At 65.9% G+C, this 55,648-nt stretch carries 52 protein-coding genes and 2 pseudogenes (1 of these 54 cut by a window edge); 31 read left to right on the top strand and 23 right to left on the bottom strand.

The window, feature by feature from the left end; all coding sequences use genetic code 11:
- The 4 genes in view from atpA to C6W92_RS09235 are tightly spaced (at most 51 nt apart) and all read left to right on the top strand, a layout consistent with a single transcriptional unit that may run on beyond the window.
- Positions 1-590, top strand: partial view of a F0F1 ATP synthase subunit alpha gene (gene atpA, locus C6W92_RS09250; RefSeq protein WP_129432700.1) — the end only. The gene continues 949 nt to the left of window position 1, outside the view; the window shows 590 of its 1,539 coding nt (coding positions 950-1,539); its start codon lies off the left edge, out of view; the stop codon is at positions 588-590.
- Between the two features lie 15 nt (positions 591-605).
- Entirely contained in the window at positions 606-1,481 is an 876-nt protein-coding gene (locus tag C6W92_RS09245) for a F0F1 ATP synthase subunit gamma (RefSeq protein WP_129432699.1), read from the top strand.
- A 20-nt stretch (positions 1,482-1,501) separates the two neighbouring features.
- The gene (gene atpD / locus C6W92_RS09240; RefSeq protein WP_129432698.1) at positions 1,502-2,926 is read left to right on the top strand and encodes a F0F1 ATP synthase subunit beta; all 1,425 of its coding nucleotides are present in this window, start codon (positions 1,502-1,504) and stop codon (positions 2,924-2,926) included.
- Positions 2,927-2,977: 51 nt separating this feature from the next.
- Positions 2,978-3,403, top strand: coding sequence for a F0F1 ATP synthase subunit epsilon (locus tag C6W92_RS09235; protein ID WP_129432697.1), 426 nt, complete (start codon positions 2,978-2,980; stop codon positions 3,401-3,403).
- Positions 3,404-3,472: 69 nt separating this feature from the next.
- On the opposite strand, the gene C6W92_RS09230 is transcribed toward C6W92_RS09235, so the two are convergent.
- From C6W92_RS09230 to ubiA, 3 genes are read right to left on the bottom strand one after another with little or no spacing between them, the layout of a single operon-like run.
- On the bottom strand, positions 3,473-3,808 hold the full coding sequence (locus C6W92_RS09230) for a hypothetical protein (protein ID WP_129432696.1): 336 nt from the start codon (positions 3,806-3,808) through the stop codon (positions 3,473-3,475).
- Positions 3,795-5,720, bottom strand: a complete 1,926-nt coding sequence (locus C6W92_RS09225) for an OmpA family protein (RefSeq protein WP_129432695.1) — start codon at positions 5,718-5,720, stop codon at positions 3,795-3,797. Before C6W92_RS09225 ends, C6W92_RS09230 begins: the two co-directional genes overlap by 14 nt.
- Before the next feature lie 57 nt (positions 5,721-5,777).
- Positions 5,778-6,743 carry a 4-hydroxybenzoate octaprenyltransferase gene (gene ubiA, locus C6W92_RS09220; protein ID WP_129432694.1) on the bottom strand — a complete coding sequence of 322 codons (966 nt, stop codon included), beginning with the start codon at positions 6,741-6,743 and terminating at the stop codon, positions 5,778-5,780.
- Between the two features lie 11 nt (positions 6,744-6,754).
- Between ubiA and C6W92_RS09215 the strand changes: the two genes are divergently transcribed.
- From C6W92_RS09215 to C6W92_RS09190, 6 genes are all read left to right on the top strand, one after another.
- Entirely contained in the window at positions 6,755-7,483 is a 729-nt protein-coding gene (locus C6W92_RS09215; RefSeq protein WP_129432693.1) for a 16S rRNA (uracil(1498)-N(3))-methyltransferase, read from the top strand.
- Complete coding sequence (locus C6W92_RS09210; RefSeq protein WP_129432692.1) at positions 7,480-8,004, top strand: hypothetical protein; 525 nt, start codon at positions 7,480-7,482, stop codon at positions 8,002-8,004. Before C6W92_RS09215 ends, C6W92_RS09210 begins: the two co-directional genes overlap by 4 nt.
- A gap of 65 nt (positions 8,005-8,069) precedes the next feature.
- Positions 8,070-9,440, top strand: a complete 1,371-nt coding sequence (locus tag C6W92_RS09205) for a glutamate--cysteine ligase (protein ID WP_129432691.1) — start codon at positions 8,070-8,072, stop codon at positions 9,438-9,440.
- 200 nt (positions 9,441-9,640) lie between these two features.
- The gene (locus C6W92_RS09200; protein ID WP_104019788.1) at positions 9,641-10,075 is read left to right on the top strand and encodes a universal stress protein; all 435 of its coding nucleotides are present in this window, start codon (positions 9,641-9,643) and stop codon (positions 10,073-10,075) included.
- Positions 10,076-10,101: 26 nt separating this feature from the next.
- Positions 10,102-11,658, top strand: coding sequence for an alanine/glycine:cation symporter family protein (locus C6W92_RS09195; protein WP_129432690.1), 1,557 nt, complete (start codon positions 10,102-10,104; stop codon positions 11,656-11,658).
- Positions 11,659-11,777: 119 nt separating this feature from the next.
- Positions 11,778-12,062, top strand: coding sequence for a hypothetical protein (locus C6W92_RS09190; RefSeq protein ID WP_206735520.1), 285 nt, complete (start codon positions 11,778-11,780; stop codon positions 12,060-12,062).
- 177 nt (positions 12,063-12,239) lie between these two features.
- Here C6W92_RS09190 and C6W92_RS09185 read toward each other — a convergent pair whose 3' ends face one another.
- On the bottom strand, positions 12,240-14,261 hold the full coding sequence (locus C6W92_RS09185) for a hypothetical protein (protein ID WP_241691114.1): 2,022 nt from the start codon (positions 14,259-14,261) through the stop codon (positions 12,240-12,242).
- Positions 14,262-14,409: 148 nt separating this feature from the next.
- On the opposite strand from C6W92_RS09185, the gene C6W92_RS09180 reads away from it, so the two are divergent.
- The 3 genes from C6W92_RS09180 to C6W92_RS09170 all read left to right on the top strand — a co-directional run bounded on the left by C6W92_RS09180 (position 14,410) and on the right by C6W92_RS09170 (position 17,818).
- Positions 14,410-15,084 carry a thiamine diphosphokinase gene (locus C6W92_RS09180; protein ID WP_129432688.1) on the top strand — a complete coding sequence of 225 codons (675 nt, stop codon included), beginning with the start codon at positions 14,410-14,412 and terminating at the stop codon, positions 15,082-15,084.
- The gene (locus C6W92_RS09175; protein WP_129432687.1) at positions 15,081-16,712 is read left to right on the top strand and encodes a hypothetical protein; all 1,632 of its coding nucleotides are present in this window, start codon (positions 15,081-15,083) and stop codon (positions 16,710-16,712) included. The genes C6W92_RS09180 and C6W92_RS09175 overlap by 4 nt, the downstream gene beginning before the upstream one ends.
- Positions 16,713-16,903: 191 nt before the next feature.
- Positions 16,904-17,818, top strand: a complete 915-nt coding sequence (locus C6W92_RS09170; protein ID WP_129432686.1) for a DMT family transporter — start codon at positions 16,904-16,906, stop codon at positions 17,816-17,818.
- On the opposite strand, the gene C6W92_RS09165 is transcribed toward C6W92_RS09170, so the two are convergent.
- The 3 genes from C6W92_RS09165 to C6W92_RS09155 form a co-directional block, all read right to left on the bottom strand.
- Entirely contained in the window at positions 17,802-18,551 is a 750-nt protein-coding gene (locus C6W92_RS09165) for an NlpC/P60 family protein (RefSeq protein WP_129432685.1), read from the bottom strand. The genes C6W92_RS09170 and C6W92_RS09165 overlap by 17 nt on opposite strands.
- Positions 18,548-19,927 carry a leucyl aminopeptidase family protein gene (locus C6W92_RS09160; protein WP_129432684.1) on the bottom strand — a complete coding sequence of 460 codons (1,380 nt, stop codon included), beginning with the start codon at positions 19,925-19,927 and terminating at the stop codon, positions 18,548-18,550. The genes C6W92_RS09165 and C6W92_RS09160 overlap by 4 nt, the downstream gene beginning before the upstream one ends.
- Before the next feature lie 87 nt (positions 19,928-20,014).
- Positions 20,015-20,359 carry a hypothetical protein gene (locus tag C6W92_RS09155; RefSeq protein ID WP_241691113.1) on the bottom strand — a complete coding sequence of 115 codons (345 nt, stop codon included), beginning with the start codon at positions 20,357-20,359 and terminating at the stop codon, positions 20,015-20,017.
- A 190-nt stretch (positions 20,360-20,549) separates the two neighbouring features.
- Here C6W92_RS09155 and C6W92_RS09150 point away from each other — a divergent pair, with 190 nt between their 5' ends.
- Positions 20,550-21,200: a carbonic anhydrase gene (locus C6W92_RS09150; protein ID WP_129432682.1), complete on the top strand. Its 651-nt coding sequence runs from the start codon at positions 20,550-20,552 to the stop codon at positions 21,198-21,200.
- A gap of 161 nt (positions 21,201-21,361) precedes the next feature.
- Positions 21,362-22,018, top strand: a complete 657-nt coding sequence (locus C6W92_RS09145) for a hypothetical protein (RefSeq protein ID WP_129432681.1) — start codon at positions 21,362-21,364, stop codon at positions 22,016-22,018.
- Positions 22,019-22,060: 42 nt separating this feature from the next.
- On the opposite strand, the gene C6W92_RS09140 is transcribed toward C6W92_RS09145, so the two are convergent.
- From C6W92_RS09140 to C6W92_RS09100, 9 genes are all read right to left on the bottom strand, one after another.
- Complete coding sequence (locus C6W92_RS09140) at positions 22,061-24,256, bottom strand: 3-hydroxyacyl-CoA dehydrogenase NAD-binding domain-containing protein (protein WP_129432680.1); 2,196 nt, start codon at positions 24,254-24,256, stop codon at positions 22,061-22,063.
- A 15-nt stretch (positions 24,257-24,271) separates the two neighbouring features.
- Entirely contained in the window at positions 24,272-25,483 is a 1,212-nt protein-coding gene (locus C6W92_RS09135) for an acetyl-CoA C-acetyltransferase (protein ID WP_129432679.1), read from the bottom strand.
- Between the two features lie 14 nt (positions 25,484-25,497).
- Positions 25,498-26,133 (bottom strand): glutathione S-transferase, encoded by a 636-nt coding sequence (locus tag C6W92_RS09130; RefSeq protein WP_129432678.1) that lies wholly within the window; start codon positions 26,131-26,133, stop codon positions 25,498-25,500.
- Between the two features lie 268 nt (positions 26,134-26,401).
- On the bottom strand, positions 26,402-27,535 hold the full coding sequence (locus tag C6W92_RS09125) for an acyl-CoA dehydrogenase family protein (protein ID WP_129432677.1): 1,134 nt from the start codon (positions 27,533-27,535) through the stop codon (positions 26,402-26,404).
- Positions 27,536-27,558: 23 nt separating this feature from the next.
- Complete coding sequence (locus tag C6W92_RS09120) at positions 27,559-27,771, bottom strand: hypothetical protein (RefSeq protein WP_104019774.1); 213 nt, start codon at positions 27,769-27,771, stop codon at positions 27,559-27,561.
- Positions 27,772-27,814: 43 nt separating this feature from the next.
- On the bottom strand, positions 27,815-29,593 hold the full coding sequence (locus tag C6W92_RS09115; protein ID WP_129432676.1) for an acyl-CoA dehydrogenase C-terminal domain-containing protein: 1,779 nt from the start codon (positions 29,591-29,593) through the stop codon (positions 27,815-27,817).
- 38 nt (positions 29,594-29,631) lie between these two features.
- Positions 29,632-30,033 carry a MerR family DNA-binding transcriptional regulator gene (locus C6W92_RS09110; RefSeq protein ID WP_129432675.1) on the bottom strand — a complete coding sequence of 134 codons (402 nt, stop codon included), beginning with the start codon at positions 30,031-30,033 and terminating at the stop codon, positions 29,632-29,634.
- A gap of 160 nt (positions 30,034-30,193) precedes the next feature.
- Positions 30,194-30,562 (bottom strand): MerR family DNA-binding transcriptional regulator, encoded by a 369-nt coding sequence (locus C6W92_RS09105; protein WP_129432674.1) that lies wholly within the window; start codon positions 30,560-30,562, stop codon positions 30,194-30,196.
- A 63-nt stretch (positions 30,563-30,625) separates the two neighbouring features.
- A complete protein-coding gene (locus C6W92_RS09100; protein ID WP_129432673.1) occupies positions 30,626-31,771 on the bottom strand; it encodes a putative manganese transporter in 1,146 nt (381 codons plus the stop codon).
- Positions 31,772-31,894: 123 nt separating this feature from the next.
- Here C6W92_RS09100 and C6W92_RS09095 point away from each other — a divergent pair, with 123 nt between their 5' ends.
- From C6W92_RS09095 to C6W92_RS09085, 3 genes are read left to right on the top strand one after another with little or no spacing between them, the layout of a single operon-like run.
- A complete protein-coding gene (locus tag C6W92_RS09095; protein WP_129432672.1) occupies positions 31,895-32,311 on the top strand; it encodes a PaaI family thioesterase in 417 nt (138 codons plus the stop codon).
- Positions 32,311-32,820: a PaaI family thioesterase gene (locus C6W92_RS09090; RefSeq protein ID WP_129432671.1), complete on the top strand. Its 510-nt coding sequence runs from the start codon at positions 32,311-32,313 to the stop codon at positions 32,818-32,820. The genes C6W92_RS09095 and C6W92_RS09090 overlap by 1 nt, the downstream gene beginning before the upstream one ends.
- Positions 32,813-34,174, top strand: a complete 1,362-nt coding sequence (locus C6W92_RS09085; RefSeq protein ID WP_129432670.1) for an MATE family efflux transporter — start codon at positions 32,813-32,815, stop codon at positions 34,172-34,174. Before C6W92_RS09090 ends, C6W92_RS09085 begins: the two co-directional genes overlap by 8 nt.
- A 71-nt stretch (positions 34,175-34,245) precedes the next feature.
- Here the strand turns inward: C6W92_RS09085 and xseA are convergent, their stop codons facing one another.
- Positions 34,246-35,733, bottom strand: a complete 1,488-nt coding sequence (xseA, locus tag C6W92_RS09080; protein ID WP_129432735.1) for an exodeoxyribonuclease VII large subunit — start codon at positions 35,731-35,733, stop codon at positions 34,246-34,248.
- An 86-nt stretch (positions 35,734-35,819) separates the two neighbouring features.
- Here xseA and purD point away from each other — a divergent pair, with 86 nt between their 5' ends.
- On the top strand, positions 35,820-37,082 hold the full coding sequence (gene purD, locus C6W92_RS09075; protein WP_129432669.1) for a phosphoribosylamine--glycine ligase: 1,263 nt from the start codon (positions 35,820-35,822) through the stop codon (positions 37,080-37,082).
- 156 nt (positions 37,083-37,238) lie between these two features.
- The gene (locus C6W92_RS09070) at positions 37,239-37,418 is read left to right on the top strand and encodes a hypothetical protein (RefSeq protein WP_129432668.1); all 180 of its coding nucleotides are present in this window, start codon (positions 37,239-37,241) and stop codon (positions 37,416-37,418) included.
- Positions 37,419-37,490: 72 nt separating this feature from the next.
- Here C6W92_RS09070 and gabT read toward each other — a convergent pair whose 3' ends face one another.
- The gene (gene gabT, locus C6W92_RS09065) at positions 37,491-38,945 is read right to left on the bottom strand and encodes a 4-aminobutyrate--2-oxoglutarate transaminase (protein WP_129432667.1); all 1,455 of its coding nucleotides are present in this window, start codon (positions 38,943-38,945) and stop codon (positions 37,491-37,493) included.
- A 222-nt stretch (positions 38,946-39,167) separates the two neighbouring features.
- On the opposite strand from gabT, the gene C6W92_RS09060 reads away from it, so the two are divergent.
- From C6W92_RS09060 to C6W92_RS09040, 5 genes are read left to right on the top strand one after another with little or no spacing between them, the layout of a single operon-like run.
- Complete coding sequence (locus C6W92_RS09060) at positions 39,168-39,743, top strand: cupin domain-containing protein (protein WP_206735519.1); 576 nt, start codon at positions 39,168-39,170, stop codon at positions 39,741-39,743.
- Positions 39,744-39,788: 45 nt separating this feature from the next.
- On the top strand, positions 39,789-40,757 hold the full coding sequence (locus C6W92_RS09055) for a carbon-nitrogen hydrolase family protein (protein ID WP_129432666.1): 969 nt from the start codon (positions 39,789-39,791) through the stop codon (positions 40,755-40,757).
- A gap of 48 nt (positions 40,758-40,805) precedes the next feature.
- Positions 40,806-43,547, top strand: coding sequence for an aminotransferase class I/II-fold pyridoxal phosphate-dependent enzyme (locus C6W92_RS09050; RefSeq protein WP_129432665.1), 2,742 nt, complete (start codon positions 40,806-40,808; stop codon positions 43,545-43,547).
- A 23-nt stretch (positions 43,548-43,570) separates the two neighbouring features.
- A complete protein-coding gene (locus tag C6W92_RS09045; protein WP_129432664.1) occupies positions 43,571-45,019 on the top strand; it encodes a biotin carboxylase in 1,449 nt (482 codons plus the stop codon).
- A gap of 8 nt (positions 45,020-45,027) precedes the next feature.
- Positions 45,028-46,002: a C45 family peptidase gene (locus tag C6W92_RS09040; protein ID WP_129432663.1), complete on the top strand. Its 975-nt coding sequence runs from the start codon at positions 45,028-45,030 to the stop codon at positions 46,000-46,002.
- Between the two features lie 13 nt (positions 46,003-46,015).
- Here the strand turns inward: C6W92_RS09040 and C6W92_RS09035 are convergent, their stop codons facing one another.
- Positions 46,016-46,792, bottom strand: a complete 777-nt coding sequence (locus C6W92_RS09035) for an enoyl-CoA hydratase (protein ID WP_129432662.1) — start codon at positions 46,790-46,792, stop codon at positions 46,016-46,018.
- 81 nt (positions 46,793-46,873) lie between these two features.
- Positions 46,874-47,725, bottom strand: coding sequence for a bifunctional DNA-formamidopyrimidine glycosylase/DNA-(apurinic or apyrimidinic site) lyase (gene mutM, locus C6W92_RS09030; RefSeq protein WP_129432661.1), 852 nt, complete (start codon positions 47,723-47,725; stop codon positions 46,874-46,876).
- Positions 47,726-47,821: 96 nt separating this feature from the next.
- Here mutM and ubiE point away from each other — a divergent pair, with 96 nt between their 5' ends.
- Positions 47,822-48,565: a bifunctional demethylmenaquinone methyltransferase/2-methoxy-6-polyprenyl-1,4-benzoquinol methylase UbiE gene (ubiE, locus tag C6W92_RS09025; protein ID WP_129432660.1), complete on the top strand. Its 744-nt coding sequence runs from the start codon at positions 47,822-47,824 to the stop codon at positions 48,563-48,565.
- A complete protein-coding gene (gene ubiB, locus C6W92_RS09020; RefSeq protein ID WP_129432659.1) occupies positions 48,562-50,094 on the top strand; it encodes a 2-polyprenylphenol 6-hydroxylase in 1,533 nt (510 codons plus the stop codon). The genes ubiE and ubiB overlap by 4 nt, the downstream gene beginning before the upstream one ends.
- A gap of 30 nt (positions 50,095-50,124) precedes the next feature.
- Here the strand turns inward: ubiB and C6W92_RS09015 are convergent, their stop codons facing one another.
- Together C6W92_RS09015 and C6W92_RS17685 are read right to left on the bottom strand one after the other, a co-directional pair.
- The gene (locus tag C6W92_RS09015) at positions 50,125-50,808 is read right to left on the bottom strand and encodes a flagellar hook capping FlgD N-terminal domain-containing protein (protein ID WP_129432658.1); all 684 of its coding nucleotides are present in this window, start codon (positions 50,806-50,808) and stop codon (positions 50,125-50,127) included.
- Positions 50,809-50,820: 12 nt separating this feature from the next.
- Positions 50,821-51,348 (bottom strand): flagellar hook-length control protein FliK, encoded by a 528-nt coding sequence (locus C6W92_RS17685; protein ID WP_164989208.1) that lies wholly within the window; start codon positions 51,346-51,348, stop codon positions 50,821-50,823.
- A gap of 1,583 nt (positions 51,349-52,931) precedes the next feature.
- Here C6W92_RS17685 and C6W92_RS09005 point away from each other — a divergent pair.
- Both C6W92_RS09005 and C6W92_RS09000 read left to right on the top strand, forming a co-directional pair.
- Positions 52,932-53,189, top strand: a complete 258-nt coding sequence (locus C6W92_RS09005) for a rod-binding protein (protein WP_129432656.1) — start codon at positions 52,932-52,934, stop codon at positions 53,187-53,189.
- A complete protein-coding gene (locus tag C6W92_RS09000; protein ID WP_129432655.1) occupies positions 53,176-53,535 on the top strand; it encodes a flagellar protein FlgN in 360 nt (119 codons plus the stop codon). Before C6W92_RS09005 ends, C6W92_RS09000 begins: the two co-directional genes overlap by 14 nt.
- 51 nt (positions 53,536-53,586) lie before the next feature.
- On the opposite strand, the pseudogene C6W92_RS08995 reads toward C6W92_RS09000, so the two are convergent.
- Positions 53,587-54,207, bottom strand: a pseudogene (locus C6W92_RS08995) (DDE-type integrase/transposase/recombinase); the annotation flags it as partial.
- 98 nt (positions 54,208-54,305) lie between these two features.
- Between C6W92_RS08995 and C6W92_RS08990 the strand changes: the two are divergent.
- Positions 54,306-54,503: pseudogene (locus C6W92_RS08990) on the top strand (IS3 family transposase); the annotation flags it as partial.
- 81 nt (positions 54,504-54,584) lie between these two features.
- Positions 54,585-55,367 (top strand): FkbM family methyltransferase, encoded by a 783-nt coding sequence (locus tag C6W92_RS08985; RefSeq protein WP_129432654.1) that lies wholly within the window; start codon positions 54,585-54,587, stop codon positions 55,365-55,367.
- The last annotated feature ends 281 nt before the right edge of the window (positions 55,368-55,648 follow it).

The following is a 55,648-nucleotide window of genomic DNA, read 5'->3' as shown; positions in this document are numbered from 1 at the left end:
AAAACGGTTCGGGCTCGCTCACCGCTCTGCCGATCATCGAGACGCAGGCCGGCGACATCTCGGCCTTTATCCCGACCAACGTGATCTCGATCACCGACGGTCAGATTTTCCTCGAGACGGACCTGTTTTACCAGGGTATCCGCCCGGCCGTGAACACCGGCCTTTCGGTCAGCCGCGTTGGCGGCTCGGCACAGACCAGCGCGATGAAATCGGTCGCGGGGCCGGTCAAGCTCGAGCTTGCGCAGTATCGCGAGATGGCGGCCTTCGCGCAGTTCGGATCGGACCTCGACGCCGCCACGCAACAGCTGCTCAACCGCGGTGCGCGCCTGACCGAACTGATGAAGCAGGCGCAGTATTCACCGCTCTCCAACGCCGAGATCGTGTGCGTCATCTACGCCGGCACCAAAGGCTATCTCGACAAGATGCCCGTGGGCGATGTGGGCCGGTTCGAGCAGGGGCTGCTCAAGCACCTGCGCGGCAAGCATCAGGACCTCCTGGACTACATCACCAAGGAGGATCCCAAGATCAAGGGTGAGGCCGAGGACAAGATCAAGGCTGCGCTGGACGAATACGCCGCCGACTTCGCTTAAGGGGGAGATAAGGCAATGCCGAATCTCAAGGACCTGAAAAACAGGATCGCGTCGGTCAAATCGACCCGCAAGATCACCAAGGCCATGCAGATGGTTGCCGCGGCGAAGCTTCGCCGCGCGCAGGAGGCCGCGGAAATGTCGCGGCCCTACACCGAGCGGTTCAACGCGGTGATGGCCAAGCTGGCCGCATCCGTGGGTGACGCCGAGAATGCGCCCCCCCTGCTCAGGGGCACCGGTGACGACAAGGTGCACCTGCTGGTGGTGATGACCGCCGAACGTGGGCTGTGCGGCGGCTTCAACGCCAACATCGCCAAGCTCGCCAAGGCCGATGCCGCCGACCTGCTGGCGCAGGGCAAGACGGTAAAGATCATCACCGTTGGCAAGAAGGGCCGCGACGCGATGAAGCGCGACTACGGTCAATACTTCGTCGATCATGTCGACATGACCGAGGTCAAGCGCGTGGGCTATGCCGATGCGCAGACGGTCGCGGCCAACGTGCTCAGCCGTTTCGACGCGGGCGAGTTCGACGTGGCCAAGATCTTCTACTCGCAGTTCCAGAATGTGGTCACCCAGATCCCAACCAAACAGCAGATCGTTCCCGTCGATACCGGAGACGCGGAGGATGTCGATACCGGCACCTTCTACGACTTCGAGCCCGACGAGAACGCGATCCTCACAGAGCTTCTGCCGCGCGCCGTCGCCACGCAGATCTTCAGCGCGCTGCTTGAAAACGGGGCCTCGGAACAGGGGGCACGGATGTCGGCGATGGACAACGCGACCCGCAACGCGGGCGAGATGATCGACAAGTTGACCATCGAGTACAACCGCTCGCGCCAGGCCGTGATCACCAACGAGCTGATTGAAATCATTTCCGGCGCGGAAGCGCTGTAAAGACAAACCGGAGACGAAACATGGCAAACGCAAAAGGCAAAGTGACTCAGGTCATCGGTGCCGTGGTGGACGTTCAGTTCGGCGACCACCTGCCCGCGATCCTGAACGCGCTGGAAACCGACAACCACGGCAAGAAGCTGATCCTGGAGGTTGCGCAACACCTCGGCGAGAATACCGTGCGCACCATCGCGATGGACGCGACCGAGGGTCTTGTGCGCGGGCAGGAGGTGACGGACAGCGGTTCGCCGATCTCGGTGCCGGTGGGCAATGCCACGCTGGGCCGCATCATCAACGTGGTCGGTGAGCCAGTGGACGAACAGGGCCCGGTCAACGCCGACGAGACCCGCGCCATCCACCAACCCGCACCGGAATTCGACGAACAGTCGACCGAGAGCGAAATCCTCGAGACCGGCATCAAGGTGGTGGACCTTCTCGCTCCTTACGCCAAGGGCGGCAAGATCGGCCTGTTCGGCGGCGCCGGCGTGGGCAAGACGGTTCTCATCATGGAACTGATCAACAACATCGCCAAGGTGCACTCGGGCTACTCGGTGTTCGCCGGTGTCGGCGAGCGGACCCGTGAGGGCAACGACCTCTACCACGAGATGATCGAATCCAACGTCATCAAGCCCGACAACCTCGAGGAAAGCCAGGTGGCCCTCGTCTACGGCCAGATGAACGAGCCGCCGGGGGCCCGCGCCCGTGTCGCACTGACCGGCCTGACGCTGGCCGAGCAGTTCCGCGATCAGTCGGGCACCGACGTTCTGTTCTTCGTCGACAACATCTTCCGCTTCACGCAGGCGGGTTCCGAGGTGTCGGCACTTCTGGGCCGCATCCCCTCGGCCGTGGGCTACCAGCCGACGCTGGCCACCGACATGGGCCAGATGCAGGAACGCATCACCTCGACCAAGCAGGGCTCGATCACGTCCATCCAGGCCGTCTACGTGCCGGCGGACGACCTCACCGACCCGGCCCCGGCGACGACCTTCGCCCACCTCGACGCCACCACGGTGCTGTCGCGTGCGATTTCCGAGCTCGGCATCTACCCCGCCGTGGACCCGCTCGACTCCAACTCGCGCCTGATGGACCCGCAGATCGTGGGCGAGGAGCACTACCAGGTCGCGCGCGACGTGCAGGGCATCCTGCAGCGCTACAAGGCGCTTCAGGACATCATCGCCATCCTCGGGATGGACGAACTCAGCGAAGAGGACAAGCTGACCGTGGCCCGCGCCCGCAAGCTCCAGCGCTTCCTGTCGCAGCCCTTCGACGTGGCCAAGGTGTTCACCGGCTCCGACGGCATCCAGGTGCCGCTTGAAGAGACGATCAAATCGTTCAAGGCCGTGGTCGCGGGCGAATACGACCACCTGCCGGAGGGGGCCTTCTACATGGTGGGCGGTATCGACGACGTGGTTGCCAAGGCAGAGAAGATGGCCGCAGCCGCTGCCTAAGCGCCGCGCGGCGGGCCATCGGCCCGCCAGCTGCCACAAGAGGAGGCCGATATGGCTGAGACAGTGCAATTCGATCTCGTGAGCCCCGAGCGTCTTCTCGCTTCGGTGGAGGCGCGCGAGGTGCTGATTCCCGGTGCCGAGGGCGACATGACGGCCCTGCCCGATCACGCACCGCTCATCACGACGCTGCGCCCCGGCATCGTTCGGGTATCGGGGGTCGATGGCGACAAGGAATACGTCGTCACTGGCGGTTTCGCCGAAATCAACGGGCAGAGCATCTCGGTCCTGGCCGAGCGTGCCCTGCCGCGCGCGGACGTGACGAAAGAAGACTTCCAGTCGATGGTGGACGAGGCAACCGAGCGCCTCAACCGCGTGAAGGAACAGAACGCCGACGAGCATGGTCTTATCGACGATGCCACCAAGCTTCTGCACGACATGGTGGCCGTGGGCGATCACATCGGCATGTCGCCCAACTGAGATTGGACAGGTTCACAGCGAAAAAGGGCTGCCACGTGCGGCCCTTTTTTCTTGTCCGGCCTTACCGTCTTACTCGGCGGCCTGCCGGGTGATCTTTTCCAGATGGACGCGCAACTGCTCGGCCTCGTAGCGGGCCTCGCGCAGCCCCTCCATCGTCGCCGAGAGTTCGGCCTCGGTCTGGCTGAGCTGATTGGTCAGTTCCGCTTCGCGCTGTTGCAGGTAGGTGATCGCCTGGTCGCGCGTCTCCTCGGCCTCGTGCAATTCTTGCGCGAGACGCTCGAGTTCGCCCACCTCTGAGGGCTGCACCCGCACGAAACGGTGTATCAGCCAGTTGGCAAACCAGCCCACGCAGAATGCCACGAAGAGCACGATCGCGGTCGCGATGATGAATTCAGTTCTGTTCATCGGCGGTGCTGTCCTGACCGGCCTCTTCTTTCCCTTCCTCCTTGTCCCCCGTATCCTCGGCGCTTTCAAGGCCCGTTTGCTCCTCGGGGGCAGGATCGGGCCGGATCAGGCGAAATTCGATGCGGCGGTTGGTTTCGCGGCCCTCCTCGGTGTCGTTGTCGGCGATTGGCCTGCTCTCGCCATAACCCTTCGCCTCGAGCCCGGAGGTAAGCACCCTGCGCAGGCGCAATTCGTCGAGCACGGCGCGTGCCCGCTCAAGGCTCAGCCGGGCGTTCATCTCCTCGCGACCCTGGCTGTCGGTATGGCCCGCCACCTCCATACGGATCTCGCCGCATTCCTTCAGGATCACGGCGATCTCGTCGAGAATCGTGGCTCCCGTTCCGTCGATCCGCGCCGATCCCGGCTCGAATCCGATCTTGCGGTCGTCCTGCACCGCGGCGATGCGCGCCTCGCACTCTTCGGGTGTGGGCAGCGCGGCTACGGGATCGAGCTGCTCGACATAGGTCACGTCGAGATCGAACGGCTCGCTGCTGCCCAGCCTGTCGACCAGGAGCTGCGCTATGGCGGTGCCTGCTTCCTTGCGCCCCGACTTGCCGCGCACCATGGCGGAATCAGGCGTCACCGTCACCGCACCGCTGTTGAGATGCGAGAGTGCCTCGATGGCGAGTAGCACGCGCATCGGCCAGTCCTTCGGAAGCCCCTCGGCCACACGCGCGGTCACATGCACCGCATCCGCGGCAAAACGCGCCTGAGCCAGGCTCGTCGCGGTGTCGCGCATCCGCGCGCTGCCGATGCGCCCACGCAACAGCACCTGCCCCTCGGGCGACAGCGTAGCGATGAACTCCTGCACCACCGGCGCGCTCTTCTCGTCAGGTGGGGGCGGCAGCGTGGCATCGAGCGCGAAAACCTCCGGCAACGCCCCTTCGAGCGCGCCAACCACGTCGTCGAACAGCGCCTGATCGGTGCCCGGCTGTGCCAGCAGGGAGATATCTGCATCGGTGAGCGTGACGCTGCCCGCTCCGAGACGCGCCAGCGCGTCGATCGCCTGTTCGGCGGCGCGTGCCCAGTGCGGCGACGGCACACCCATGCCGACAACGCATTCCGCGCGCCCCTCCTGCCCCGCACGCGCGGCGGCGCGCAGGATGTGCTCTCGTGCCTCCTCGGTATCGGCTGAACAGGCGTCAAAGCGCGCACCACGTTCGTCGATGACAAAGCGCAGCGTGAACGGCGTGATCACCGGGCGCGGCGCGGAAATATCCAGAGCGAGGCGCACATCCTCGGGGCTGCGCCGCGCCAGATCGGTCTCGATGCGTCGCTTTTCCTCGGCGCTGTCGACCATGGCCGTGACTGAAACGCGCTCGGCGGTCACCGATATCTTGCTGCGTGGCAGGCTGCCGAGCGCGTGCAACGCGTGGCGCAACGCGGGCTGCCAGCTCTCGGGCGCCGGGTAATCGGCAGCATCGAGCAGGTCGGCGACCGGCGCCCCGTCCGTCGCCTGCGCGATATCCTCGAGAAGTTCTTGTCGGTCAAGCGCGGCGGGCACCAGCCCGATGAGCGAAATGCCCCGTTCGTTGCGCAGGATCTCGATGGCGAATTGCGGCGGCGTGAGCGGCTCGGCCTCTTCCACCACGGTCTGGTCGATCACCCTTGTAGCATCGACCACCTGGCCTGCGACAGACAGCGCGGCAAAGCGCGCGGCTTCGTCCGGCGCGGTCCCGGCGAGGAACACCTGCAACCCGTCAGTGCCCACCTCGGCCCAGACCATGCCTTGCCTGTCGAGTGCATCGCGCACTGCGCGGCGCGAGCCGTCCTCGATGGCACTCACCGCAAAGCCGGCGGCCAGCATGGACAGCGCGGCGGCCCCCGCAAAGGCTCCGCCGATGGAAAAGATCGTGGACAGGCGCCAGGACATGCGACCTCGTGTCGTTGCACTCGCCTGCGTTTTAGGCACCGTGACACCCGAGCGCAATCACACCAGCAACGCAATGGCGAAAAACGGCACCGGCAACAGCCCCGCGTTGCGATTCGAGCGGAAAAGCGCCAACAGCCGCGCGTTGTCATCGAGCCGCAGCCGCCGCAACTGCCCGAAGAGGTGCCAGCCCATCGCCCAGACCCCGCACAAGGCCACGACCAGCGCCACGGGCCGCCCCGCAGGCGCGGCAAGAATCACCGCCACCATCATCAAGAGCACGCAGGCCATGAGAAACCGCCGCAACCAGCGCGGCGAGTCGTCGCCAAATAGCCGCGCAGTGGATTTCACCCCTATCAGCGCGTCATCCTCGGCGTCCTGATGGGCATAGATCGTGTCGTAGAAAAGCGTCCACGCGATCCCCGCGAGGTAGAGCACCACCGCTGGTGCCTCGAGCCGCCCGGAATGCGCCGTCCACGCAAGAAGCGCACCCCAGTTGAAGGCGAGCCCGAGGAAGATTTGCGGCCACCAGGTGAACCGCTTGGCAAAGGGATAGACCGCCACCGGCAGGAGGGCGAGAACCCCGAGCGCGATGGCGGCCGCGTTGAACGTGAGCAGGATGGCGAACGCCACGAGGGACTGCGCGCACATCCACGCCAGCGCGCCGCGCACCCCCACCTGCCCCGAGGGGATGGGCCGCGAGGCGGTGCGCGCCACCGACCCGTCGATGTCTCGGTCGGTGATGTCGTTCCAGGTGCAGCCCGCCCCGCGCATCAGAAACGCGCCAATGGCGCAGCCCGCGAAAATCCACGCGTCAAACCAGCCCGCGCGCCCGTCGGCCAGCATCGCCAGCACCAGCCCCCACCAGCACGGCAGCAGCAACAGCCAGGTACCGATCGGTCGATCTGCGCGGCTGAGCCGCAGGTAGGGGCGCGCGGCGGCAGGGGCATAGCGATCCACCCAATTGCCCCGATAGGCATCGGCCACGGTGCCTTCGGCCTCTGGTGTCCGGTTTGCTGCGCTCATATGCTAACCCCATGAGTGGATCGCGGATCAGGCTGTATGTAGAGCACCCACTGGGGGAAGGGCAAACCCTGTCTCTCGACCGCGCGCAGGCGCATTACCTCTTTTCGGTGATGCGGCTCGGCCCGGGCGACGGCGTTGCCGTGTTCAACGGGCGCGATGGCGAATGGCGGGCCACCGTCACCGAGGCCGGCAAGCGCGGCGGCACGCTCGCCTGCGAGACGCAGACCGCGCCGCAGCGCGACCCGCCGGACCTGTGGCTGCTGTTCGCGCCGATCAAGAAGGCACGAACCGATTTCATCGTGGAAAAGGCCGCCGAGATGGGGGCCGCGCGCATCCTGCCGGTGCAGACCGATTTCACCAATTCCGAGCGTGTCCGGCAGGACCGGTTGCAGGCGCACGCCGTCGAGGCCGCCGAGCAATGCGGCGGCACCTATGTTCCCGAGGTGACTGGCCTGCACAGGCTCGATTCACTGCTCGCGGATTGGCCCGCGAACCGCCGCCTGATGTTCTGCGACGAGGCGCTTGCAGGCGGTGCCTGCGCCCTGCCCCCTGACGGGCGAGGGCAGCCATGGGCCGTGCTGATCGGCCCTGAAGGCGGCTTTTCCGACGCCGAGCGCGCCCGTTTCTCAGCCCTGCCCTTTGCCCATCCGGTGGCCCTGGGGCCGCGCATCCTGCGCGCGGATACCGCCGCCGTCGCGGCGCTCACGCTATGGCAGACGACCTGCGGGGACTGGACATGAGCCTCATCCGCCCGCAGGCGCGCGCGGCGCTCTGGCGCTGGCGCGAGGTGCTGGCGGGGACGGGGGCCGGCATTCTGGGGCTTTGGTGGGTGCTGGGCGGCACCGGGATCGTGCAGGCGCTGGGCTGGGTGCTTATCGCGGTGGCGGTGGCGCTGGGGCTGGCCGGGGTGCAGCGCGCGCGCTTTCGCACCGGGGCGGGCGGGCCCGGCGTGGTGGTGATCGACGAGGGGCTCATAGCCTATCTCGGGCCGCAGACCGGCGGCGCGGTCGCGCTTTCGGAAATGACCGCGCTCATGCTGGATGCAAACGGGACGCGCCGCTGGCTGCTGTCGCAGCCTGGCCAGCCCGATCTCGCGATCCCGCTCGATGCCGAGGGGGCGGACGCGTTGTTCGACGCTTTCGCCACGCTGCCGGGGCTGCGCAGCGGGCAGGTCGTGGCGGCGATGCGCCGTCCCGCGCCCGGCCAGCACCTTCTGTGGGAACGAGCAGGCCGGGAGGCTAAGCGGCCAAGGCTGCATTGACACCCGCGCCGAATGCCGCCAACTCTGACCCCCTAACCGAAGCACACCGCGCAGGAGGCCCGCGCATGTCCATTCCCCAATCCGGCGGCGGGCCGATCGAGCACCACGCGCAACTGGCAGAATATCTCGAAAGCGGCTGCAAGCCACACGACGATTGGCGTATCGGCACCGAGCACGAGAAGTTTGGCTATTGCCGCGACACCCTGCGCCCCCTGCCCTACGAGGGCCGCCGCTCGATCCTCGCCGTGCTGGAAGGGCTGCGCGACGGGCACGGCTGGGCCCCGGTCGAGGAGGCCGGCAAGCTCATCGGGCTGGAAAAGGATGGCGCCAACGTGAGCCTGGAACCGGGCGGACAACTGGAACTGTCCGGCGCGCCGCTCGAAAACATCCACCAGACCTGTGACGAGGTGAACGAGCACTTGGCGGACGTAAAAGACATTGCCGACAAGGTGGGCGTTGGCTTTATCGGGCTGGGGGCCGCGCCGATCTGGCGGCACGAGGAGATGCCGGTCATGCCCAAGGGGCGCTACCGGCTGATGACCGATTACATGGACCGCGTCGGCACGATGGGTAAAACCATGATGTATCGCACCTGCACCGTGCAGGTGAACCTCGATTTCGGCTCCGAGGCGGACATGGTGCAAAAGTTCCGCGTGGCCCTCGCCCTGCAACCGGTCGCCACCGCGCTCTTTGCCAATTCGCCGTTTTTCGAGGGCAAGCCTAACGGCCACAAGTCGTGGCGGGCCCGCGTCTGGCGCGATCTCGACCCGGACCGGACGGGCATGCTGCCATTTGTCTTCGACGACGGGTTCGGGTTTGAGGCCTATGCCGATTACGCGCTCGATGTGCCGATGTATTTTGTCTATCGCGACGGCGTCTATCACTACGCGCTGGGCCAATCCTTTCGCGATTTCCTGCGCGGGGAACTGCCCGCCCTGCCCGGCGAGAAACCCACGTTGTCCGATTGGGCCGATCACCTCACCACAATTTTCCCCGAGGCGCGGATCAAGCAATTCATGGAGATGCGCGGCGCCGATGGCGGCCCGTGGCGCAGGCTCTGCGCGCTCCCGGCCTTCTGGGTGGGTCTGATGTATGACCAGGGTGCGCTCGACGCGGCCTGGGACCTGTGCAAATCCTGGACCGCCGAGACCCGTGAGGCGCTGCGCGTGGCCGCGAGCGTCGATGGGCTTCAGGCGCGGGCCGGCGACATCGCGATGCACGACCTCGCGCGCGAGGTGCTCGACATCGCCGAGGCGGGGCTGCGCGCGCGCGGGCGCGCCGGCGGCGGTGGGATGATCCCCGACGAGACGCATTTCCTCGGCACGCTGCGCGAGAGCGTGGAGACTGGCAAGACCCCTGCCGACGAGTTGCTCGAGCGCTACCACGGTGACTGGCAAGGCGACCTGAGTCGCATCTACGCCGATTACAGCTACTGAACGTCGCGCGACAGCACGCCGCAGGCATCAGTTCTCAAAAAATCGAATTTCCTTTCATCTGGCGCGCGAACCGGCCGGATTCAAGCGCGTTCGGACTGATAACCGGTCGATTTCGGGACAATCGTGACGCGGGGTTCTGCTAATTTCAACTACCGGGTCACATACGAGTCCGGATGACGCAACTACGAGGGAGTCTACAGATGTCCGATAAATTCGTCGTCGGCTACGACGGCAGTGTCGCAGCGCGACGCGCATTGGAGTTCGCGGTCGCGCGGGCAAAGGCGCAGGGCGGTGCGATCGTCCTGGCGCATGTGCTCGAATGGTCGCCATATTCGTTTCTCACACCTTCCGAGCTCGAGGAGCGGCACATGCGCCGCCGCGAGGAAATGGAGCGCGCCGAAGAGGCGGTGCTCGGGCCGGTCGTCGCGGAATTGACCGACAGCAGTGTTTCGGTGGAAACGGTGATCCGCTACGGCAACATCGCCGAGATGCTCGGCAAGATCGCCACCGAGACGGGGGCGGTGCAGATCATCGTTGGGCGCGAGGGTTCCTCGGCGCTCGAGGCACGCATCTTCGGCTCGGTCGCGGGAACGCTGGTGCAGACCGCACCGGTGCCCTGCACCATCGTGCCGTGATCGGATTAACAACAGGGATCAAAATTATGAACAAGAACATATTCTCCGCGGCGCTGGCCGCGGCGGGGCTGGCGCTCGTGGGCGCACCGGCCTTTGCACAGCAACAGGCGATATCGCTCGACGACAAGGTGAACCAGATTTTTGCCGACTCGACCGGCTGGTTCGTCGGCCTCATCTTCTCGAATTTCCCCGGCACCTCGTTTCCGTGGATCGTGATGTGGCTGGTGGTGGGTGCCACCGTTTTCACGCTCTATTTCGGCTTTGTTCAGTTCCGCGCCGTCGGCCATGCCATCTCGTTGGTAAAGGGCGACTATTCCGATCCCGACGACGCGGGTGAGGTGAGCCACTTCCAGGCGCTCGCCACGGCGCTCTCGGGGACCGTGGGCCTCGGCAACATCGCCGGTGTCGCGGTGGCGGTCAGCATCGGCGGACCGGGGGCCACCTTCTGGATGATCCTCGCGGGCCTGATGGGCATGGCGTCGAAATTCACCGAATGTACGCTCGGGGTGAAATACCGCAACGAATATCCCGACGGGCGCGTCTCGGGCGGCCCGATGTACTACCTCTCCAAGGGGTTTGCAGAACGCGGCCTGCCGGGGGGCAAGATCCTCGCGGTGCTGTTCTCGATCTTCTGCATCCTCGGCGCGCTGGGCGGCGGCAACATGTTCCAGGCCAACCAGGCGCACCAGCAGATAACCGGCGTGGTCGGGCAGTATCCCGGCTGGATCACCGGGCTGGTCTTTGCCGGCCTCGTATTCGCGGTAATCGTCGGCGGGATCAAATCCATCGCCCGCGTGACCGAAAAGGTGGTGCCGTTCATGGGCATCCTCTATGTCGGCACCGCGCTCGTCATCATCGCGATGAACTATCACCTGATCGGCTGGGCCTTCGGCCAGATATTCGCCGGCGCCTTCACCGGGCTCGGTGTCGCGGGCGGCATGGTCGGTGCACTGATCCAGGGCTTCAAGCGGGCGGCGTTCTCGAACGAGGCGGGCGTCGGCTCGGCGGCCATCGCCCACTCGGCTGTCAAGACCAAGGAGCCGATCACCGAAGGGCTGGTCTCGCTCCTCGAGCCGTTCATCGACACCGTCGTGATCTGTACCATGACGGCGTTGGTCATCATCATCACCCAGCAGCTTGTCACCGACCCGCAGACCGGCCTCTACCTGCTCAACGAGGCGGGCAACGGCGTGCAGACCGTTGGCGGCACCTCGGGCGTCGGCCTCACCTCGGCAGCCTTCGGCAGCGCCATCGGCTGGTTCCCCTACGTGCTGGCACTGGCGGTGGTGCTCTTTGCCTTCTCGACGATGATCACCTGGTCCTATTACGGCCTCAAGGCCTGGACCTACCTGTTCGGCGAGGGCGACACCAAGGAACTGGTGTTCAAGGTGATCTTCTGCGTCTTCGTGGTGATCGGGGCGGCGGCACAGCTTGGCCCGGTGATCGACTTCTCCGACGCAGCGATCTTTGCGATGGCGGTGGTCAACATCATCGGCCTCTACTTCCTGATGCCGATCGTCAAGCGCGAGCTCGACAGCTACATGTCGCGGCTGCGCTCGGGCGAAATCAAGAAGTTCATCTGACAGCGCACCCCTTGAGACGTGCCGTGGGGGCCGCCGGGAAACCGGCGGCCCTTTCATCTTTGGCGAGACTGCATAGGTAAAGAACATGATAAGGTAGCCAGACGAAAGGAAGGTGAATGATGGACAAAGACACATACGAGAAGAAACTGCAGGCACAGCTCGACCAGTGGCAGGCCGAGATCGAGAAGTTGCAGGCGCAGGCCCGAGAGGCAACAGCCGACATGCAGGGCAAGTATCAGGAGCAGATCCGCGAGCTGCGCGAGAAGCGAGACGAGATGGAGGCGCAGTACCGGAAAATCCACGCCGCCGGCGCCGATGCTTGGCAGGACTTCAAGACCGGTGCCGACAAGGCCTGGGACGACATGGCGACAGCCATGAAATCGGCATGGAGCCGGTTCGGCTAGGGTATTCTGCCCACGCGCGGGCCAGGCTCTCATCCGGCTGAACGCGCGAAACAAGGGGGGGGCCGGGCGCAGGAACACGGACGGTCAAGGCACACGCGCTCTGCGATGTCGAACCAAGCACACGCGTGGCCCACCCGCCAGGACGGCGGGGGTTCTGGCGTCGCCGCTCCCCTGTACTCAGCCGGCTCGAAGCCGCGCCGCCGCGCGGAACTCGGTCTCCTCGGTCACGGCAAACCGCCCGCCCGAGAGCTTTTGCAGTTTGCCTTCGCGCAAGAGCTGCCCGAATGAGCGCAGCCCGTCTTCGCGCGAAAAACCCTCTTCGTCGATCTCGCGCAGCTTGCCCATCAACATCGGCCGCGAGAACTGGCTGCGGCCTTCGACATCGGCGAGATAGGCGGCCGCAGCCTCGAGCAGGTCGGGCAGATCGGTCGCGCCCAATTCCTCGGCAAAGGTGGAAAAGCCCTTGTCCTGCGCCTCGACCACCTCGGACCGCGCCGCGGCGGCCACCCGACGCGGACGCACCGGGGTGCGCGCCGTATCCACGCGCTGTTCGGCCACCAGCTTGAGCGGCGCCGGGCGCGGCTCGTCGGGGCGGGTGCCGCGCGGGGCATCGGGGGCAGGCATCGCCCGACGCGGTCGAACGGCAGCGTCGAGATCGCCGCGATAGGGCGAGGCGTCCACCTTCTTCTCCAGGTCCGCACCCGCGGCCTTCTCGGCGCGGGTGGCGGCGAGCGCGGCGCGCAGGTGCTGGATCGTGTTGCGTCGCCGCATCGAGCCGGGATCAGCCATATGGCTGTCGGTCTCGTCGAAAATCCGCGACACCTCGGTCCGTTTCCCGCCCCTCGCCTGCGCCGCATGCGCAGGTTCGGCATCGGGCGTGGGCTCGTCCCTGGCGACCTCCGGTTCGTCCCAGGTCTCCGCCTCATCCTCCGCCTCGATCTCCTCGCCAAGCTCTGCATCCAGGCTCGCGAGTTCGCGTTGCAGCTCTGCCTCGTCCTCGGGGCTGAGCGCGTCAGCCTCGTCGCCGAAGATGTTGACCGTGTCCTCGCCTGCCTCGTCCGGCGAGTCTAGAAGCCCGCCCTCACGTGCGGTCTCGACATCGGCGCGGCTTACCTTGAACACCCGCGCACCGCCCCGGTCATCGGCGTCAGGCGGGGCCGCATCACCGGTCTCGTCGGTGTACGTCTCCGGTTCAGTCGCAGCCCCGGCCTGCGCATCCACCGGCGTGGCATCTGCGAGGAGCGCGGCAAGCGTGTCCTCGAACAGGCTGTCCTTATCCCGCGCCACCGGCGTCTCGGGCGCCGGAGTTTCTGCTGCGGATGCGTCGCGTTCATCCCGGGGATCTGCATCCTCGTTCGCCTCAGGCGGTGCGGCCGCGGTCTCCTGTCCGGTGGGGGCCGCGGCGTCGTCGTTCTCAGCCACCTCGTCCCATGCAATCGGCCCTGACGCGGCGGTGTCCGCGAAGTCCTGGGCATGTTCGTCCTCGTCATAGGTGTCCGACGCGCCAACCACCGAGCGGATGAGGTCGAGCCGCGCACTTAGATCATCGGTCCCGGTGGCAGGCGGGGCTACACCCGCATCATCCACCTGCTGCACCAGCGGCTTCGCGGTCTCTTCCCCGTCTGTCTCAGGTGCCGGTGATTCGTCTTCGCGCTCAAGACCTTCGGGCTCCAGCGGTTCAATCGTCGCTGTGTCCGTTTCCAAGGCCTCCGTCTCGGTCTCCTCCTCGGATTCGAGAGTGTCCGCCGTGTCGGCTGCAAGGTCCTCTTCAGGTGTGGGCTGCTCCTCCGCCGCGGCCTCCATCTCAGGTGCAATTTCTTCCTCGGCAGCGCTATTCTCATCGGGAGAGGAATCCTCCCCGGACACAGCCCCCGGCTCGGGAGCGGTCTCCGCTCCGGGTGCGGCGCTCAGCGCCTCGGCGAGCGCCTTGCCCACGGTCGCGTTGTCCTGCGCACGCAGGACGATCCGGCCCTCGTGTTCATGCGCCTCGACCCGGCGCGCAATCTCGCGCTCGGCGATACGCGCCAGCATGTCGGCATCGGGTGTTGGGGGCTCGGCCCCGAAATAGCGGTCATCGGCGGCAAGATCCCGGAAATATTCGGCAATCGCCTTCATCGTCTCGAACGACTCGTCAAACCCTTCCAGCGTGCACGAAAACGTGCCGTAGGAAACCGTCAGGATCTTACTGGAACCAACCATGTCAAATGCTCACTTTGCTTGTCTGCAAAGACAGTGTTTACCATACCCTCCGCGACCAAAGCGGCCCGATTCTTCGATCTTTACTGTATCATTTCGTGGCCCGATTGTGTCATCGCAGGTATTAACGCAACGATAATGGCGACGGGAAATGATTGTTCGCGAAAAGGAGGCAATCTCACTGATCGGCGGTGCGCGTGTGGCGCGCTCCGATCTTGATGCCGCCCTGAGTCTCGCGCCCGTGGTGGTGGCCGCCGATGGTGGTGCGGATGCAGCGCTTGAAGCCGGGCTTATGCCACGCGCGGTGATCGGCGATTTCGACAGCATCAGCGCCGCTACCCGCGCCCGCCTGCCCGATGACATCCTGCATCCGCTGCACGATCAGGATAGCACCGATTTTGACAAATGTCTCAAGCACATCGACGCGCCGCTGATCCTGGGGTTGGGTTTCACCGGCGACCGGCTCGACCACCAGATGGCCGCGTGCAACTCGCTGGTGCGCCACGCCGGGCGGCGCTGCGTGCTGCTGGGCGCGCATGACCTTATGTTTCTCTGCCCACCGGTACTGGATCTGCCGCTCGAACCGGGTCGCCGCGTGTCGCTATTCCCGATGGGCGCGGTGGAAGGAGCGTCCGACGGGCTGGAATGGCCGATCGGCGGGATCAACTTCGCGCCCGACGGACGCGTAGGCACCTCGAACCGCACGGTTGGGCCGTTGAACCTGTCGGTTACCGCACCCAAGATGCTGGTCATGCTGCCGGGCAATATGCTGGAGACCGTGGCACATGCCCTGATGTCCGCCACCGCGACCTGGGAACCGGCATGAGCACGACACTGCGCAAAGGCTGGTTCAACGCGGTGGTAATCGACCTGGCGCGGCAGATGCGATGGACCTTTTTGCCGCCGCTCATGGTTTATTTCGCCGCCGGGTTCTCGGGGCTGACGGCAATCGTCGGCACCTTCTTCGTTAAGGAATATCTCGACCTGTCGGCCGCCTACCTTGCAGGGCTCGCCTTCTGGGCGGGGCTTCCCTGGGCGCTCAAGATGCCGCTGGGACACCTCGTGGACATCATCTGGCGGTGGAAATGGCTGCTGGTCTATGTCGGCGCGGGGCTGATCGGGCTGTCGGTCCTCATCATGTACCTCCTGCTCACGCAGACCGAGATGATGACCGCCATCATGCCGATGGCAGCGTGGTATATCGCCTCCTACATGCTCGCGCCCTCGGGCCTTGTGATCCAGGACGTTGTGGCCGACGCCATGTCGGTCGAGGCCGTGCCGCGCATCGACACCGACGGTCGTGAGATTGGGGTGGAAGAGTCGCGCGCCCTGCACACCACGATGCAGACGCTGGGCCGCTTTGCCCTGATCCTCGGGACGGTGGCGGTGGCGTCGCTCAACATCACCATGTTTTCGGGGATCGAGGCGATGGACGCCGAGGGCAAGCGTCAGGTCTACGCCACGATCTACCTCAGTGCGCTGGCGATTCCGCTGGTGTCGGTCTCGGGCGTGGTGCTGGCGGGGGTGCAGAAATGGCGCGCGCGCCGGGGGCTGATCCGCTCGGGGCTTGACCCGGCTGAGGCCGATACGCTGTTCGAGCGACCGGGAGAGGATACAAAACCCAACCCGTGGTATTTCATCGGCGGCGCGGGGTTCGTCGCGGTCTCGCTCACCGTCGGGCTAAGCGAGATCGCCTACGGGCAGGAGATCATCTTCGCCGGATCGCTGACGATCGTGCTTCTGCTGATGCGCCAGCTTGTCGCCGTGCTACCGGTCGCGCAGGCGCGCACGCTGATCGGTACGGCGCTCATCGTCTTCATCTTCAGGGCCACCCCGCGGCCCGGTGACGGCTATACCTGGTTCTCCATCGACGAACTGGGATTCGATCAGCAATTCCTCTCTATCCTGTCGCTCATTACCTCGATGCTGACGCTGGTGGGTATGGTGATCCTGCGCCCGCTCATGGCCAACAATTCAATTGTCTGGATCGTGGTGGTGCTGACAGTCGCAGGGGGCGTCCTGTCGCTGCCGAATATCGGGCTCTATTACGGCGTGCAGGAGGTGACAGCGGCGCTGACCGGCGGCGTCGTCGATGCGCGTTTCATCGCCATCCTCGACACAGCGATCGAATCGCCGCTGGGCCAGATCGCGATGATCCCGATGCTCGCCTGGATCGCGCGCAACGCACCTGACGATCTCAAAGCCACGTTCTTCGCGGTGATGGCGTCCTTCACCAATCTCGCGCTCTCTGCCGGGTCGCTGCTGACCAAGTATCTCAACCAGGTCTTTGTCGTCACCCGTGAGGTGACCGACCCCGAGACCGGCGCCGTTACCACGCCCGCCGACTACAGCCAGCTTGGCTTTCTGCTCATCGTCGTGACCGCGATAACCGTGGCGGCCCCGTTGCTGGCCGTAGCCCTGGTACAGCGCTCGCGGCTCAGAAGCGTGGATTGAGCGGGAAACGTACAGTTTTGTGGGCCGGCAATCGGACTGAAGCGGCCCCTTGAGCACCCTGTGGGTAGCCGCGCAATGATGCCAGGCCAATGCGTCCATCCAGAGGTCGAACCTGCCCCCAACCGCCCGTGCGCCCTTGGCTTTGACAACCAGACGATTTTCGTGAAGGTGGGCACTCCGGGGGAGGGTGCATGATGGACAACGCGGGCCGGATGTCGCTGGGCATCCTTCTGATGATCGGGTTCTGCGTTCTGGCTCCGCTCCAGGACAGTTTCGCCAAGCTCATCGGCGGGGCGGTCGCCGTGGGGCTGGTGGCGGCCACGCGGTTCCTGTTCCAGGCGGGTCTGCTCCTGCCCGTGGCGATGACCTTCGGTTGGCTGCATCGACCCGGGCGACGCGAGATCGGGCTCCACCTTCTCCGCGGCGCGCTCTTGCTGGTGGCCACGGCCTTTTTCTTCACCGCGCTGCGCTTCATGCCGATTGCCGATGCGATTGCCATCTTCTTCGTCGAGCCGTTCATCCTGACGCTGCTGGGCGGCCTGCTTCTGGGCGAGCCCATCGGCCCGCGCCGCTACATCGCCTGCGGCGTGGGGTTCGCGGGCGCGCTGCTCATCATCCAGCCGTCGTTTCAGGAGGTAGGGGCGGTGGCGTTCCTGCCGCTGGTGACGGCGCTTTGTTTCGCCTTCTACATGATCCTGACGCGGCAGATGGCCACGCGGATGCACCCGATCACACTTCAGGTCTATACCGGGCTCGCGGCGCTGGCGCTGGCCGCGCCGCTTCTTTGGGTCTTCAAGGGCAGCGGTTTTGCCCCGCTCGATGCAAGCTGGCCGACGCCCGACATGCTGCGCCTGCTGGTGGCGCTGGGTGTGGTGGCAACGCTGAGCCACGTCTGCCTGAGCTTCGCGCTGTCGCTGGCACCCGCCTCGCTGCTGGCACCGTTGCAATACCTGGAAATCGTCAGCGCCACGGTGTTGGGTTTCTACATCTTCGGCGATCTGCCTGACGGGCTAAGCGTGGCGGGGATCGTGCTTATCGTGGCCTCGGGACTGTTCGTGTTCCTGCGCGAGCGTCACCTGGAGCGGCGGCCTACGCCGCAGCCTTGAGCCGTTTGCGCGCGGTCACCGGGCCGTCGCCTTGTGCCTCGATGCGGGCGATGGCGTCAGGCAGCGGCTCGTATGCCACGGCCATGTGATGGACGTTGGCGTGGATCAACGTGTCAGGGTCCACGACCCAGGCAACATGGCCGCGCCAGAACAGCAGGTCGCCGCGTTGCAGGGGGGCGTCCTCGGACAGCGGGTATCCGAGCGCGACCTCCTGCTCGGCGCTGTCACCGGGGCAAGGCAGGGCGCAGGCGAGGCAAGCCACCTGCACCAGCCCCGAGCAATCGATGCCAAGGGCGGAATTACCGCCCCAGAGATAGGGCGTGCCCAAGAGCCGCTCGGCCACCGCGACGGGATCGGTCTCGGGCACATCCAGCGGGGCGAGATGCGCGCGCGGGGCATACCCATGTGGCGTCTTGGCAAAGCGGTCCGTCTCGCCGCGCACTTCCAGCCGCGTGCCGAGGCTGAGCATCGCGCGCTCGCGGCTTTTGAAATCCGGGGCGGGGTAGAGATGGGTGGCGCGCGCGCAGACCCAGTGCGTCATCCGCCCTCCGGTCAGGGCAGCATCCGGCACGAAACCGGGATAGCCGTCGCGCTGCGCCGTGACCTCGGCCCAGCCATCGCGGTGCCCCCGCACAGCGACCGCCTCGCCCATCAAAAGCTGCCGGTCGCGCGGACCGTTCGGCGCGCGGCACAGATCGACCAGCGGCCAGCCTATGAGGCGCGTCTCGCTCATAGTCCCAGGACCTCGGGCAGCGCCTCGAGCAGCGCGCGCGCGCCCATGCCGACACCGCCCTTGGGCCGGGCGGGCGCGGGCTTGGGCTGCCATGCGTAGATGTCGAAATGGGTATAGGGCAGGCCGCCCGCGAAGCGGCGCAGGAACAGCGCGGCGGTGATCGAGCCCGCCATACCGCCCGAAGGTGCGTTGTCGAGATCGGCAATCCCCGGCTCGATCATCGCCTCGTAGGGGGCGTGGAAGGGCATGCGCCAGACCGGGTCGGCAACCTTTTCCGCCGCCCTATCGAGCGCGGCAGCAAGCCGCGAATCGTCGGTGAAGTAGGGCGCGAGATCAGGGCCGACGGCCACTCGCGCCGCGCCGGTGAGCGTGGCCATCGAGACCATCAGGTCGGGGGCCTCCTCGGCCCCAAGCGCCAGCGCATCGGCGAGCACCAGCCGCCCCTCGGCATCGGTGTTGTTCACCTCCACGGTCAGGCCATTGCGCGCGGTCAGAATGTCGCCGGGGCGAAAGGCCGTGGCGCTGACGGCATTTTCCACCGCAGGGATCAGAACGCGCAGCCGCAGGGGCAGGCCAAGCGTCATGATCATTTGCGCGACCCCCAGCACTGTAGCCGCGCCGCCCATGTCCTTCTTCATCAGCCCCATGCTGCTACCGGGCTTGAGGTTGAGCCCGCCGGTGTCGAAGCACACGCCCTTGCCGACGAGGGTAAGCGCGGGCCCCGCGTCGCCCCAGCGCATGTCGATGAGGCGGGGGGCCTGTGCCGCGGCGCGCCCGACCGCGTGGATCATCGGGAAGTTTTGCGCGATCAGGTCGCCGCCGCAGACCACCTCGACGCGGGCACCAAAGCGAGCCGCAAGATCGGTGCAGGCGGTCTCGAGCGCATCGGGGCCCATGTCGGCGGCGGGGGTGTTGACGAGGTCGCGGGTCAGCGCCTCGCCCGCGGCGATCACCTCGAGCCGGGCGGCATCCACGCCCTCGGGGGCGACGAGGCGCGCTTTCGCGGAACCCTGCTCGCGGTAGCGGTCGAAGGCGTAATGCGCCAACAGCCAGCCGAGCGCCTCTACCTCCGTCGCCTCTTGCGGCAGGCCCTCGATGCGGTAAGTGCCCTCGGGCAGCGCGGTCGCGGCGGCGGCGAGGTGAAAGCGCCCTCGCGCGCGGGCGGCCTCTGTGCCGTAGCCCGCCACCGCGAGAGCGATGCCGCCCGCGCCGTCGGGAACCGGTGCCGCCTGGCCAAGCGCGGCAGTGAACCCGGTGGCGCGCAGCCAGTGTGCAGTTGCCTCGGGCTGTGCCGCGAGCCATGTCTCGAGCGCGTCCTCGGTGATAACATGCAGCGGGATGGCTTGGGTGCCGGGATCGGCAAAGGTAAGGGGCATCGGCAGTCTCCGGGACAGGGGTTCAGCCGCAGCCTAGCGGGGATTGCGCCGCCTGCAAGCCCCGCCGCGACGGTCGCATGCGCAGCCTCAGAACGCCCCGTCCTGCATGTCCCATATCTCGCAAAGTGACTGTTCGGCGATGCGCAACAGGCGGGCAAATGTCGCGCCGAGCGCAGTGCCGTCGCCCGCGTCGATGCAGACGGTCACGTCGCGGGCCACCCGCGCCATCAGCGGCATGCCTACCTCCTCGGCCATGCCGACGAGACCGCGGCAGCCCTTGCGCATCGCGGCGAAGCGCGCGGCACGAAAGTCTCGCTCGGCGCGCGCAAGCCGCGCAGCGATCTCTTCCAGAGCGCGGCAGACCACGTCCTCTGCCCCGCGTGTGCCAAGTTGCATGTAAAGCGCCTCGAGACGGTCAGCGTCGAGGCGCACCCGTTCTGCCGGTTGCAAGGCCGTCACCTGTTCCACTGTCTCACCCGATCATCGATCTACCGCGCCCCCACGGACGGATGCAGGATGCGGCGCAACGGTTCTCAAATGGTTTCCGGGCGGAACAATTCTCTCTCGAATTCCGTGAAAATACCGTTTAATCGGGGCAGGCCCCGCCGCTCTGGAGACGATCATGGATCATGTGCGCCCCCTGCCGTCCTACCTGGTGCAGCGCTATCACGGTTGGCGCGCCACGGGCTATGCCGAGAACCAGGCCTGGTACCGTCACCTTGCCGAGCAAGGGCAGCACCCGCGCGCGATGGTTATCTCGTGCTGCGACAGCCGCGTCCACGTCACCTCGATCTTCGGTGCCGATCAGGGCGAGTTCTTCATTCATCGCAACATTGCCAATCTCGTTCCGCCCTACGAGACGGATGGCGGACAGCACGGCACCTCGGCGGCGGTGGAATTCGCGGTCACCGCGCTGAAGGTGGCGCATATCCTCGTGATCGGCCATTCCGCCTGCGGCGGTGCCAAGGGGTGCCAGAAGATGTGCTCTGGCCAAGCGCCCGAACTCGAGCAGAAGACCAGCTTTGTAGGGCGTTGGCTGGAAATCCTGCGACCGGGCTATGAGCGCGTTAAGGACGTGGACGACGAGGCGGCACAGCTCGACGCGCTGGAGCGACAGACGGTGGTGGTGTCGCTCGAGAACCTGATGAGCTTTCCCTTCGTGTCCGAGCGAGTCGCCAGTGGCTCCCTGTCGCTGCACGGGTTGTGGCACGATATCGGCTCCGGCAAACTCGAGCAGTATGACGCGCTTCGGGACAGCTTCGTGCAGCTGTGACCGACGCTTCGCCGGGGGCGCGCGAGACCGGGATGGCGCGAGGCGCAAAGCCAATATTGCGCCGACAGGCGTGCGCTGGGCAGGATTTTCTTGTTTTCCGAAAGCTATATGCGTATAATTCGCGTTATGGGGGAGTGTAAACCGATCGAGAGGATCGCATCGTGTTCCCGTTTTCCCGTCATGTTTGCACTCGACGACTGACCGAGACCGGATGCGCGCACTGCGGGGCCTCCGGCCTTGTCGAGGGCACGGCGCTGCGCGTGCGCGGCGGCTGGCGGAAGGCTGAGCAGATTGATCGCCACGATCACCTGCACATATTCCCCAAGGGACGGAAGCAGCCCGAGGAGGTGACGCGCGAAAACATCTGGCTCGACCCGGTGGATTGCCCCGCGGTGGTGCATCCGCTCGCGGTGCCGCCGCACGCGCTGGGCAATCGCGAGGCGTTCCTGCTGCAACAGGATATGCGCGTGCTGATGCACGATCCCGGCCTGCGCCCGCATCTCGGGACGGGGCATGTCACCATCCGGGGGGGTGATCTGATCGGGTTTCGCGGCATCACGCCTGCGGACCCACCCAAGGGCGCAGGTTTGATCCGGCCGATCTTTGCCGCCGAGGAATACGTGCTGGTCGCTGGTGGAGCGTGGATCCAGTGCCCTCCATCCATCCGCGTGCTGGACCCCGCTGCCGAGGATGACGGCCTGCGCTCGGTGATCGGGGGGCGCATGATCCGCCATCTCGACACCGAAGAGGCCGACGCGTTCCTTGCCGCGCAGGAGAGCCGCGACCACGAGGCCCCGCGCGTTTCTGCGCGCCGCTGACCCTGCGCCGTACCCGATAGGTACGGCGCAGGGCCCTATGGCTCAGGCCGCCTGTGCCTCTTGCCCGAAGCGAGCGTAGAAGCCCTGCCCCTTGTCGGCCATCTCGCGCAACAGCGCGGGCGTGGTGAAGCGGGGGCCGAATCTGGCGGTCAGTTGGTCGCAGCGCTCGGCCGCATAGGGCGTGCCAATGATGTCGAGCCAAGAGAAGGGTCCGCCCGACCACGGGGCGAACCCCCAGGCAAGGATTGCGCCCACGTCACCCTCGCGGATATCCTCGAGTACGCCATCCTCGAACGCGCGCACCGCCTCGAGCACCTGCGCGAACATCAGGCGGTGCTGCACCTCGATGAGATCAGGCTGTTCCACGGCGCGGGGGTATTTCTCGACGAGGCCCGGCCAATAGCCCTGCCGCTTACCCTTCTCGTCATAGTCGAAGAAGCCGGCATTGGCCTTGCGGCCAAGCCGTCCCTCGCCCTCCATCCAGAAGATCACCTCGTCCACGGCCTCGTCGGGATAGTCGTCACCCATCGCCGCCCTGGTCGCCCGTGCGATCTTTGCGCCGAGGTCGATCGAGGTCTCGTCGACCAGTTGCAGCGGCCCGACCGGAAAGCCCAACTGCCGCGCCGCGTTATCGATGAGCGCAGGCGCCACGCCCTCGGCCAGCATGCGGATACCCTCGTTGATGTAGGGGATGATGCAGCGGTTGCAGTAGAAGAACCGCGCGTCATTGACCACGATGGGCGTCTTGCGGATTTGCCGGACGTAGTCGAGCGCCTTGGCGACAGCGCGCGGGCCGGTCTGCTGCCCCTTGATGATCTCGACGAGGTACATCTTCTCCACCGGAGAGAAGAAATGGATGCCGATGAAATCCTGCGGTTTATCGCTGGCCCTTGCCAGATCAGTGATCGGCAGGGTCGAGGTGTTGGTGGCGAAGATGCAGTTTTCGTCCACCTCCGCGAGCGCCTTCTTCGTGGCCTCGGCCTTGATGCCCGGGTCCTCGAACACCGCCTCGATGATCAGGTCACAGCCCTTGAGCGCGCCGTAATCGGTGGTGGCGGTGATGCGGCCCAGCATCTCGGCCTTCTTGTCCTCGGTGGCCTTGCCGCGCTTGATGCCCTTGTCCATGTAATCGGCGGTGTAGGATTTGCCGCGGTCAGCCGCCTCCTGGCTTTGGTCGATGAGCACGACCTCCATCCCGGCTTGCGCCGAGACGAGCGTGATGCCCGCGCCCATCATGCCCGCGCCGAGTACACCAAGTTTCTTCACGCGCTGGTCAGGGGCGTCGGGGCGGTTTGCGCCCTTCTCCAGCGCCTCCTTGTTGATGAAGAGCGAGCGGATCATGGCGCTGGAACTCGGGTCCATCAACACATGGGTGAACCAGCGCGCCTCGATCTTCAGCGCGGTGTCAAACGGCACGAGCGCGCCCTCGTAGACGGCAGAGAGCAGCGCCTTGGCGGCGGGAAAGGCCCCTTGGGTCTTGCCGTTGACCATCGCGGAGGCACCGACGAACGTCATGAATCCTGCTGGGTGGTAGGGTGCGCCGCCGGGCATCTTGTAGCCCTTCTCGTCCCACGGCTTGACGATGGACGGGTTCGACAGCACCCATTCGCGGGCCTTGTCGAGCAGCTCGTCGGCGGGCACGACCTCGTCCACCACTCCGACGGACTTGGCCTTTTTCGGATCGTTGAGCTTTCCCTCGAGCAGGAGCGGCGAAGCGGCCATCGCGCCCATCTTGCGTGCGAGCCGCGTGGTGCCACCGGCGCCGGGGAAGATGCCGACCATGATCTCCGGCAGGCCGATCTTGGCCGATCCGTTGTCAGCGGCGAAAATGCGGTGGCAGGCGAGCGGAATTTCCAGCCCGATGCCGAGCGCCGTGCCGGGAAGTGCGGCGGCAATGGGTTTGCCGCCCTTGTTCTTGTCATCCATGCCCGCGCGTTCGATCTTGCGCAGGATCGAATGCATGTTCATCAGCCCGTCAAAGAGCCCCTTGGCCGGATCGTCGCCCGCCATTTCCTTCATCCGGGCGATGACGTTGAGATCCATGCCCCCGGCGAAACTTCCCTCCTTGCCAGAGGTGATGACGATGCCCTTGACGGACGTATCGGCGAGCGCGTCGTCGATGAGGGCCTCAAGCTGCGGCCAGGCCTCCATCGTCATGACGTTCATGGATTTCCCGGGCACGTCCCAGGTGATGATCGCAACGCCGTCGGCGCCTTTGTCCATGGTGAAATCGGTCATGTCTTTCGTCTCCCCTTACACGCGCTCGATGATCGTGGCGGCACCCATGCCCGACGCGACGCAGAGCGTGGCGAGCCCGGTGCCCTTGCCGCTGCGCTCCAGCTCATCCAGAAGCGTGCCGATGATGATCGCGCCGGTGGCGCCGAGCGGGTGGCCCATGGCGATGGCCCCGCCGTTGACGTTGACGCGAGAATGATCGACGTCGAAGGCCTGCATGAAGCGCAAGACCACCGAGGAGAACGCCTCGTTGACCTCGAACAGGTCGATATCCGAGATTGCCATGCCGCTATCTTTCAGCGCCTTTTCGGTGGCGGGCACCGGGCCGGTCAGCATGATCGTCGGATCGGTGCCGATCTTGGTGGTCTGGCGGATGCGGGCGCGGGGGGTGAGGCCCCATTTCTCGCCGAATGCCTTGCTGCCCACGAGCACACCTGCCGAGCCATCGACGATGCCGGACGAGTTCCCGGCGTGGTGGATGTGGTTGATCGCCTCGAGATGGGGGTATTTCAGCTTGGCCACGGCATCGAAGCCCGGCATCACCTCGCCCATCTCCTTGAAGCTGGGCTTGAGCCCGCCGAGCGACTGCATGTCGGTGCCCGGGCGCATGTGCTCGTCATGGTCGAGGATCGACAGGCCGTTCTGGTCCCTGATCTCGATGATCGACCGGTCGAAGCGCCGGTCGTCCCACGCCTCGGCAGCACGGCGTTGCGATTCCACGGCGAGCGCGTCGGCATCGTCGCGCGAGAAGCCGTATTCGGTGGCGATGATGTCGGCCGAGATGCCCTGCGGCACGAAATAGGTCTTCATGGCGATGCTCGGATCGACGGCGATAGCCGCCCCATCGCTGCCCATGGCGACCCGGCCCATCATCTCGACCCCGCCCGCTATGTAGCCGTCACCGGCGCCTGCGCGCACCTGGTTGGCGGCGAGGTTCACGGCCTCCATGCCGCTCGCACAGAAGCGGTTGATCGACAGGCCAGGGATGCGCTCATCCAATTCGGAGGCCAGCACGGCGGTGCGCGCAAGACAGCCGCCCTGCTCCATAACCTGCGTGGCATTGCCCCAGATCACGTCCTCGACGGCGTGGCCGTCGAAGCCATTGCGCTCCTTCAGCGCGTTGAGCACATGCGCCGAGAGGCGGGCGCTCGTCACCTCGTGCAGGGCGCCATCCTTGCGCCCCTTGCCGCGGGGTGAGCGCACGGCATCGTAGATATAGGCGTCTGTCATCTCCGTCTCCTTTGTCAGGCGCGGTCAGCGGGGCTGCCGGGCATCAGGTCATAGGGGTGTTTCCAACCCGGCAGGCCCTCTATATTCGAGAGCCACCGGTCGATTTCGGGCCAGTCCTCGCGAACAAAGCCGAAAGGTTCCGGGTAGAAGAGGTAGCCGCAGCAGCTCAGATCGGCATTGGTGGGTGCCGCGCCCACGATCCAGTCGCGGCCACTCAGGTGCGCGTCGAGGGCGCTATAGGCTGCCTTGAGCCGGCCCTGCATGAAGCCGATCACCTCTTGGGGGCGTTTCTCCTCGGGCAGGAAGTTCATGAGAAACCGCGTCATCCCTGCCTGCGAGCTAAGCTTGTGATTGTCCCAGAACATCCAGCGCATCACCTCGCGCGCCTCCTGCGGCGTCGCGCCGCCGAATTTTCCAGTCTTTTCCGTTATGTACATCTGTATGACACCCGATTGCGTCAAGGTGGTGTCCCCGTCCACCAGCACCGGCACCTCGCCCATTACGTTGATTTCACGGAAATCCTCGCCGCGCGTCTCGCCGCCAAAGAAATTGACGAAGACCGGTTCCCAGTTGAGGCCGGAAAGCTCCAGCGCCAGCGCCGCCTTGTAGGCGTTGCCGCTCTCGCCGAAGCAGTGGAGTTTGATGGTCATGGCGTGGCTCCCTGTGGGGGTGTTGGACTTGGATATTTTTCGCAAGATGAAGTTTGGAGTTGTTCATCATTGATTAGCGTTGATGCGGTTTGATGGTCTCGCGTTACAGGCTGGGAAGCCGATGGACGTGCAAGGTGAAGCCCTGTCGTCGCGCCTGATGCCAAATGGCCCGCGCGCGCGGCAGGGTGGACCTTCGCTCCTTCATCTTGCCCCAAATATCCCCGCCGGAGGCATCCGCTCTCGGCCATATGCGCCACGGCCCCGATCATCACAGCGCCCTCGCGATCAGCTCTTTCATGATCTCGTTGGTACCGCCATAGATACGCTGCACGCGGGCATCGGCCCACATCTCGGCAATGTCGTATTCCTGCATATAGCCATAGCCGCCATGCAGTTGCAGGCATTCGTCCAGCACCTCGCCCTGCGCATCCGTCAGCCAGTATTTCGCCATCGCGGCCTTTTCGACGCTCAGTTCTCCGCGCATGTGCTCAGTGATGCATTCATCCATGAAAGCACGGCAGACGGCGGTTTTCGTCTGGCATTCGGCCAGCTTGAAGCGGGTGTTCTGAAATTGCAGGATTGGGCCGCCGAACGCCTGACGCTCCTTGCAGTATGAAATCGTGCGCTCGACCGCGCCTTCCATTGCACCCTGCGCGCCGCAAGCGATGATGAGGCGCTCCTGCGGCAGTTGCTCCATCATCTGGTAAAAGCCGCGTCCCTCTTCCTGCCCAAGGATGTTCTCGGGCGGTATTTCGACGTTGTCGAAGAACAGCTCGGACGTGTCGCCCGCGTGCAGCCCCACCTTTTCGAGGTTGCGCCCGCGCGCGAAACCTGTCGCGCCGTCGGTCTCGACCACGATAAGCGAGATGCCCTTTGCGCCCTCCTTCGGGTCGGTCTTGGCCGCGACGATGATGAGGTTGGCGTGCTGCCCGTTGGTGATGAAGGTCTTTTGCCCCGAGAGGCGGTAAGCGTTGCCGTCGCGCACGGCGCGGGTCTTGATCCCCTGCACGTCCGATCCGGCGGCGGGCTCGGTCATGGCGAGCGCGCCGACCATCTCTCCCGAGACCATTTTCGGCAGCCATTTCCGTTTCTGCTCCTCGGAGCCGTAGGCAAGGATGTAATGCGCGACGATGCCGGAATGGATCGGGTTGCCCCAACTTGCGAGGTTGGCGCGGCTCTGCTCGATGCAGATCACAGCCTCGTGCCCGAAATCGCCGCCCGCGCCGCCGTATTCCTCGGGGATGGAGGGGCAGAGCAAGCCCAGCTCGCCCGCCTGTTGCCAGGTCTCTCGGTCCATGATGCCCGCCTTGCGCCAGCGCTCGAAATGCGGGCGCCATTCATCGTTGATGAATTTCGCCGTCATCTCGGTGAGCATGTGATGCTCGTCCGTCATCCATGTCATCGCCGGACCTCCCTTTCCCTCGCTCAGCGTTTGCGCGCCTCAAGCTCCGAATTGAATATGCGCAGCCGGTGCGCGAACGTGTCCTCGTCGATCACGCTGTCGAAATTCTCGAAGAGGAAGGACAGCGCTTCGCCCTCGTCCAACCCCGCCTCGGCCGCGAATTTTCGTAACCGGCGATAGCCGTCCTCGGTCATCGCCGCGTTGAAGCGGCGGGTGAGGCGAAAGCGTTTCGGCATCTGTTCCTCCTCCCTGCAGGGCGGGTGCCACCCCACCCCGTTATCAGAACGCCTCGGCGTCAAGCTCCATCACCGGCTCCGCACCGCTCTCGATGCGCGCCAGGTGCAGCGCGGTCGCGGGCAGGCGGCGCTTCATGTAGAAGCGGCCCGTGGCCAGCTTGGTGCGGTAGAACGCCTCGTCGGACGTACCAGCATCCAGTGCCGCATGCGCCGCCTTGGCCATACGCGCCCACATCAGCCCGAGGCAGACATGGCCAAAGAGATGCATGAAATCATATGATCCGGACAGCGCCGCGTTGGGGTTCTTCACGCCGTTCTGCATGAAGAACATCGCCGAAGCCTGAAGGTCCTTGGACGCGGCCTTGAGCGGGTCGAGGAACTCCTTTTTCAGCGCCTCGTCGCCCTCGTTCTCCTTGAGGAAACTCTTGACCATGTCAAAGAAGGCCATGACGTGCTTGCCGCTATCGGAGGTCAGCTTGCGCCCGACCAAGTCGAGCGCCTGCACGCCATTGGCCCCCTCGTAGATCATCGCGATGCGGGCGTCGCGGGTGAATTGCGACATGCCCCATTCCTCGATATAGCCGTGCCCGCCATAGACCTGCTGTGCCAGCACGGTCATGTCGTAGCCCTCGTCGGTCAGAAACCCTTTGATGACGGGGGTCATCAGAGAAATGAGCCCCTCGGCGGCCTCGTCCTCGCCGCGATGCGAGCGGTCGATGAGTTCCGCGCCCCAGAGCATAAAGGCGCGCGCGCCCTCGATGAAGCTCTTCTGGTCCATCAGCGAACGGCGAATATCGGGGTGTACGATCAGCGGGTCGGCGGGCCCCTCGGGGTTTTCCGTGCCGGTCACCGCGCGACCCTGAAGCCGGTCCTTGGCATAGGCGAGCGCGTTCTGGTAGGCGACCTCTGCCTGCGCGAGCCCCTGCATGCCGACACCGATCCGGGCCTCGTTCATCATGGTGAACATGGCGCGCATGCCCTTGTGTTTCTCGCCCAGCAAGTAGCCCGTCGCGCCGTCATAGTTCATCACGCAGGTGGAATTGCCGTGAATCCCCATCTTTTCCTCGATCTTGCCGCAGGAGACACCGTTGCGGTCGCCGAGGCTGCCATCCTCGTTCACGAGGAACTTGGGCACGATGAAGAGCGACACGCCCTTGATCCCCTCGGGCCCGCCGGGGATCTTGGCCAGCACCAGGTGGATGATGTTGTCGGCCATGTCATGCTCGCCCGACGAGATGAATATCTTCTGACCCGTCACCTTGTAGCTGCCATCTTCCTGCGGTTCGGCCTTGGTGCGCATCATGCCCAGATCGGTGCCGCAATGCGGCTCGGTCAGGTTCATCGTGCCGGTCCAGTCGCAACTGGCCATTTTCGGCAGGTAGGTGGTCTTTTGTTGGTCCGAGCCATGCGCGAGGATCGCCGAGGCCGCGCCGTGGGTGAGGCCGTGATACATGGTGAAGGCCTGGTTGGCGGCCGAAAACATCTCGCCCACCGCCGTTCCGAGGATATAGGGCATGTTCTGCCCGCCATATTCCTCGGGCAGGTCGAGCGCGGGCCAGCCACCCTCGCGCACCTGGTCGAAGGCCGCCTTGAAGCCCTTGGGCGTCCGCACCACGCCGTTTTCCAGCACGCATCCCTCGGCATCACCGACCGGGTTTAGCGGCGCGAGCACCTCGGAGGAAATCTTGCCCGCCTCTTCCAGCACCGCGCTGGTGAAGTCGGGCTCAAGCTCGGCATAACCCGGAATGTCCTGCTGCGACACGTTCAGCACGTCATGCAGGATGAATTGCATGTCGCGGGTGGGTGCGGTGTAGCTTGGCATCTGGTTGTCTCTCCCAAGAAGTAATGGCCGGGCCGGTGTCACTCGGCGGCGTCGCGGTTGTCCTTTAGCGAGGCAAGCATCCGCTCGCCCCATGTCATCTGTTCGCGCAGCTCGGCGATTGCGGTGTCGAGCTCGGCGCGCTGGCGTTCCATGTCGGCAAGCCGCTCGCGCGCGACCTCGTAGGCGGCGGCGATCTGCGTGTATTGCTGATCGCCCCGGTCGTAGAGATCGAGCAACTGGCGCATATCCTCGAGGCTGAAGCCAAAGCGCTTGCCCCGCAGGATGAGCTTGAGCCGGGCACGGTCGCGCCGGGTAAAGAACCGCCGCTGGCCCTGCCGGACAGGCGACAGCAGCTCCTTGGATTCGTAGAATCGCAGGGTGCGTGGCGTTACGTCGAACGCATCGCACATCTGCCGGATTGTCATTACGTCATCGATCATGGCGGGGCCTCTTGCGCATCGTCCACCGACAATCTGCGCCTCCGGTCCCACCGTTACAACAGGCGTGCCGCTTTACGTAACTGATACGTCACGTCACTTTTTTTTGACGTAAGATTAAGCAAGGTCAATTTCGCAGCACGGCAATTTTCTTAGCCACGCATCACCCGAGGCTGGCCGCGGTCTCGTCGCGCAGCGCCGTGAGTTCGTCCATCGCCTCATCGATCTGGCGGCGCTGTTCCGCCAGCTCGGCAAGCTGGCGGTCGGCCAACTCGATCCACTGACGCATCTGGGGCTCAGTGCCTTCCTTTTCGTAGATGAGCAACCATTGCCGGATCTCCTCGAGCGCGAAGCCGAATTTCCGGCCGCGCAGGATCAGCGTCATGCGCGCGCATTCGCGCGGCCCATACCAGCGCGCGCGCCCCTCGCGCTCGGGCTGCAACAGCTCGATATACTCGTAATAGCGCAGGGTGCGCGGTGTCACGTCGAACTTCGCGCACATTTCCTTGAAGGACAGCCGCGTCTCCGCCATGTGCTCGCTCCCCCGTTCCAGGCCCCGAGCTTATGCCTGTCACGCGCGGCGTCAATGCCGTCGTCAGTTGAGAAAGCCCGGCGCGAGGAAGAAAAAGCCATAGGCTACGATAAGCGCCGGCACCGCGGAATAGGCCGTCGCCAGCACCGCCGCGCGCGGGTCGATCGCGATGGCCGGGAACAGCGCGTCTCCGTCGTTGGAGATGGCGTTGCCCATGAGCGCAGAGAACGGGATCAGCCCGTTGATGTAGAGCGTCGTCACCAACACCTGCGGCCCGCAACCGGGCACGAATCCGATGAGCACACCGATCAGCGGCAAGAGCGGCGCGACCGTGGCAAACATGGCCTCGAGGTCGAGCCCGCCAAAGGCGGCGAGGTATTCATAGGCCAGGTAGGCACCGATCACCCAGACCGAGATGAACGAGGTTTCCTCTGCCATGCGCGTGACCGGCGCGTCGCCGCTGTTGGTCATCGCTGTCAGCGACGAGGCGGCCCAAATGGCAAGGCCGACGGCGGTGCCGGTAAGCCCCACGGCCGCGACCATGCGGTCGCCGAAGACGGCACCGATCTCGGCCCCGGTGAGTTGCGTGACGCCCATGACCAGCCCCGGCACCGCGACCGCCAGGAACGCCAGATCGCGGCGCCGAAGCCGTCCGATGAGGGGGACGAGGTCGCCGGTTTCCGCGCGGCGCGCGGTGATCGGGGCGAGCCGCAGCCCATCGATGAGCCAGCCCGACACGATCCCCACTGCAAAGGATAGCGGCAGGACCACCGCGGCGACCTCGGGCCGCGTAGCGATCAGCAGGAAGGCCGCGTCGCCCATCGTCGCGGTCAGGGTCGCGACCACCGCGCCGAAAGTCACATGCCCGGAACTGTAGGCGGCAACCACGACGACCGCCCCACCGCAGCCCGGCGTCGCCCCCATCAGCGCGGCCAGCGGCACCTGCGCCCCGCGCGCCGTACTCAGCACCGTACCGATGTTGAACCGAAAGATCCGCTCGGACCCGTAGAACAGCAGCAGGGTCGCGGCGACGAAGGCCGAGACCTGCACATATGCGTCTACCATCATCTCGCGCGTGACCGTGCCGAACGCGCCCGGCATCAGCGCGAACGCCAGAAGCATCAGCGCCACGAGCAGCCGCCCCGGACGCAGCGGCTGTCCGAACCGGGGCGTGGTGGGGGCGTCGCAGGTGGTGCTGTCCATGCTCATCGCGGAGATCCTTTTGTTGCGAGTAATTATCAATTGCGGAATTAGGGGGTTGAAGCGGCCCCGTCAAGATCGAATAACGTGGCCCACGGTCCGATGCGGCCTGCACCACCGCGGAGAGGCGAGATGAGCGATACCAATCCGGTCCGCGACTTCATGGAGGCCCTGCCGCACGCGCGCGCGCTGGGCATGCGCCTGATCACGATGGGCCGGGGCACGGCGCGGATCGAGATGGATTACGACGCGCGCCTCGTCGGCGACCCGGAGACGGGGGTGATTCATGGCGGCGCGGTCTCGGCGCTGATGGACACCTGCTGTGGGGCGGCGGCGATGAGCCATCCCTCCTCGCCCGGCGGCACTGCCACCATTGATCTGCGCATCGACTACATGCGCCCTGCCGTGCCGGGGCAGGCGATCCGCGCCGAGGCGGAATGCTATCACGTCACCCGCTCCGTGGCCTTCGTGCGCGCCCGCGCGATGGATGACGACGCGGACCGCCCCGTGGCCACCGCCACAGGCACCTTTACCGTGGAGGGCGCGTGATGGCGCGGCCCCAACCCGAACCGGTGCAGGTGGTCAAGCAGCGCCGCGACGCCGCGCTCAAGGCGCTGGTGGACGGCGTGCCTTATATCCGCTTCCTCGGCGTCGAATTCGAACGGCGCGGGGACGAACTGACCGCGGTCATGCCGTTCGACGAAAAGCTCATCGGCAACCCGCTCCTGCCCGCCCTGCATGGCGGGGCGACGGCGGCGTTTCTCGAGATCACGGCAATCATCGGGCTGAGCTGGTCGATGCTGTGGGAAGAGATAGAGAGCGGCGCGGTCGACCCCGAGACGCTGGCCGGTGGCCGCCTGCCGCGCCTGCCCAAGACAATAGATTTCACCGTCGACTACCTGCGTTCGGGGCTGCCGCGCGATGCCTATGCGCGCGCGCAGGTCAACCGCTCGGGGCGGCGCTATGCCAGTGTCCGGGTAGAGGCATGGCAGGACAATCGTTCTCGCCCCATCGCGCAGGCGACGGGCCATTTCCTGATGCCGCGCCGCGATGACTGAGACCGCCTGCGCGGTCACCCATGCCCGCGTCCTGAAAATCGCCATTCCCATCGTGATCTCCAACGCCACGGTGCCTATCCTCGGCGCGGTGGATACCGGCGTGGTGGGGCAATTGGGCGAGGCGGCACCGATTGGGGCAGTTGGCCTCGGCGCCGTGATCCTGACCGCGATCTACTGGGTGTTCGGGTTTCTCAGGATGGGCACCACGGGCCTGACCAGCCAGGCGCGCGGCGCGGGACAGGTGGGCGAGGTGGCGGCGCTCTTGACGCGCGCACTGATGATCGGGCTGGCGGGGGGCGCCGCGGTGATCGCGCTGCAGAGGCCGCTCTTTGCGGCCGCGTTCCTCGTCGCGCCTGCGAGTGACGAGGTAGAGGGGCTGGCGCTCTCCTACATGGCAATCCGCGTCTGGTCGGCGCCTGCGATGATCGCGATCTTCGGCATGACCGGCTGGCTCATCGCACAGGAACGCACCCGCGCTGTGCTGGCCATTCAGGTGCTGATGAACGGCGTCAACGTGGGCCTCGATCTCTGGTTCGTGCTGGGGCTCGGCTGGGGAGTCGAGGGCGTGGCGCGCGCCACGGTGATCGCCGAATGGGGCGGGTTGGCGCTGGGCCTGTGGTTCTGCCGCGATGCCTTTGGCGTGCCCGCCTGGCGCGACTGGCCGCGGGTGTTCGATCCGGCGCGGCTGCGGGTGATGGCGGCGGTCAACGGCGATATCCTGCTGCGCTCGCTGATGTTGCAGGCGATCTTCGTGTCGTTCCTGTTTCTCGGCGCGGGGTTCGGCGACGCGACGTTGGCGGCCAACCAGGTGTTGATGCAGTTTCTCAACGTAACCGCGCATGCGCTCGACGGCTTTGCCTTCGCCGCCGAGGCCATCGTCGGGCAGGCCTATGGCGCGCGCAGCATCGCTGTGCTCAGGCGCGGGGCGGTGCTGGCGAGCCTGTGGGCGCTGGCGATCTGCGTCGGTATCGCGTCGGTATATGCGCTGTTTGGCGGCGCGGTGATCGACCTGATGACTACCGCGCCCGAGGTGCGCGCCGACGCCCGCGTGTTCCTGCCCTACGCGGTGGCCGCGCCGTTACTGGGGCTCGCGCCCTTCATGCTCGACGGGGTGTTCATCGGCGCGACACGCACCGGGGACATGCGCAACATGATGGCGCTAAGCCTCGCCCTCTATGCGCTGGCCGTGGCCGTTCTGGTGCCCGCCTTCGGCAATCACGGGCTATGGGCGGCGCTGCTTTTCAGCTTCGTGGCACGCGGGGTCACGCTTTGGCGGCGCTACCCGGCGCTGGAACGGGGGATGGGGCAGAACCGGACCGGTCGGACGGCGAATGGCTCGCCGCCACCTTCATAAGACCACCAGACCCATAGAGAGATGGGCGGGTCACGCTGAAGACACGCCTCCGGCATGCCCGATGCGGGCGGTCAGAACAGGCTCCCCTGCCCTTTCGGCGGCGCCTTGGGCTTGGACGGCTTGCGCGGCGCGGGCGCGTCGCCCACGTCCAGCTTGCCATCGGCGAACTCGATCTCCAGCGCCCGCGCCTCGGCCGCCGCGACCCGCGTCGTTACCAGCGCGCCGTCGCCGCGCACCACCGCGTAGCCGCGCGCCAGGGTCGCGCGATAGCCCAACGTCTCGCGCAGCCGGTCGAGCGCGCCAAGCCGGTCGCGGCGCGCGGCCACCTCGCGCCTGCCCGCTTCGGCGAGGCGCTGCGACAGCCGATCGAGATCGCGCCGTTTCTGCCCGGTCTCGCGCTCCAACGCGCCGGTGTTGAGCCGCGCCGCGGTGTTCGCCAGCCGCCGCCGCTCGCTCGCCACCGCGCGGCGCAGGAGGGACGGGCGCAGCGCCCCCGCCCCTTCGGACAGGCGCACCCGGCGCATCTGCACCGACGCGATGAGCGCCGCGGGCAGCCGCTCGCCCCAGGTATCGAGCCGCTGCCGCGCCCCCTCGATCAGCGTTTCGGGCCGGGGCAGCGCGCGCGCGAGGTCGCGCAGCCGCTGTTCGCGCAGCCCGACCGCCTGCCCCTGCGCATGCACAAGCCGCGCGCCCTGCCCCTCCAGCCAGGCCAGCAGGTCGCGCCGCACCGGCACGGCGAGTTCCGCCGCTGCCGTGGGCGTCGGCGCGCGCTTGTCGGAGGCGTAGTCGATGAGCGTGGTATCTGTCTCATGCCCGACGGCGGAAATCAGCGGGATCGCGCTCTCGGCTGCCGCGCGCACCACATCCTCGTCGTTGAAGCCCCACAGGTCCTCGACGGACCCGCCGCCGCGCGCCACGATGATGAGGTCGGGCCGGGGCAGCGCCCCGCCGGGCCCGAGCGCGTTGAAGCCGCGGATCGCGCGCGCCACCTCGGACGCGCAGCGTTCTCCCTGCACGGCGACGGGCCAGATCAGCACCTTGCGCGGGAACCGTTCGCGCAGGCGGTGCAGGATGTCGCGGATCACCGCGCCCGAGGGCGAAGTGACCACGCCGATGACGTCCGGCAGGTAGGGCAGCGCCCGCTTGCGCCCCGCGTCGAACAGCCCCTCGGCGGCGAGCGCTTTCTTGCGCTTCTCCAGCATCGCCATCAGCGCACCCGCGCCTGCGGGCACCATCTCCTCGATCACCATCTGGTAGCGCGACTGCCCGCCGAAGGTGGTCAGCCTCCCGGTCGCCACCACCTCCATCCCCTCCTCGGGCTGCACGCCGAGGCGCGCGGCCACCCCTTTCCAGATCACGCCCGACAGCACCGAACGGTCGTCCTTGAGATCGAGATAGATATGCCCCGAGCGTGGGCGCGCGATGCGGCCCAACTCGCCGCGCACGCGGACGCGGCTGAATTCGCCTTCGATCACCCGCTTGATCGCGCCCGATATCTCGGACACGGACAGTTCCGGCAGGTTGCCGCGCGGGCCGTCATCCTCGACGAGATCGGACATGGCCATCGCCTCTTTCTTGCGCATCTTGTGTCTGGCTGCGCCCCACCCTAGAACGCGGATCACGCGAGGCCAAGGAGGTGCGGGCGATGAACATCCTCATTCTGGGCGGCGGCGGGCGCGAGCACGCGCTGGCATGGGCGGCGCTGCAGAATCCCAAATGCGACCGGCTGATCGTCGCACCGGGCAATGCCGGGATCGCGCAGATCGCCGAATGCGCGGCGCTCGACATCCTCGACGGTGGCGCGGTCGCGGGGTTCTGCGAGTCAGAGGCGGTGGATTTCGTCATCGTCGGCCCCGAGGCACCGCTTGCGGCGGGCGTGGCCGACAGGCTGCGCGAGGCGGGGATCGCCGTCTTCGGCCCCTCGCAAGAGGCCGCCCGGCTCGAGGCGTCCAAGAGCTTTACCAAGGCGATATGCGACGCGGCGGGCGCGCCCACCGCCGCCTACGCCCATTTCACCGAGGCCGAACCCGCCCGCGCCTACGTGCGCGCACAGGGCGCGCCGATCGTGGTCAAGGCGGATGGCCTTGCCGCCGGCAAGGGCGTGATCGTGGCCGAAACGCAGGCAGAGGCGCTCGAGGCGGTGGATGAGATGTTCGGCGGCGCCTTTGGTGACGCCGGGGCCGAGGTGGTGATCGAGGAGTTCATGACCGGCGAGGAGGCGAGTTTCTTCGTGCTCTGCGACGGTGAGACGGCACTACCCATCGGCACCGCGCAGGACCACAAGCGCGTCGGCGAGGGCGACACCGGCCCCAACACCGGCGGCATGGGGGCCTATTCCCCCGCGCCGGTCATGACCGACGCGGTCACGCAGCGCGCATTGGACAAGATCGTGCGCCCGGTGCTGGCCGAGATGACCCGGCGCGGCACGCCCTATAGCGGCGTGTTGTTCGTGGGGCTGATGATCGAGGCGGGCGCGCCCCGGCTGGTGGAATTCAACGTCCGCTTCGGCGACCCGGAATGCCAGGCGCTGATGATGCGGCTCGGGGGGCAGGCGCTCGACCTGATGCAGGCCACCGCCGAGGGGCGGCTGGCGGATTGCACGGTCAACTGGGCCGAGGACCATGCCATGACGGTGGTGATGGCCGCGCGTGGATATCCGGGCGACTACGACAAGGGCAGCGTCATCGGGGGGCTGGAGGACTGCCCCGAGGACAGCTTTCACCAGGTGTTTCACGCCGGGACGGCGCGAGCGGGCGGGCAATTCGTGGCGAGCGGGGGTCGCGTGCTCGCGGCAACGGCGCGCGGGGCAAGCCTGCGCGAGGCGGCAGAGCGCACCTACGCGCTGGTGGACAGGATCAACTGGCCCGAGGGTTTCTGCCGCCGCGATATCGGCTGGCGGGCACTTTAACCCCGAGGCGCGGCCCCCGTGTCCAACCCCGTGCGATGGGATGGCGGGTTTGACTGGCCCCGAGAATTCCGCGCTCGCGCCACAATCGCGCGCGATTGTTGCCATGTCGGAGGGATATCGCTGGATCATCGAGAAACCGTATCAGGGACGGAAACGATGAGACTTGAGAGCACCAACGACCTCCACGCCTTTGTCATGGACGAACGCGCCAAGGCCGTGTCCGAGCGCGAATGGCGCCACCGGCTGCGCGGCTATGGCTATGCCATCCGGGACGATGCCGAGGGGGCCTATGTCACCTCGATCCTGCGCGGCGGCGCACTCTGCCGGCTGAACTGAGGCCCGCGCGGGGTGGAGAGACCGGGGGCGCTGCCCCCGGACCCCCCGAAGCATTTCGGCCAGGAAGAAGCCTCAGGCCACGTGGCCCTCGGCGGCGATGGCGTCGGCGAGCGCGGCTTCGAAGAGGTCGAGCCCTTCCTCGATCAGCGCGTCCGATGCGGTGAGCGGCACCATGATGCGAACCGCGTTGCCGTGCATGCCGCAGCCGAGCAGGATCAGCCCCCGCCCGAGCGCGTGGGAGATCACCGATTTCGCCAGCGCCGCGTCGGGCTGTGCCGTGTCGAAATCGGTCACGAACTCTACCGCGAGCATCGCGCCGAGGCCGCGGATGTCCCACATCCGGTAAGGTGCCGTGCGCGCACCGATTTCCGACAGGCGGGTGCGGAAGGTCTCGCCCATCGCGGTGGCGCGGGCAAGCAGGCCCTCGCCCTCGAGCGCGTCGATGGCGGCGAGCGCCGCGGCGCAGGCCACCGGGTTGCCACCATAGGTGCCGCCGAGCCCGCCGGGCGCGACCGAATCCATCACCTCGGCGCGGCCGATCACCCCGGCCAGCGGATACCCCCCTGCCATCGACTTGGCGACGGTGATGAGGTCCGGCACAACGCCGGAATGCTCGATGGCGAACCATGCCCCGGTGCGGCCAAACCCGGCCTGGATCTCGTCGGCGATGAGCAGGATGCCGTGGCGGTCGCAGATCGCACGCAGGGCGCGCAGCATCTCGAAGGGCACGGGGATGTAGCCACCCTCGCCCAGCACCGGCTCGATGATGATGGCGGCCACGCGGTCGGGCTGGGCGTCGGTGAGGAACAGCGTTTCGAGCGCGCGGAGCGCATCGTCCACGGTGACACGGGTGCGCGCGTCGGGCATCGGCGCGCGGAAGATGTCCGCCGGGAAGGGGCCTGCGTCCTTCTTGTAGGGGGTGACCTTGCCGGTCAGGCCGAGGGTGAGCAAGGTGCGGCCGTGATAGCTGCCGTTGAAGGCGATCACGCCGGGGCGGCCGGTGGCGGTGCGGGCGATCTTGACCGCGTTCTCCACCGCCTCTGCGCCGGTGGTGACGAGCAGCGTCTTCTTGGGCGCGTCGCCGGGGGCAAGCGCATTGAGCCGTTCGGCAAGCGCGACATAGGGCTCGTAGGGAACAACCTGGAAGGAGGTGTGGGTAAAGCGGTCCTCCTGCGCCTTGGCGGCGGCGATGACGGCGGGGTGACGGTGGCCGGTGTTGAGCACTGCGATACCGCCGGCGAAGTCGATGTAGCGGCGGCCCTCGACATCCCACAGCTCGGCATTCTCGGCACGGTCAGCAAAGATCGGTGCGGCAGAGGCGACGCCGCGGGCGACGGCGGCCTCGCGGCGGGCGAGCAGCGCGGCGTTGCTGGGCGTGGCGGGCGCGGTGGCGGGTGCTTCGGGCACCTTGGGCGCGGCGGGTGCCGGTGCAGCGGCGGATGCCTGCTTCGCGGCGGCGGGTGCGGCGGCGGGCTTGCGATTGGCCGGTTTGCGCTTGGGCTTCGGCTTGGCGGTCGTGGTCACCATGATCTGATCCGTTTCCTTGGGGCTGGGGCATGATGGGGTTATCATGCGGGCAAATGCGATTGATATTCTATTCATTATTTTAGAATATTGTCAATATTGCCTAGATGCGAGGCACACCTCGCCGCCCTTTTTAACTGTAATGCAATTGACATATTGTGTATTTCATCGAAACTACGTTCAGTAAATTGAACACATCGAACGCAACACACGGGCAGGCAGGCCATGACATTGGACATCGGAACCCGGCTCAGGGCCGTGCGCGAGGCACGGGGATTGTCGCAGCGCGAGCTTGCCAGCCGTGCGGGGCTGACCAACGGCACCATCTCGATGATCGAGCAGAACAAGACCAGCCCGTCGGTCGCGTCGCTCAAGAGCCTTCTGGATGCGCTGCCGATGCCGCTGTCGGATTTCTTTGCCGATGTCGAGGAGCGGTCGGCGCCGAAATATTTCTACGCGCCCGACGAGTTCACCGAACTGTCGCCACAGGAGGCGGGATTCGGCGACGGCGCGGCGCGAGTGTCGCTGCGCCAACTCGGCAATGCCAGCAGCCACACGATCCAGATGCTGCACGAGGTCTATCCGCCGGGCGCCGATACCGGGCCGGAGATGCTGCGCCACGCGGGCGAGGAGGCGGGCGTGGTGATCGCGGGCATCGTCGAGGTCACGGTGGCCGACCAGGTGCGGGTGCTCAACCCCGGCGACGGCTATCTCTTCGACAGCAATCTGCCCCACCGGTTCCGCAATATCGGCGCGGGCGATTGCGTGATCGTCAGCGCCTGCACGCCGCCGACTTTCTAGCTGAAATCCCTCGACAAAAGAAACAAAACGGAGCAGGCTACCCCCATGACACCTTTCGCGATCGCTGGCGTGCAGATGCATGTCGCAGCCTTGCACTCGAACGTGGACGCGATGCTCCACCGGCTCGACGTCCTGATGGCAAGGTTTCCCTGGACGCAGATGGTCGTTTTCAGCGAGCTGGCACCGTTCGGGCCGCTCGACCGCTTTGCACAGCCGTTTCCCAACGACACGCTGGCCACATTCCAGGAGGCAGCGCGGCGCCATGGCGTGTGGCTGTTGCCTGGCTCGATGTTCGAGAAGCGCGAGGACGGGCGCATCTTCAACACAGCGGTGGTGATCGACCCCGAGGGCGAGATCGTGGCGCGTTATTCCAAGATGTTTCCGTTCCGGCCCTACGAGGCGGGGATCGCGGCAGGCACCGAGTTCTGCGTGTTCGACGTGCCCGAGGTGGGCCGCTTCGGCGTATCGATCTGCTATGATATCTGGTTTCCCGAGACCACCCGGCAGCTTACCAGCCAGGGGGTGGAGGTGCTGCTCAACCCGGTGCTGACCGGCACCACCGACCGCGACGCCGAGTTGGCCATCGCGCGGGCCACGGCGGCGCAGTTCCAATGCTATGTCTTTGCCATCAACGGGCTGGCGGCTGGCGGTGTCGGGCGGTCGATCGTGGTCGACCCGTCGGCGATGGTGCTGCACCAGAGCCAGGGACAGGAGGATCTGTTCCCGGTGGAGGTCGATCTCGATCTCGTGCGCCGCCAGCGCGAGACCGGGCTGCGCGGGCTGGGCCAGGTGCTCAAAAGCTTTCGCGACCGCGAGGTCGATTTCCCTGTCTATGACCGCACGAGCGGCGCCGATGCCTATCTGCACACGCTGGGGCCGCTGAAAATCCCGACGCGAGGGGATACCGCGGGGCTGACGTCGCGCGACCCGCGGCAGGCGCTGGGGCATGCCGAGCCCTCTGGGGAGATCGCGGAGAATTTCTACGCGTTCAAGGGGATGACCGGCACTGACTGATCAATGACGACGGCACAAAGCCGCGGCGCAGCACGGGAGGGCAGCGCGATGAACACGCAGACGAAGGTATCCGCGCTTCCATCGGTGGCGGATTACTATAGCGCGGCGCAGTTGCGCGCCGACCGCTGGAGCGCGCTGCGCGAGGCGAGCGAGGCGCTCTGGCGGCAGGGAGCAGAGGGCGCGCGGGGCAAGGAGGCGCTGGCGCTGGTGCGCAACCTGCTTGATGCGCTGGGCCCCATCGAAAGCTATTTCGCTTTTCCCGGCGCGGCATCCTTCGAGCATCTGCGCAAGCTGCTCGAACAGCGCAGCCTCGAGGACCTGAGCCAGGCGATTCGGCGGGTGGCGCGCGCGCTTACCTCCGGTGCCTACCGCCGCCGCCACATCCCGCTGATCGCCGAGGACGGCGATGACGAGTTCGAGGACGAGACCACGCTCGCCCCCGAGGCGCGGGCGCTGGGGCGGCCCTATTTCGAAGTGCTGATCGTCGATCAGGTGAACGAGCATCAGGGTCGGTTCCTGCGGCAGAACCTGCAACGGATGCGCCGCGACGAGGATTCCTTCATCTACGAGACGGTGATCGTGCCGTCGATCGAGGACGCGCTGATCGCGATCCTGCTCAACCCCAATATCCAGGCAGTGATCGTGCGGCCGGGGCTTGCGCTCAAATCGGTGAACGCGCTCGACATCCTCAAGCGCTATCTCAACCGCGTGGGCGACGAGGACGTGGACGCGCTGCGCCCGTCAGATTACGGCCCCGAGACGTGCCGCCTCATCGCCAAGCTGCGGCCCGAGCTTGACGCCTATCTGGTCACCGACCGGTCCGCCGAGGATATCGCCGGGCTCGATCTGGGCCTGTGCCGACGGGTGTTCTACAATCAGGAAGATTTCCTGGAACTGCACCTCAACATCCTGCGCGGCGTCAACCGGCGCTACAAGACGCCGTTCTTTACCGCGCTCAAGGAGTATTCCAAGCAGCCCACCGGCGTGTTTCACGCCATGCCGATCAGCCGCGGCAAGTCGATCTCGCGGTCGCACTGGATCCAGGACATGGGAGCGTTCTACGGACCCAACATTTTCCTGGCCGAGACGTCGGCCACCTCGGGCGGGCTCGACAGCCTGCTGGAGCCACGCGGCCCGATCAAGGAGGCGCAGGAGGCGGCGGCGCGCGCGTTTGGCTCCAAACAGACCTTCTTTGCCACCAACGGCACCTCGACCTGCAACAAGATCGTGGTGCAGGCGCTGGTGCGGCCCGGCGACATCGTGCTGGTGGACCGCGATTGCCACAAATCGCACCATTACGGCATGGTGCTCGCGGGGGCGCATGTCGTCTACATGGAGAGCTATCCGCTGCACCAATACTCGATGTATGGCGCGGTGCCGATGTCCGAGATCAAGCGCAAGCTGCTGGAATTGCGCGCGGCGGGCAAGCTCGACAAGGTGCGGATGGTCTTGCTCACCAACTGCACCTTCGACGGGATTGTCTACAACGTACAGCAGGTGATGGAGGAATGCCTCGCCATCAAGCGCGACCTCGTGTTCCTGTGGGACGAGGCGTGGTTCGCCTTTGCCCGATTCGAGCCGACCTATCGGCAGCGCACGGCAATGCACGCGGCCGGGATTCTAAGGCAGTCGTTGCGCACGGAGGACCATGCGCAGGCCTATGCCGCGCAGCAAAAGACGCTGAAGGACGCGCCCGACGAGACCTGGCTGGAGACGCGGCTCGTTGCGCCGCCGGATGCGAGGGTGCGGGTCTATGCCACGCAATCCACGCACAAGACGCTGACCGCGCTGCGGCAGGGTTCGATGATCCATGTCAACGATCAGGGCTTCAAGGGCGAGGTCGAGGAAGCCTTTCACGAGGCCTACATGACCCATACCTCGACCAGCCCCAATTACCAGATCATCGCCTCGCTTGACGTCGGCCGCAGGCAAGTCGAGCTTGAAGGGTTCGACTTCGTGCAGCGGCAGGTGGAAAGCGCGATGGCGATCCGCCGGGCAGTGGCCGATCACCCGCTCTTGTCGAAATATTTCCGGGTGCTGGCGGCGGGCGACATGATCCCCGAAAAATACCGCGAGAGCGGCGTGACGAGCTATTACGACAGCCAGCAGGGGTGGACCGATATCTGGGAATGCTGGGCGAGCGACGAATTCGTGCTCGACCCCACGCGGGTGACGCTTCTGGTGGGAAACACGGGATGGGACGGCGACACGTTCAAGACCAAAATCCTGATGGACAAGTACGGCATCCAGATCAACAAGACCTCGCGCAACACCGTGCTGTTCATGACCAATATCGGCACGACCCGGTCCTCGGTGGCCTACCTCATCGAGGTGCTGGTGGAAATCGCCAAGGAGCTTGACGACCTGCTCGACGACGCCTCGAAGATGGAGCGCATCAGCTTTGACAAGCGGGTGGCGAACCTCGTGGAGAACGTGCCGCCACTGCCGGATTTCAGCGGCTTTCACGAGGCGTTCCGCCGCGACGGGGCGACACCCGAGGGCAATGTGCGCAGCGCCTTCTTTCTCGCCTATGACGAGGACAATTGCGATTATGTCGATCCCGACGACGCGCTGATGGCGCGGCTGGAGGCGGGCGAGGAACTGGTTTCGGCCTCGTTCATCATCCCCTATCCGCCCGGCTTTCCGATCCTCGTGCCCGGGCAGGTCATCAGCGCCGAGATCATGAAATTCATGCGCGCGCTCGATGTCAGCGAAATCCACGGCTTCCGGCCCGACCTGGGCCTGCGCATCTTTACCCCGAAGGCCCTCAAGGGCGTTCGCAAGACATGATCCACCAAGGGAGGTGACACGACATGCCAAAGAAGGTCCTCAAGAACATCTCGGAAATCCGCCGGTATTTCCATACCAACAAGGACCCGATCTATTTCGTCTCGGCCACCAATTTCAACCTGCTCGGGCTCGACGAATGGGTAAAGAATTTCATGTATATCTGTTACATGGACTGTTTCGACGGACGCCATCCCAACGTGTTCGTGCCCGACGAAATGCCGCATGACGAGTTTCAGTCGATCGAGGACATCAACAACTACCTGCTTCAGCACAAGGATGTGGTGGACCTCGTCAAGCGGCGCGGCGGCAAGCCGAAATTCGTGTTCCTGATGTTCGACGAGACCACCGAGAGGCTGGTCAAGGAGCTGGGTGGCGAACTCTGGTTTCCCAAGGCCAAGCTGCGCACGCGCTGCGACAACAAGATCGAGACGGTGCGCATCGGCGACAAGGCCGGCGTGCCGTCGGTGCCCAACACGCTGAGCGTGGTCAAGAGCTACAAGCACCTGCGCGAAGTCTGCGACAAGGCAGGGCTTGGGCACGACCTGGTGCTGCAATCGGCGTTCGGGGATTCGGGGCACACCACGTTCTTCATCAAGTCCGAGGCCGATTTCCGCAAGCACGAGCACGAGATCGTCGGCGAGGGCGAGATCAAGATCATGAAGCGGATCGACTGCCGTGGCTCGGCGATCGAGGCCTGCGCCACCAAGGAGGGCACCATCGTCGGCCCGCTGATGACCGAGCTGGTGGGCTTCAAGGAGCTGACGCCCTATCGCGGCGGCTGGTGCGGCAACGAGATATTCTCGACCGCGTTCCCGCCCAAGGCCCGGCAGAAGGCACGCGAATTGACATTCCAGTTCGGCGAGCAGCTTCGCAAGGAGGGGTACCGCGGGTATTTCGAACTCGATTTCCTGATCGACAAGAAGACCGGCGAGCTGTGGCTGGGCGAATTGAACCCGCGCATCACCGGCGCAAGCTCGATGACCAACCACGCCGCCTTTGCCCATGCCGATGCGCCGCTGTTCCTGTTCCACCTGCTGGAGTTTTCCAAGAAGCCCTTCGACCTCGACGTCGAGGAACTCAACGCGCGCTGGGCCGATCCCGACATGATCGACAGCTGGTCGCAGATGGTCATCAAGCACACCGATGACAGCGTCGATATCGTCACCGACGCACCGCAATCGGGCATCTACAAGATGCTCGTGGACGGAAGGGTGGTGTTCGACCGGTTCGACTATCACCGCCGCGCGGTGGGCGAGAACGAGGCGTTTTTCCTGCGCATCCTCAAGCCGGGCGATTACCGCTATGAGGGGGCCGACCTCGGCATCCTTGTGACACGCGGTCGGTCGATGACCAACGGGTTCCGCCTTACCGAGCGTTCCAACAAGTGGATACACGGGATCAAGAGCGCGTTCTCGGCCCGCCCGCTGCCCTCGGCACAGGCGCTGGAGGACCCGGGCTTCAAGATCATGTAGGGCAGCGCATGGCTCTCGTCTTCCGTGCCTTGCGCGAGGAGCAGCCCGGTCCGAAACTGGCCGGGCTGTTTCGCGAATTCTGGCCCGCCTATCACAAGTGGTGGGCGAGCGAGGGGTATGTTGCGCGCCCCACCTACATGGAATGCCGCCGCGCCATCGCCACGCACATGCCCGAGATGCTGGCGCTTTTCGACACGCTGGCCGACGTCGCGGGCGGCGGCGACAGCGCGGCGCGGTTTCTCAGCTTCTACTGCCCGCCGAAATACCTCTCGGGGTGCAGCCAGGCGATCTGGCAGGGCGACGAGCCGCTGATGGTGCGCAATTACGATTACAGTTCGCGGGCCTTCGACGCGGTGGTGCTGCATACCGGCTGGAACGGGCGACGGGTGATGGGCATGGCAGACGGTCTGTGGGGGCTGCTCGACGGGGTCAACGACGCGGGGCTGGCGGTGTCGCTCACCTTCGGCGGGCGGCGCGAGGTGGGCGAAGGCTTCGGCGTGCCGCTGATCCTACGCTACGTACTCCAGACCTGCGAGACGGCGGCGGAGGCATGCGCCACGCTTGCTCGCGTGCCCTGCCACATGAGCTACAACGTCACCGTTCTCGACCGCGCGCGCGAGTTCGCTACAATCTACCTGACACCGGACCGCGAGGCCATCGTCACCGGCGCGCCGGTGGCAACCAACCATCAGGAGCGGGTGGAATGGGCGCAGCACGCGCGCTTTACCGCCACGGTGGAGCGCGAGCGGTTCCTGTTGTCGCGGCTGACGCTGCACCCCGACCGACAGGACCGCTTCATCGACGCATTCCTGCGCCCACCGCTCTATTCCACGGCGTTCGGGGCGGGGTTCGGCACCCTCTACACCGCCGCCTACCGCCCGCGCGCCGGGCGGATGGAGCTTCTGTGGCCCGACCTGCGCTGGCTATTCACGCTGGATGGGTTCGAGGAAGGCGCGCGGCACATCTACGTGCCCGAGGGCTGAGCCGCCTGCCCGATCACTTGTCGCGGAACTGTGCCTCGCGCTTCTCGGCGAAGGCGGCCATGCCCTCTTTCTGGTCGTCGGTGGCAAAGAGCGAGTGGAACACGCGCCGCTCGAACAACAACCCCTCGCGCAGCGTCGTCTCGAAGGAGCGGTTGACCGCCTCCTTGGCCGCCATCACGGAAATCCGCGATTTCTCGGCGATCTTCTGCGCCGCCGACATCGCCTCTTCCATCAGCTTCTTGGCGGGCACGATGCGGCTCACGAGGCCTGCGCGCTCGGCCTCATCGGCATCCATGAAACGTCCGGTCAGGTTCATGTCCATCGCCTTGGCCTTGCCGATGGCGCGGGTCAGGCGCTGCGTGCCGCCAAGCCCGGCGATGACGCCGAGATTGATCTCGGGCTGGCCGAATTTCGCGGTGTCCGAGCAGATGATGAAATCGCACATCATCGCCAGTTCGCAGCCACCGCCCAGCGCATAGCCTGACACCGCGGCGATGATCGGCTTGCGGATGCGCATGATGGCGTCGCTGTCGGCGGTGAAGAGATCCTCGGTAAACACGTCCACGAAGCCCTTGCCGCTCATCATCTTGATGTCGGCCCCGGCGGCAAACGCCTTTTCCGAGCCGGTGAGCACGATGCAGCGCACCTTGTCGTTGGTCTGTGCCTCGGTGAGCGCGCGAGCCAGTTCCGACATGAGCTGATCGTTGAGTGCGTTGAGCGCGTCGGGGCGGTTCAGCTTGATGAGGGCGACGTGGTCTTCCACTTCGACGATGATCGTCTCATAGGCCATGAAGTCTGCTTTCGGTGGTTTCGGAAGGGTCGACTGGTCTGGTCAAACCGAGTCATTACCATTCTGGCGCGCCCGATCAACCTATCTTTGGCAGCGCGGGCAGTAGAAGCTGGACCGTGCGGATTGCACGATGCGGGCGATTTGCGCGTCGCAGCCGGGGCCGTGACAGGGCGCACCCTCGCGCCCGTAGACGTCAAAGGCGTGCTGAAAATAACCCAGTTCGCCATCGGCCTGCCGGTAGTCGCGCAGCGACGAGCCCCCCGCCGCGATGGCGTCGCGGAGCACGTCGCGGATCGCGGGGACAAGCCGGGCGATGCGGCGGGGCCCGAGGTTGCCTGCCAGTCGCCGTGGCGAGATGCGGGCGCGAAAAAGCGCCTCGCAGGCGTAGATATTGCCCAGCCCCGCGACGATTCGCTGATCGAGCAGCGCCGCCTTGACGGGCGTGCGGCGCCCGGCGAGCGCAGTGGCGAGATGCGTCTCGTGAAAGGCATTGCCCAGGGGTTCGGGCCCCAGCCGCGCCAGTAGCGGGTGCGCCTCGGCAACCTCGGTCGCCATCAGGTCCATCGCGCCAAAGCGGCGCGGGTCATTGAAGGTGATACGCGCCCGGTTCTCCATGTCGAGCACGACATGGTCGTGCTTCTCCGGGGCAGGATGGTCATGCACGAAGCGGCCCAGCGGGTCGCCCGAAACGAGCATCCGCCCCGACATGCCAAGGTGCACGAGCAGCGTCTCGCCCGTGGAGAGATCGGCCAGCAGGTATTTCGACCGCCGCCGCAGCGCCAGCACGCGGGCGCCGGTGAGACGCGCGGCCATGTCCGGCGGAAACGGCCAGCGCAGGTCGGGGCGGTTGACGCGCGCACGCGCGATCACGTCTCCTTCCATCACGGGCGCAAGGCCGCGTCGAACGGTTTCGACCTCGGGCAGTTCGGGCATCGGGCACCTCGGCGCGTGAAAGGGGCGCATTGTCACCCCCGGTGAGCGCCCTATAAGAAGGGCGAGTGACAGGAACGGCAAGAGCCGGGGCAGGCGATGAGCGAGAAAACCACGCATTTCGGATACCAGGAGGTGCCCGAATCGGAGAAGGCGGGGCGCGTGCGCGGGGTCTTTGGCTCGGTGGCGTCGAAATACGACGTGATGAACGACGCCATGTCCTTCGGGATTCACCGGGTCTGGAAGGACGCCATGATGGACTGGCTCGCGCCGCGGCCAGGTCAGCGGCTGCTGGACGTGGCGGGGGGCACCGGCGACATTTCGTTCCGGTTTCTCAAGCGCGCGGGGCACGGCCATGCCACCGTGCTCGACCTGACCGAAGAGATGCTGGTGGAAGGGCGCAGGCGCGCCGAGGCGGAAGCGCTGGCCCAGAGCCTCGACTGGGTGCTGGGCGACGCGATGGCGCTGCCCTTCGACGACAACAGTTTCGACGTCTACACGATCAGCTTCGGCATCCGCAACGTGACCCGCCCCGAGGACGCGCTTGCCGAGGCGTTTCGCGTGCTGCGCCCCGGCGGGCGGCTCATGGTGCTGGAATTCAGCCAGATCCCCAACGAGCTGATGCAAAAGGTCTATGACCTCTATTCCTTCAACATCATCCCGCGGCTGGGGCAGGCGATCGCGAATGATCGCGACAGCTATCAATACCTGGTGGAATCGATCCGCCGCTTTCCCGACCAGGAAACATTCCTCGGCATGGTGCGCGACGCGGGCTTTGCCAACGCGAAGTACCGTAATCTGAGCATGGGTATCGCCTGCCTGCATTCGGGCTGGAAGATTTGAGGGGGCCGCACAATATCCTGCGGCTCATCCGCACCGGCGCAACGCTCGAGCGCACCGGCGCGATGGGCCTCATCATGGAGGCGTTCGAGGCACCGCCGCTGGTGCGTGCGACGATGCGCACGCTCGCCTGGCCGTTTCAGTGGCTGGGCTACCCGGGCGACGCCACGATGCCGCCTGCGGTGCGCGCGCTCACGGCGCTGGGGCCCGCCTATATCAAGTTCGGCCAAATCCTCAGCACGCGACCCGATCTCGTGGGCGAGGAACTGGCGGCGCAGCTACGCGTGCTGCAGGACAAGCTGCCGCCCTTTTCCCTCGACACCGCCAAGGCCAGTATCGCCGCCGAGCTGGGCCGTCCGGTAGACGAGATGTTCGACGATTTCAGCCCGCCGGTGGCCGCGGCCTCGATCGCCCAGGTGCACAAGGCGCGGCTGCGCGAAGACGGCGAGACCGTGGCCATCAAGGTGCTGCGCCCGGGGATCGAGCGGGCGTTTCGCCGCGACATCGACGCCTTCTATTTCGCCGCCCGCATGGTCGAGGTGCTGGCCCCGGGCGCGCGGCGGCTGCGGCCTACGGATGTGATCGCGCATTTCGACGGCGTTGTGACGGCCGAACTTGACCTGCGGCTTGAGGCGGCCTCGGCCTCGGAATTCGCGGCCAATACCGGCGCGGACGAGGGGTTTCGGCTGCCTGACGTGCGCTGGCACCTGTCCTCGCGCCGGGTGATGACGATGGAATGGGCCGATGGTGTGCCGTTGGGCGACAATGCCGCGCTCGACGCGGCTGGGCACGACCGGGTGGCGCTGGCGGCGCGGGTGCTGCAGCTTTTTCTCAGCCATGCGCTGCGTGACGGGTATTTTCATGCCGATATGCACCAGGGCAACCTCAAGGTGGCCGCGAATGGCGATATCCTCGCCTATGATTTCGGGATCATGGGCCATATCGACGAATATACCCGCCGCGTCTATGCCGAGATACTCTACGGCTTCATCAAGCGCGATTACCGCCGGGTGGCCGAGGTGCATTTCGAGGCCGGTTACGTGCCGCGCGATCAGGACGTGGACGCCTTTGCCCGCGCGTTGCGCGCGGTGGGCGAGCCGATCTTCGGCATGGACGCGAGCCGCATCTCGATGGGCAGCCTGCTGAGCTATCTCTTCGAAGTGACCGAGCGGTTCGGCATGGAGACACGCACCGAGCTGATCCTGTTGCAACGCACGATGGTGGTGGTCGAAGGCGTGGCACGCTCGCTCGATCCGCAGATCAACATCTGGCAGGTCGCGCGGCCCGTGGTGGAGGATTACATCCGCGGCGAGATGGGCCCGCGTGCGGCTCTGCGCGACCTGGGGCGCACAGCCATGGTGCTGTCGCGCTACGGCCCGCGCCTGCCCGGCCTCGTCGAGGCGGCACTGATCAGGCAGGCAGCCCCGGAGACAACCACGCCACCGCGCCGTTGGCCGGGACGGCTTTTGTGGGGCGCGGCGGGCATCGCGCTGGGCGCAGGAGCCGCGCTGCTGGGGATGGCGCTGTTCTAGGGCTCCGGGTGCGGTCGCGCGGTGCGCGGATCAAGCGGGCGGCGGACGCAGGCCGATCACCTCATCGGGGATAACGCTCTGCCCGTTATCCAGCACGAGCCGCACCTCGCCGTCGTCGAGCCGCGCCTCCGCAACGCGGCTGCGCATATGCACGTCGTGGCTTGCGACCGTCTCGCCCGCGATGAGCGACAGCACCGAGAGCGTATAGCTGCCCTCCGGCAGCGGCTGACCTTGCCGATCGCGCGCTTCCCACAGTAACGGGCCGCTCTTGGCGGGCAGCGCGGACCGTGCCACCACGGCCCCTTGCGCATTGGTGACGACCAGTTCGGCGGTGTCGGCGCTCGGATCGACGGCCACCTCGACCTCCACCGGATCGCCGGTGAACTGAACCGCCGCGCGCACCTCGGCCTCGAGCCCGATCCAGCCCGGGAATTGCGCCATACCAAGCGTCGCCAACTGCGAGCCGAGACCGGTCAGCAACTCGTTCGTCTTCACTTGTTGCTCGACCGAGGAGAAGGTAGCGAGCTGCACCGCGAAATCGGCAGAATCGACGGGGTTGAGGGGATCCTGGTTCTGCAATTGCGTGGTCAGCATCCGCAGGAACGTCTCGAAATCCGAACTGAGCGCGTTGTTGCCTCCGGTCTCGGCCCCGTCCGCGGTGGAAGGCGCCACGGGCGCGGCGGGAGCGGGGGCGATGCCTGTCAAAGGTTCCATGATCTGTCCTTTCTAGAGCCTGATATCGAGCCGGTCTCCCAGCATGAGCAGCGCCGCTTGCGAGGGCCGCGCGGTGTCGGGCGGCGGGGCTGCAAGCGCGGGAGCGGGCGCAAGGTCGGGCGCACCGGGATCGGCATCTGCGCCCGGCCCGCCCTGTGCAAAATCGAACTGCGCGCCCTCATATCCGATCTCGAGGAATTCGCGTGCCAGCAGGTCGATGTTGCGGCGCATGAGATCGAGCGTCTCGGGACGGTCGGCGGTGATCGTCACGCTGAGTCCGCCCTCGGAGGGATGCAGGCGCAGGCGCACGCGGCCAAGCTCCTCGGGGCTGAGGCTGAGCTCGATCGTGCCGCGCCCGGCGCCGACCGCACCCGCCGCCGCATGGGCGACCCGGAGCGCGATCTGCCGGGGGATATCTTGCGCCGCAGCACCCTGTGGCGCTGGCGGCGAAAGAGAGGGGGCCTGCAGCGCAGGGACATCTTGCTCAGGCGTGGCGAAGCCCGGATCGGCGCGGCCCGTAAGGTCCGCCGCGAGCCGCATCGCGGCGGCGAAGCCCGTGGAGGCATCGGCCTGCAACGGTGCACTAGGCGGCGGCGAGACCACGGTGAGCGCCGGAAATACGGGCGCAGCGCGCGGTCCGACAACGCGTGGCGCGTCAAAGCGCCCTATCGGGACAGAGGATGCGGCGATTGGTGCCCACCTCTTGCCCTCGGCAGGGATGGTCAGGTTCGGCGCGGGGGCGAATGGGGAAAGTGGTGGTGCCTCGGGATGCGGCGTCGCGGCCCCGGGCTGCACCGCGACAGCAGCCTGCGGCACAGATGCGGCGGGCGCGGGGGACGCGCGCCCAGCCGGTGCCGGTGGCGCGGCCAGCGACTTCCGCGGCTGGGCGGGGAAATCAGGACCATCACCTCCTGCATGTTGTGACTGGCCTCCCCCGTCGGAAACGGCCGGGACACGCGGAGCGGACACCGCGATCTGCCGTGCCTCTTGCGCCCCGCCCCGCCCCGGCAGGGCAGCGTACCCGGCCTTCGTGGCGCGCGTCGTGGACCCGACACCCTCTTCGCCCGATCCCGGTATGCGGGCCGGGGACTGCGGCAGTATGGCCCGGGCCTGTGCCGTAACGGCAACCGCAGCCTGCGCAGCGGCCCCCCGGTTTGGCGTAGCGACGAGGGCCGGTCGCGACGCATCGGGCGCGTCGGCAGCGAGGGGCGGCCGGGGCCGCGCGGACGTGACGGATGCATCGGGTGTGTCCGGCGTTTCGGGCGCGCCGGGCGCGGTGCCACCGGCCTCCATCGGTGCAGCACGCCCATCAGGAACGGCCGTGACGCGCGGAGAAGCTGTTGCAACGGATCGCGCGTCCGGTGCCCCCGCTTGCCCAGGCCGGGCGACGGGGCCACTGTCCTGCGGTCGTTCACCTGAGCCCGCGCCCGCCCCGCCCTGTTCGGGCAAACGGGCTGGTGCCTGCGTGGCGGTAGTGGTGGACGGGGGCGCCTGCGCGTGGTGCGATGCAGGCGTTGGCGTCGCGATGTGGCGCGCCGTGGCGTCCGCCGACGTTGCGTCATGCGGCGGCACGGTCCCGACCCGCTGCACCGCGTCAACCTGTGGCATCACCCCGAATGACCGCATCGCGTCGCTATCGCCGGGGGCAGCCACGATCGCGGTCTCCGCGTCATCGGCCCCATCCGCACCCTGACTGTTACCCGGCACTGCGGCAGTCACGCGCCTCACCCCCGACGTGGCGGGCCCCGGCGCGGCGGCGCCCGCCACGGCAAAGGGCACGTCATCCCCGGTCGCCATGTCGGGCACGGGCGCATCCGGCGCGTCCGATCCGTCGGCCCCACCCGCGCCCATGACCGCAGCAAAGGCACGACCCGCACCGGGAGGAGCCGTTGCGGCACCGGGCCGCGCCACGACGCCGGCCGTCGCCGGTACCGGCCCGGACGATCCACCGCTGAACCCTGTGAAAGTCATCATGCGCCTTTACCCCGTCCGATATCCGTTCCGCATTGGAACCTCGCAGAATTCGGTTACCGGTTCTTTACGGCTTTGCGGTTTGATGGGGTGAAATTCCAACAATTCGAGGTAATGCCATGCTCTCTGCTCCATCGTTTTCGACCCCCCACATGGACACCACCCCGCCCGGCCCGGACACAGCGCGACGCGACGCCGCCGAGGCGCTCGAGGCCAGCTTTCTGGCGGAAATGCTCAAGGCGACCGGCCTTGGCGAGCAAAAGAACAACTTCAGCGGAAGCACGGGCGAGAGCCAGTTCGCATCGTTTCACCGCGAGGCTGTCGCCCGCGAGATCGTGAACAAGGGCGGGATCGGCCTTGCTGACATGATCGAAGCAGCCATGAAGGAGACGGCCCATGACAGCGCCTGATCCCGACGACCTTCACACCCGGCTCGATTCGTTGCTCGCACGCGAACGCGCAGCGCTCTTGTCGGGCGATTTGCACGCGGTGGCCGCGCTGGCCCGGGAAAAGGAGGCGCTTGTAGAAGAGCTCGGGCGCCTTGACCCCGGGGCGCTTGAGGCCCTGCGGCACCTCGGCGATACGGCGCGGCGCAACCAGGTTCTGCTCGACGGCACGCTTCAGGGCATTCGCCTCGCGGCGGGGCGGCTCTCGGCCTATCGCCGCCTGCGCGGCACGATGGAGACCTACGACCCCCAGGGCCGCAAGACGACCATCGCGGGCATCCTGTCCCACAAGGTCGAACGCCGGGCATGACCGGATTTGTCTCAAATGCGCGCGAAATCACCGGGGGCGATTAGCACTCCATTAGGTGTTAAGTCCCGGCATCTGTTGGATCGGGTCGAGGATGAAACGATCCGGCTCTGAAATCCAGACCTTGCAGATGTATTCGTATGGCGTGAGGCCACCGAGGGTCTTGAGGCGCCGGGCGAAATTGTAGGCTGCCATGAAGTCTGTGAGGTGTGTGCGCAGTTGATCGTGGCTGTCGTAGTGGAAGCGCTTGACGTTCAGCGGGAAAACGATCCCCCGGATCGTTTTCTGCTCCGCCTCACCTTCCTTGATCGTCCGATTCATCCTCTCGACCTGGCCGTCCCTCGGGAAAACAGTCCCCCGGACTGTTTTCTGATCCTCGGAACTCCACGGGTGGTTGGGTTTGGTTAACCGGTGTTCGATCCTGTTCGCCTCGCAGATCATGTCGAAGCGCATCGGCCGTGAATAGGCTGTATTCCTGTTGCGCGGCTGCTCGGCGAACTGGATGCCGTTGTCGGTCAGGATCGTGTGGACCTGGTAGGGCACGGCCTCGAGCATGTGCTGCAAGAACTCCCATGCGGTGCGCCTGTCGGCCTTCTCGACGAGTTGGGTCACCGCGAACTTGCTTGTTCGGTCAATGCCGACGAAGAGATAGAGCTTGCCCTGGGCGGTCTGCACCTNTCCCGAGGGACGGCCAGGTCGAGAGGATGAATCGGACGATCAAGGAAGGTGAGGCGGAGCAGAAAACGATCCGGGGGATCGTTTTCCCGCTGAACGTCAAGCGCTTCCACTACGACAGCCACGATCAGCTCCGCGCACATCTCACAGACTTCATGGCAGCCTACAATTCCGCCCGGCGCCTCAAGACCCTCGGTGGCCTCACGCCATACGAATACATCTGCAAGGTCTGGATTTCAGAGCCGGATCGTTTCATCCTCGACCCGATCCAACAGATGCCGGGACTGAACACATAGCCCGAGGCACACTCGAAGTCCATGAATTGATTCTCGCGCCTATTTAGCGACAATGGCGAGAGACAGAGAGGTTAACATTTGATGCCTGCAATCGGATCCACTGAACGTACGGTTTATGCGCCTGAGCAGGCAGCCATCATCGATGGCTTTTTACGGCCGCAGGCTGGGGGAGCACCGTTGATCCGGATAGGTGATTTCGGGGATGGCGGCTACCTTTTGCCTGACGATCTGCACGGGATCGTAGCGTGCTATTCGCCAGGCGTGTCAGAACGAGCCTCTTTCGAGTTGGACTTGGCGAAGCGAGGCATCCGCTCTTTCATGGCCGATGCATCGGTCGAAAAGCCGCCGATGGATATCCCCGGGGCTGAATTTATGCCGAAGTTCCTCGGCGACCGGAACGAAGGCGACACGATGACGTTGGAAACATGGGTGAGTGGGACCGACCCGGAACCTACAGCGGACCTGTTGTTGCAGATGGATATCGAGGGGGCGGAATACGCGACCCTAGCTTCCGCCTCGCGGGATCTGCTCCGGCGTTTCCGAATGATCGTGATCGAGTGGCATCACTTGCCGTCGGTATTGACCAAGCCGCGGTTCCAGAACAAGGCCATGGCCGCGATCGACAAGCTCCGCGACGATTTTGTAACGGTCCACCTTCATGCCAATAACGTAGCGGGCAGTGTCGTAATCGATGGTGAGGCAATCCCCCGGGTGGTCGAGGCGACGCTGCTCAGACGTGACCGGGCTGGCGATTTGCGTCCCGTAATGGCGGATGAGCTGCCGCACCCGCTGGATCGCCGGCACGCCCCGCGTCGGCCCTGGCTGGCACTGCCCGAGCGATGGCTGGGCGCGTGTGAGTCATAATATGGGATAATGCGCCATCATGGCGAACGATGACCTGGAGGGACGCTAACTGACACTTTCCCAGAAGTTTGGCGAATGGCTGCCGCCCCGGACCAATGGACTCCTTATACCCTGAAGAGTGACTTTCAAGTTTCTATTAAAATGTGTGCTGAGTCTTGAGTATCCACGCCCTGGAGCAAACCCTCCGACTTCCAGTCGGACCTGCTTCAGCGTGAAAGAATCGTGTTATGATCGTACCCTCAGAAAAATGAGCCGCAGCCGGGTCGAAGGCTCATTTTTCT

It is taken from the genome of Roseovarius sp. A46 (assembly GCF_004126395.1).
GTDB classification, from domain to species: domain Bacteria; phylum Pseudomonadota; class Alphaproteobacteria; order Rhodobacterales; family Rhodobacteraceae; genus Roseovarius; species Roseovarius nitratireducens.
This window is presented reverse-complemented; position numbering and strand designations above follow the sequence as displayed.

Coding starts and splice junctions, on each gene's coding strand:
- C6W92_RS09245 (WP_129432699.1), top strand. CDS start 606: ATGCCGAATCTCAAGGACCTGAAAAACAGGATCGCGTCGGTCAAATCG.
- atpD (WP_129432698.1), top strand. CDS start 1,502: ATGGCAAACGCAAAAGGCAAAGTGACTCAGGTCATCGGTGCCGTGGTG.
- C6W92_RS09235 (WP_129432697.1), top strand. CDS start 2,978: ATGGCTGAGACAGTGCAATTCGATCTCGTGAGCCCCGAGCGTCTTCTC.
- C6W92_RS09230 (WP_129432696.1), bottom strand. CDS start 3,808: ATGAACAGAACTGAATTCATCATCGCGACCGCGATCGTGCTCTTCGTG.
- C6W92_RS09225 (WP_129432695.1), bottom strand. CDS start 5,720: ATGTCCTGGCGCCTGTCCACGATCTTTTCCATCGGCGGAGCCTTTGCG.
- ubiA (WP_129432694.1), bottom strand. CDS start 6,743: ATGAGCGCAGCAAACCGGACACCAGAGGCCGAAGGCACCGTGGCCGAT.
- C6W92_RS09215 (WP_129432693.1), top strand. CDS start 6,755: ATGAGTGGATCGCGGATCAGGCTGTATGTAGAGCACCCACTGGGGGAA.
- C6W92_RS09210 (WP_129432692.1), top strand. CDS start 7,480: ATGAGCCTCATCCGCCCGCAGGCGCGCGCGGCGCTCTGGCGCTGGCGC.
- C6W92_RS09205 (WP_129432691.1), top strand. CDS start 8,070: ATGTCCATTCCCCAATCCGGCGGCGGGCCGATCGAGCACCACGCGCAA.
- C6W92_RS09200 (WP_104019788.1), top strand. CDS start 9,641: ATGTCCGATAAATTCGTCGTCGGCTACGACGGCAGTGTCGCAGCGCGA.
- C6W92_RS09195 (WP_129432690.1), top strand. CDS start 10,102: ATGAACAAGAACATATTCTCCGCGGCGCTGGCCGCGGCGGGGCTGGCG.
- C6W92_RS09190 (WP_206735520.1), top strand. CDS start 11,778: ATGGACAAAGACACATACGAGAAGAAACTGCAGGCACAGCTCGACCAG.
- C6W92_RS09185 (WP_241691114.1), bottom strand. CDS start 14,261: ATGGTTGGTTCCAGTAAGATCCTGACGGTTTCCTACGGCACGTTTTCG.
- C6W92_RS09180 (WP_129432688.1), top strand. CDS start 14,410: ATGATTGTTCGCGAAAAGGAGGCAATCTCACTGATCGGCGGTGCGCGT.
- C6W92_RS09175 (WP_129432687.1), top strand. CDS start 15,081: ATGAGCACGACACTGCGCAAAGGCTGGTTCAACGCGGTGGTAATCGAC.
- C6W92_RS09170 (WP_129432686.1), top strand. CDS start 16,904: ATGATGGACAACGCGGGCCGGATGTCGCTGGGCATCCTTCTGATGATC.
- C6W92_RS09165 (WP_129432685.1), bottom strand. CDS start 18,551: ATGAGCGAGACGCGCCTCATAGGCTGGCCGCTGGTCGATCTGTGCCGC.
- C6W92_RS09160 (WP_129432684.1), bottom strand. CDS start 19,927: ATGCCCCTTACCTTTGCCGATCCCGGCACCCAAGCCATCCCGCTGCAT.
- C6W92_RS09150 (WP_129432682.1), top strand. CDS start 20,550: ATGGATCATGTGCGCCCCCTGCCGTCCTACCTGGTGCAGCGCTATCAC.
- C6W92_RS09140 (WP_129432680.1), bottom strand. CDS start 24,256: ATGACCGATTTCACCATGGACAAAGGCGCCGACGGCGTTGCGATCATC.
- C6W92_RS09135 (WP_129432679.1), bottom strand. CDS start 25,483: ATGACAGACGCCTATATCTACGATGCCGTGCGCTCACCCCGCGGCAAG.
- C6W92_RS09130 (WP_129432678.1), bottom strand. CDS start 26,133: ATGACCATCAAACTCCACTGCTTCGGCGAGAGCGGCAACGCCTACAAG.
- C6W92_RS09125 (WP_129432677.1), bottom strand. CDS start 27,535: ATGACATGGATGACGGACGAGCATCACATGCTCACCGAGATGACGGCG.
- C6W92_RS09120 (WP_104019774.1), bottom strand. CDS start 27,771: ATGCCGAAACGCTTTCGCCTCACCCGCCGCTTCAACGCGGCGATGACC.
- C6W92_RS09115 (WP_129432676.1), bottom strand. CDS start 29,593: ATGCCAAGCTACACCGCACCCACCCGCGACATGCAATTCATCCTGCAT.
- C6W92_RS09110 (WP_129432675.1), bottom strand. CDS start 30,033: ATGATCGATGACGTAATGACAATCCGGCAGATGTGCGATGCGTTCGAC.
- C6W92_RS09105 (WP_129432674.1), bottom strand. CDS start 30,562: ATGGCGGAGACGCGGCTGTCCTTCAAGGAAATGTGCGCGAAGTTCGAC.
- C6W92_RS09100 (WP_129432673.1), bottom strand. CDS start 31,771: ATGAGCATGGACAGCACCACCTGCGACGCCCCCACCACGCCCCGGTTC.
- C6W92_RS09095 (WP_129432672.1), top strand. CDS start 31,895: ATGAGCGATACCAATCCGGTCCGCGACTTCATGGAGGCCCTGCCGCAC.
- C6W92_RS09090 (WP_129432671.1), top strand. CDS start 32,311: ATGGCGCGGCCCCAACCCGAACCGGTGCAGGTGGTCAAGCAGCGCCGC.
- C6W92_RS09085 (WP_129432670.1), top strand. CDS start 32,813: ATGACTGAGACCGCCTGCGCGGTCACCCATGCCCGCGTCCTGAAAATC.
- xseA (WP_129432735.1), bottom strand. CDS start 35,733: ATGTCCGATCTCGTCGAGGATGACGGCCCGCGCGGCAACCTGCCGGAA.
- purD (WP_129432669.1), top strand. CDS start 35,820: ATGAACATCCTCATTCTGGGCGGCGGCGGGCGCGAGCACGCGCTGGCA.
- C6W92_RS09070 (WP_129432668.1), top strand. CDS start 37,239: ATGAGACTTGAGAGCACCAACGACCTCCACGCCTTTGTCATGGACGAA.
- gabT (WP_129432667.1), bottom strand. CDS start 38,945: ATGGTGACCACGACCGCCAAGCCGAAGCCCAAGCGCAAACCGGCCAAT.
- C6W92_RS09060 (WP_206735519.1), top strand. CDS start 39,168: ATGACATTGGACATCGGAACCCGGCTCAGGGCCGTGCGCGAGGCACGG.
- C6W92_RS09055 (WP_129432666.1), top strand. CDS start 39,789: ATGACACCTTTCGCGATCGCTGGCGTGCAGATGCATGTCGCAGCCTTG.
- C6W92_RS09050 (WP_129432665.1), top strand. CDS start 40,806: ATGAACACGCAGACGAAGGTATCCGCGCTTCCATCGGTGGCGGATTAC.
- C6W92_RS09045 (WP_129432664.1), top strand. CDS start 43,571: ATGCCAAAGAAGGTCCTCAAGAACATCTCGGAAATCCGCCGGTATTTC.
- C6W92_RS09040 (WP_129432663.1), top strand. CDS start 45,028: ATGGCTCTCGTCTTCCGTGCCTTGCGCGAGGAGCAGCCCGGTCCGAAA.
- C6W92_RS09035 (WP_129432662.1), bottom strand. CDS start 46,792: ATGGCCTATGAGACGATCATCGTCGAAGTGGAAGACCACGTCGCCCTC.
- mutM (WP_129432661.1), bottom strand. CDS start 47,725: ATGCCCGAACTGCCCGAGGTCGAAACCGTTCGACGCGGCCTTGCGCCC.
- ubiE (WP_129432660.1), top strand. CDS start 47,822: ATGAGCGAGAAAACCACGCATTTCGGATACCAGGAGGTGCCCGAATCG.
- C6W92_RS09015 (WP_129432658.1), bottom strand. CDS start 50,808: ATGGAACCTTTGACAGGCATCGCCCCCGCTCCCGCCGCGCCCGTGGCG.
- C6W92_RS17685 (WP_164989208.1), bottom strand. CDS start 51,348: ATGCGGCTCGCGGCGGACCTTACGGGCCGCGCCGATCCGGGCTTCGCC.
- C6W92_RS09005 (WP_129432656.1), top strand. CDS start 52,932: ATGGACACCACCCCGCCCGGCCCGGACACAGCGCGACGCGACGCCGCC.
- C6W92_RS09000 (WP_129432655.1), top strand. CDS start 53,176: ATGACAGCGCCTGATCCCGACGACCTTCACACCCGGCTCGATTCGTTG.
- C6W92_RS08985 (WP_129432654.1), top strand. CDS start 54,585: ATGCCTGCAATCGGATCCACTGAACGTACGGTTTATGCGCCTGAGCAG.